At 65.7% G+C, this 57,671-nt stretch carries 52 protein-coding genes (2 of these 52 running past the window's edge); 13 read left to right on the top strand and 39 right to left on the bottom strand.

The window, feature by feature from the left end:
- From J9314_RS01300 to J9314_RS01235, 14 genes are all read right to left on the bottom strand, one after another.
- A protein-coding gene (locus tag J9314_RS01300; RefSeq protein WP_210604119.1) for a tripartite tricarboxylate transporter permease crosses the window boundary here: on the bottom strand, positions 1-1,143 show its 5' portion. The gene continues 372 nt to the left of window position 1, outside the view; the window shows 1,143 of its 1,515 coding nt (coding positions 1-1,143); the start codon lies at positions 1,141-1,143; its stop codon lies beyond the left edge, outside the window.
- Between the two features lie 9 nt (positions 1,144-1,152).
- Positions 1,153-1,761 (bottom strand): tripartite tricarboxylate transporter TctB family protein, encoded by a 609-nt coding sequence (locus J9314_RS01295; protein WP_210604118.1) that lies wholly within the window; start codon positions 1,759-1,761, stop codon positions 1,153-1,155.
- The gene (locus tag J9314_RS01290) at positions 1,758-2,870 is read right to left on the bottom strand and encodes a tripartite tricarboxylate transporter substrate binding protein (protein ID WP_210604117.1); all 1,113 of its coding nucleotides are present in this window, start codon (positions 2,868-2,870) and stop codon (positions 1,758-1,760) included. Before J9314_RS01290 ends, J9314_RS01295 begins: the two co-directional genes overlap by 4 nt.
- A 103-nt stretch (positions 2,871-2,973) precedes the next feature.
- Positions 2,974-4,257 (bottom strand): CaiB/BaiF CoA transferase family protein, encoded by a 1,284-nt coding sequence (locus tag J9314_RS01285; protein ID WP_210604116.1) that lies wholly within the window; start codon positions 4,255-4,257, stop codon positions 2,974-2,976.
- A 1-nt stretch (position 4,258) separates the two neighbouring features.
- Positions 4,259-5,206 carry a hydroxymethylglutaryl-CoA lyase gene (locus tag J9314_RS01280; protein ID WP_210604115.1) on the bottom strand — a complete coding sequence of 316 codons (948 nt, stop codon included), beginning with the start codon at positions 5,204-5,206 and terminating at the stop codon, positions 4,259-4,261.
- A gap of 232 nt (positions 5,207-5,438) precedes the next feature.
- Positions 5,439-6,005 carry a dihydrofolate reductase family protein gene (locus tag J9314_RS01275; protein WP_210604114.1) on the bottom strand — a complete coding sequence of 189 codons (567 nt, stop codon included), beginning with the start codon at positions 6,003-6,005 and terminating at the stop codon, positions 5,439-5,441.
- A gap of 45 nt (positions 6,006-6,050) precedes the next feature.
- On the bottom strand, positions 6,051-6,503 hold the full coding sequence (locus J9314_RS01270; protein ID WP_210604113.1) for an acetyltransferase: 453 nt from the start codon (positions 6,501-6,503) through the stop codon (positions 6,051-6,053).
- Between the two features lies 1 nt (position 6,504).
- Positions 6,505-7,821 carry a CaiB/BaiF CoA transferase family protein gene (locus tag J9314_RS01265; RefSeq protein ID WP_210604112.1) on the bottom strand — a complete coding sequence of 439 codons (1,317 nt, stop codon included), beginning with the start codon at positions 7,819-7,821 and terminating at the stop codon, positions 6,505-6,507.
- 170 nt (positions 7,822-7,991) lie between these two features.
- On the bottom strand, positions 7,992-9,440 hold the full coding sequence (locus J9314_RS01260) for a sodium:solute symporter family protein (RefSeq protein WP_210604111.1): 1,449 nt from the start codon (positions 9,438-9,440) through the stop codon (positions 7,992-7,994).
- A gap of 1 nt (position 9,441) precedes the next feature.
- Positions 9,442-9,789 carry a CobD/CbiB family protein gene (locus J9314_RS01255; protein WP_210604110.1) on the bottom strand — a complete coding sequence of 116 codons (348 nt, stop codon included), beginning with the start codon at positions 9,787-9,789 and terminating at the stop codon, positions 9,442-9,444.
- 368 nt (positions 9,790-10,157) lie between these two features.
- A complete protein-coding gene (locus J9314_RS01250) occupies positions 10,158-11,009 on the bottom strand; it encodes a fumarylacetoacetate hydrolase family protein (protein ID WP_210604109.1) in 852 nt (283 codons plus the stop codon).
- A 321-nt stretch (positions 11,010-11,330) separates the two neighbouring features.
- The gene (locus J9314_RS01245; RefSeq protein WP_210604108.1) at positions 11,331-12,248 is read right to left on the bottom strand and encodes a universal stress protein; all 918 of its coding nucleotides are present in this window, start codon (positions 12,246-12,248) and stop codon (positions 11,331-11,333) included.
- Complete coding sequence (locus J9314_RS01240) at positions 12,245-13,705, bottom strand: APC family permease (RefSeq protein WP_246490784.1); 1,461 nt, start codon at positions 13,703-13,705, stop codon at positions 12,245-12,247. Before J9314_RS01240 ends, J9314_RS01245 begins: the two co-directional genes overlap by 4 nt.
- A gap of 223 nt (positions 13,706-13,928) precedes the next feature.
- Positions 13,929-14,477: a CGNR zinc finger domain-containing protein gene (locus J9314_RS01235; RefSeq protein ID WP_210604106.1), complete on the bottom strand. Its 549-nt coding sequence runs from the start codon at positions 14,475-14,477 to the stop codon at positions 13,929-13,931.
- Between the two features lie 85 nt (positions 14,478-14,562).
- On the opposite strand from J9314_RS01235, the gene J9314_RS01230 reads away from it, so the two are divergent.
- From J9314_RS01230 to J9314_RS01220, 3 genes are all read left to right on the top strand, one after another.
- A complete protein-coding gene (locus J9314_RS01230; protein ID WP_210604105.1) occupies positions 14,563-15,822 on the top strand; it encodes an MFS transporter in 1,260 nt (419 codons plus the stop codon).
- A gap of 71 nt (positions 15,823-15,893) precedes the next feature.
- Entirely contained in the window at positions 15,894-16,334 is a 441-nt protein-coding gene (locus tag J9314_RS01225; RefSeq protein ID WP_246490547.1) for an ArsR/SmtB family transcription factor, read from the top strand.
- Between the two features lies 1 nt (position 16,335).
- Positions 16,336-16,833, top strand: coding sequence for an SRPBCC family protein (locus J9314_RS01220; RefSeq protein WP_210604104.1), 498 nt, complete (start codon positions 16,336-16,338; stop codon positions 16,831-16,833).
- Between the two features lie 159 nt (positions 16,834-16,992).
- Here J9314_RS01220 and J9314_RS01215 read toward each other — a convergent pair whose 3' ends face one another.
- From J9314_RS01215 to J9314_RS01185, 7 genes are all read right to left on the bottom strand, one after another.
- Entirely contained in the window at positions 16,993-17,205 is a 213-nt protein-coding gene (locus tag J9314_RS01215) for a hypothetical protein (protein WP_210604103.1), read from the bottom strand.
- Between the two features lie 192 nt (positions 17,206-17,397).
- A complete protein-coding gene (locus tag J9314_RS01210) occupies positions 17,398-18,105 on the bottom strand; it encodes a GntR family transcriptional regulator (protein WP_210604102.1) in 708 nt (235 codons plus the stop codon).
- Positions 18,098-19,738 (bottom strand): dipeptide ABC transporter ATP-binding protein, encoded by a 1,641-nt coding sequence (locus tag J9314_RS01205; protein WP_210604101.1) that lies wholly within the window; start codon positions 19,736-19,738, stop codon positions 18,098-18,100. The genes J9314_RS01210 and J9314_RS01205 overlap by 8 nt, the downstream gene beginning before the upstream one ends.
- A gap of 5 nt (positions 19,739-19,743) precedes the next feature.
- Entirely contained in the window at positions 19,744-21,549 is a 1,806-nt protein-coding gene (locus J9314_RS01200; RefSeq protein ID WP_210604100.1) for a gamma-glutamyltransferase family protein, read from the bottom strand.
- 1 nt (position 21,550) lies between these two features.
- The gene (locus J9314_RS01195) at positions 21,551-22,465 is read right to left on the bottom strand and encodes an ABC transporter permease (RefSeq protein ID WP_210604099.1); all 915 of its coding nucleotides are present in this window, start codon (positions 22,463-22,465) and stop codon (positions 21,551-21,553) included.
- Positions 22,462-23,418 (bottom strand): ABC transporter permease, encoded by a 957-nt coding sequence (locus tag J9314_RS01190; RefSeq protein ID WP_181274075.1) that lies wholly within the window; start codon positions 23,416-23,418, stop codon positions 22,462-22,464. The genes J9314_RS01195 and J9314_RS01190 overlap by 4 nt, the downstream gene beginning before the upstream one ends.
- A complete protein-coding gene (locus J9314_RS01185; RefSeq protein WP_246490546.1) occupies positions 23,415-24,878 on the bottom strand; it encodes an ABC transporter substrate-binding protein in 1,464 nt (487 codons plus the stop codon). The genes J9314_RS01190 and J9314_RS01185 overlap by 4 nt, the downstream gene beginning before the upstream one ends.
- A gap of 262 nt (positions 24,879-25,140) precedes the next feature.
- Between J9314_RS01185 and J9314_RS01180 the strand changes: the two genes are divergently transcribed.
- A complete protein-coding gene (locus tag J9314_RS01180) occupies positions 25,141-25,839 on the top strand; it encodes a YoaK family protein (RefSeq protein WP_210604097.1) in 699 nt (232 codons plus the stop codon).
- Between the two features lie 2 nt (positions 25,840-25,841).
- On the opposite strand, the gene J9314_RS01175 is transcribed toward J9314_RS01180, so the two are convergent.
- Together J9314_RS01175 and J9314_RS01170 are read right to left on the bottom strand one after the other, a co-directional pair.
- Positions 25,842-27,137, bottom strand: coding sequence for an MFS transporter (locus J9314_RS01175; RefSeq protein WP_210604096.1), 1,296 nt, complete (start codon positions 27,135-27,137; stop codon positions 25,842-25,844).
- 127 nt (positions 27,138-27,264) lie between these two features.
- Positions 27,265-28,728 (bottom strand): M20/M25/M40 family metallo-hydrolase, encoded by a 1,464-nt coding sequence (locus J9314_RS01170; RefSeq protein ID WP_210604095.1) that lies wholly within the window; start codon positions 28,726-28,728, stop codon positions 27,265-27,267.
- Positions 28,729-28,941: 213 nt separating this feature from the next.
- Here J9314_RS01170 and J9314_RS01165 point away from each other — a divergent pair, with 213 nt between their 5' ends.
- Positions 28,942-29,841, top strand: a complete 900-nt coding sequence (locus tag J9314_RS01165; protein ID WP_210604094.1) for a LysR family transcriptional regulator — start codon at positions 28,942-28,944, stop codon at positions 29,839-29,841.
- A gap of 253 nt (positions 29,842-30,094) precedes the next feature.
- On the opposite strand, the gene J9314_RS01160 is transcribed toward J9314_RS01165, so the two are convergent.
- Genes J9314_RS01160 through soxR form a run of 3 tightly spaced genes read right to left on the bottom strand, consistent with a single transcriptional unit; the run spans position 30,095 to position 31,453 of the window.
- Positions 30,095-30,445, bottom strand: a complete 351-nt coding sequence (locus J9314_RS01160; protein ID WP_210604093.1) for a HepT-like ribonuclease domain-containing protein — start codon at positions 30,443-30,445, stop codon at positions 30,095-30,097.
- 11 nt (positions 30,446-30,456) lie between these two features.
- Positions 30,457-30,942 (bottom strand): nucleotidyltransferase domain-containing protein, encoded by a 486-nt coding sequence (locus J9314_RS01155; RefSeq protein WP_210604092.1) that lies wholly within the window; start codon positions 30,940-30,942, stop codon positions 30,457-30,459.
- A 52-nt stretch (positions 30,943-30,994) separates the two neighbouring features.
- The gene (gene soxR / locus J9314_RS01150) at positions 30,995-31,453 is read right to left on the bottom strand and encodes a redox-sensitive transcriptional activator SoxR (RefSeq protein ID WP_210605473.1); all 459 of its coding nucleotides are present in this window, start codon (positions 31,451-31,453) and stop codon (positions 30,995-30,997) included.
- Positions 31,454-31,518: 65 nt separating this feature from the next.
- Between soxR and J9314_RS01145 the strand changes: the two genes are divergently transcribed.
- Complete coding sequence (locus tag J9314_RS01145; protein ID WP_210604091.1) at positions 31,519-32,967, top strand: MFS transporter; 1,449 nt, start codon at positions 31,519-31,521, stop codon at positions 32,965-32,967.
- Positions 32,968-33,076: 109 nt separating this feature from the next.
- Positions 33,077-34,003: a PCC domain-containing protein gene (locus tag J9314_RS01140; RefSeq protein ID WP_210604090.1), complete on the top strand. Its 927-nt coding sequence runs from the start codon at positions 33,077-33,079 to the stop codon at positions 34,001-34,003.
- A 98-nt stretch (positions 34,004-34,101) separates the two neighbouring features.
- Here J9314_RS01140 and J9314_RS01135 read toward each other — a convergent pair whose 3' ends face one another.
- The 10 genes from J9314_RS01135 to J9314_RS01090 all read right to left on the bottom strand — a co-directional run bounded on the left by J9314_RS01135 (position 34,102) and on the right by J9314_RS01090 (position 47,611).
- Positions 34,102-34,869, bottom strand: coding sequence for an SDR family NAD(P)-dependent oxidoreductase (locus J9314_RS01135; RefSeq protein WP_210604089.1), 768 nt, complete (start codon positions 34,867-34,869; stop codon positions 34,102-34,104).
- Positions 34,870-34,914: 45 nt separating this feature from the next.
- Positions 34,915-36,444 carry a TRAP transporter large permease gene (locus J9314_RS01130; RefSeq protein WP_210604088.1) on the bottom strand — a complete coding sequence of 510 codons (1,530 nt, stop codon included), beginning with the start codon at positions 36,442-36,444 and terminating at the stop codon, positions 34,915-34,917.
- Complete coding sequence (locus J9314_RS01125; RefSeq protein WP_210604087.1) at positions 36,441-37,019, bottom strand: TRAP transporter small permease; 579 nt, start codon at positions 37,017-37,019, stop codon at positions 36,441-36,443. The genes J9314_RS01130 and J9314_RS01125 overlap by 4 nt, the downstream gene beginning before the upstream one ends.
- A 1-nt stretch (position 37,020) precedes the next feature.
- Positions 37,021-38,058 carry a DctP family TRAP transporter solute-binding subunit gene (locus tag J9314_RS01120; RefSeq protein ID WP_246490545.1) on the bottom strand — a complete coding sequence of 346 codons (1,038 nt, stop codon included), beginning with the start codon at positions 38,056-38,058 and terminating at the stop codon, positions 37,021-37,023.
- Between the two features lie 158 nt (positions 38,059-38,216).
- Positions 38,217-39,062: an SDR family NAD(P)-dependent oxidoreductase gene (locus J9314_RS01115; RefSeq protein ID WP_210604086.1), complete on the bottom strand. Its 846-nt coding sequence runs from the start codon at positions 39,060-39,062 to the stop codon at positions 38,217-38,219.
- Positions 39,059-40,804, bottom strand: coding sequence for an AMP-binding protein (locus J9314_RS01110; protein WP_210604085.1), 1,746 nt, complete (start codon positions 40,802-40,804; stop codon positions 39,059-39,061). The genes J9314_RS01115 and J9314_RS01110 overlap by 4 nt, the downstream gene beginning before the upstream one ends.
- Complete coding sequence (locus J9314_RS01105; protein ID WP_210604084.1) at positions 40,804-41,967, bottom strand: thiolase domain-containing protein; 1,164 nt, start codon at positions 41,965-41,967, stop codon at positions 40,804-40,806. Before J9314_RS01105 ends, J9314_RS01110 begins: the two co-directional genes overlap by 1 nt.
- Before the next feature lie 233 nt (positions 41,968-42,200).
- The gene (locus J9314_RS01100; protein WP_210604083.1) at positions 42,201-44,792 is read right to left on the bottom strand and encodes a GcvT family protein; all 2,592 of its coding nucleotides are present in this window, start codon (positions 44,790-44,792) and stop codon (positions 42,201-42,203) included.
- 51 nt (positions 44,793-44,843) lie between these two features.
- Entirely contained in the window at positions 44,844-46,364 is a 1,521-nt protein-coding gene (locus tag J9314_RS01095) for a flavin reductase family protein (RefSeq protein ID WP_210604082.1), read from the bottom strand.
- Complete coding sequence (locus tag J9314_RS01090) at positions 46,361-47,611, bottom strand: aromatic ring-hydroxylating oxygenase subunit alpha (RefSeq protein WP_425514192.1); 1,251 nt, start codon at positions 47,609-47,611, stop codon at positions 46,361-46,363. The genes J9314_RS01095 and J9314_RS01090 overlap by 4 nt, the downstream gene beginning before the upstream one ends.
- Before the next feature lie 226 nt (positions 47,612-47,837).
- Between J9314_RS01090 and J9314_RS01085 the strand changes: the two genes are divergently transcribed.
- Entirely contained in the window at positions 47,838-48,770 is a 933-nt protein-coding gene (locus J9314_RS01085) for a LysR family transcriptional regulator (protein ID WP_210604080.1), read from the top strand.
- A 211-nt stretch (positions 48,771-48,981) separates the two neighbouring features.
- Positions 48,982-50,196, top strand: a complete 1,215-nt coding sequence (gene fdhA / locus J9314_RS01080; RefSeq protein ID WP_210604079.1) for a formaldehyde dehydrogenase, glutathione-independent — start codon at positions 48,982-48,984, stop codon at positions 50,194-50,196.
- A 564-nt stretch (positions 50,197-50,760) separates the two neighbouring features.
- Here fdhA and J9314_RS01075 read toward each other — a convergent pair.
- Entirely contained in the window at positions 50,761-51,966 is a 1,206-nt protein-coding gene (locus J9314_RS01075) for a M20 metallopeptidase family protein (protein WP_210604078.1), read from the bottom strand.
- A gap of 150 nt (positions 51,967-52,116) precedes the next feature.
- Here J9314_RS01075 and J9314_RS01070 point away from each other — a divergent pair, with 150 nt between their 5' ends.
- From J9314_RS01070 to J9314_RS01055, 4 genes are read left to right on the top strand one after another with little or no spacing between them, the layout of a single operon-like run.
- Positions 52,117-53,313 (top strand): CaiB/BaiF CoA transferase family protein, encoded by a 1,197-nt coding sequence (locus J9314_RS01070; RefSeq protein WP_210604077.1) that lies wholly within the window; start codon positions 52,117-52,119, stop codon positions 53,311-53,313.
- Complete coding sequence (locus J9314_RS01065) at positions 53,310-54,146, top strand: HpcH/HpaI aldolase/citrate lyase family protein (protein WP_210604076.1); 837 nt, start codon at positions 53,310-53,312, stop codon at positions 54,144-54,146. Before J9314_RS01070 ends, J9314_RS01065 begins: the two co-directional genes overlap by 4 nt.
- Before the next feature lie 56 nt (positions 54,147-54,202).
- Positions 54,203-55,552 carry a TRAP transporter large permease subunit gene (locus tag J9314_RS01060; RefSeq protein WP_210604075.1) on the top strand — a complete coding sequence of 450 codons (1,350 nt, stop codon included), beginning with the start codon at positions 54,203-54,205 and terminating at the stop codon, positions 55,550-55,552.
- A gap of 30 nt (positions 55,553-55,582) precedes the next feature.
- On the top strand, positions 55,583-55,852 hold the full coding sequence (locus J9314_RS01055; RefSeq protein ID WP_210604074.1) for a hypothetical protein: 270 nt from the start codon (positions 55,583-55,585) through the stop codon (positions 55,850-55,852).
- Positions 55,853-56,039: 187 nt separating this feature from the next.
- On the opposite strand, the gene J9314_RS01050 is transcribed toward J9314_RS01055, so the two are convergent.
- A complete protein-coding gene (locus J9314_RS01050) occupies positions 56,040-56,816 on the bottom strand; it encodes a cyclase family protein (protein ID WP_210604073.1) in 777 nt (258 codons plus the stop codon).
- Between the two features lie 119 nt (positions 56,817-56,935).
- On the bottom strand, positions 56,936-57,671 hold the 3' portion of the coding sequence (locus J9314_RS01045; protein ID WP_210604072.1) for a 2-hydroxycarboxylate transporter family protein. The gene runs 602 nt beyond the window's last position; 736 of the gene's 1,338 nt are visible here — the last part of the coding sequence; the start codon falls outside the window, past its right edge — the gene reads right to left on this strand; it ends in the stop codon at positions 56,936-56,938.

Genomic DNA, 57,671 nt, shown 5'->3' with positions numbered 1-57,671 from the left:
GAACACCCCGACCAGCGGCAGGTTGAGGATGATGAGCGCGATGTTGCCGATGTACATGCTCGCGATGATCGTCCAGATCAGACCGGTCTCCTCGCGGAAGATCAGCGGACCCGGCTGCAGACCGTACATCGTGAACACGAACAGCAGCAGCGCCGTCGTCGCCGACCCCGGGATGCCGAGGCTGAACAGCGGGATCATCGCACCACCGACTCCCGCGTTGTTCGCCGCCTCGGGACCGGCCACACCCTCGATGGCGCCGTGGCCGAATTCGTCCTTCCGCTTCGAGATCCGCTTCTCCATGATGTAGGACATGAAGGACGCGAGCGAGGGTCCGACGCCGGGGAGGATGCCGATGATGAAACCGAGCACGGAACCGCGCGCCCACGGTCCCGCCGAGCGCTGCCAGTCCTGCCTGGTCATCCACTTGTCCTCGCCGAAGCTCTGGATCCTCTCCTTCGCCCCGCGGCCGAGGGCGAGATTGCGGATCGCCTCGGGGATGGCGAAGAGCGCCATCGCGAAGATCGTGAAGTCGACGCCGTCAGAGAGCAGTCCGATGCCGAAGGTCTGCCGCGGCAGGCCGGTCTGGAAGTCAAGGCCGATGAGGCCGACCGCCAACCCGATGAAGATCGAGATGAGCGCCTTCGTCCGCGATCCCGCCGACATCGTCGACGCGAGCAGCAGGGCCGTGGCCATGAGCAGGAAGTATTCGGTGGCACCGAAGACGTTCGCAAGCTTGACGAGGACGGGTGAGAGGAACGTCAGGCCGATGATCGCGAGCGTCCCGGCGAGGAACGAACCGATCGCCGCCGTCGCCAGCGCCGCCTTGCCCCGGCCCTGCCGAGCCATTTCGTAGCCCTCGATCGCCGTCACCGCACTAGCGACCTCACCAGGGGTTTTGATGAGCGTGGCGGTGATCGAGCCGCCGTACATCGAGCCGTAGTAGATGCCGCAGAGCAGGATGAGACCGTGCACGGGCTCCATCCCGAAGGAGACGGGGATGAGGATCGCGATCGCCGAGATCGGGCCGATGCCCGGCAGCACCCCGACGATCGTGCCCAGCAGCACGCCGAGGAGGGCGAAGGCGAGGCTGACCGGCTCCAACGCCGAGGCGAAGCCGCCTCCCAGATCGATGAGAGTGTCCATGCCCGCCCCCTAACCCAGGATCCCGACGGGCAGGTACACCGCGAGCCCGTAGACGAAAGCCACATAGATGACCGCGGCGAAGGCGACGGAGAAGATGAGATTGCGGATCCATTTCTCCGGTGCGTAGATGCTGGTCAGCCCCATGAGGAACGCTGCCGTGGAGAGCAGGAAGCCGACCGGGATGAGGATCGCCAGGTAGACGAAGAAGAGCGCGAACTGAAACACGACCTTCCGCGCCGGCGGCTCGGGCGGCGCCTCGAGGACGACCCCGCCGCCCCCACCCTCCGAGCCGACCTCACCGTCCGAGCCGTCAGTATCGTCGGATGCCGACGACGATCCCCTCACCGAGGTGGCGCTCCTCTCCGCGCCCTCACCCACCGAGGCGGCCCCACCGCCCCCGGCCCCCACCTCGGCGAGGGTGGACTTCCGGTGGTGATACACGGCCTGACCTGCAAGGAAGAGGCCGAGCACGATGAGGGCGATGCCGACGATCGCGGGGAAGGTGCGCGGAGTGACGATGTTCGCGGTCTCCTGAATGGAGAACGTCGCGATGTAGTAGACCGCGCCGATGACGGCGATGGCGATTCCGGTGATGAGGTCGGTGCGGTGCGCGGTCATTTGCTGTTGCCCAGGTCGGTCTCCTTGACGCCTTCCTCGACCGTCTTCGCCGCGTCGTCGACGTAGGTCTGGGCGTCGTCTCCGGTGCTGAATTCGGCGGCCCACTGGTTCTTCTTCAGGGTGTCCTGCCAGGTGTCGGACTTGCTCATGTCCTCGAGCGCCTTGGCCCAGTAGTCCACGGCCTCGTCTGGCATGTCGGCGGGGCCGAAGACGCCGCGCCAGTTGCCGAGGGTGACGTCGTAGCCGGAGTCCTTGGCTGTGGGGACATCGTCGAAGGGTGGGGCCAGGGGTTTCTCGGCGAAGGTGACCAGCGGTTTGATGTCTCCGGATTCGAGCACGGAGCGAAACTCGCTCATGCCGGCGATCGCGACCTTCGCGTCCCCGTTGAGCATGGCCGTGGTCTGCTCGCCGCCGCCGTCGTAGTTGACGAAGTTGATGTCGGCCGGGTCGACGCCGGCTTCCTTGGCGAACAGCGCGAAGGGCAGGGTGTCGTCTCCTGCGGCTGCCACGGTGACCTTCTGCGGGTCGTCTTTGAGCGCCTTGACCAGGGCGTCGAGGTCTTTGAAGTCCCCGTCCTTCGGCGTGACCACCATGAAGTCCTCGACGTAGAGGGTGGCGATGAGGGTCGTGTCCTGCGGGCCGTACTTGCACAGTCCGCGGGCCTTCATCGTCTGGCTGGCCAGGGAGGTGATGGCGATCTGGTCGTCCTTGCCCTTCTCCTGCTGCATCATCGAGGTGATCCACGAGCAGCCGGTGCCGCCGGGCTTGTTCTGCACCGGAAGCGGGGTGGAGACGATGTCGTCCTTCTGCAGCGCCTCGGTCATCGCGCGGGCGGTGGTGTCCCAGCCGGAGCCGGGTTCGGCCGGGGCCGTGACCGTCACCGGTCCCTTCGGGTAGTCCCCGCCCTCGCCCGGGGGCTGCGCCTTGTTGCCGCATCCGGTGGCGACGAGGGCGACGGTGGCGAGCGCGGCCCCGAACGCGACCGCTCGCCTGCGGTGGTTCAGTGGTCCCCGCCCCGCCGAGGCGGCGGCGCCCTCATTCGCCGAGGTGGTCCCGTCCATCTTCGCCGAGGCGGCCCTGCGTGTGCGTGTGATCGTCGTTGATCGCATGAGTTGTCCCCTTGTGTGTTCAGTTGTGGTTTCGGTTCTTGTCGTGCGTTGCGGTGGTGCCATGCCATCCTGTGCGGCTGTGCCATCACGTGGGGTGGTGGCTTCAGGGGTGGTGATGGTGCGGTGGGCCGGTCGATTCCCGCCCATCGACCGGGGGCCCGGTCGGCACGGTGGGGCCGTCGCGGTAGTAGGCGTTGTGTCGGCCGGGTTCGGGCACGTCGCTGCGCAGGCCGAGCCGGCGTCCGTCGAAGGTCAGCGGCAGCAGCGGCACGTCGACGCTGGCGCCGGTCGGCAGCCCGGTCCTCGCCAGCGCACCCGAGGCCACAAGGTGCGGGTCGTCGGTGAGGTCGGCGGGGGTGTTGACGGGGGCGACGGGCAGCCCGCGACGAGTGCACTTGTCTTCGATCTCGGCCAGCGTCAGGTTCGACAGTGCCGTCTGGAGTTCGCGGTGGATGCGGTCGCGTTGGTCGACTCGCCCCTGGTTGGTCAGCATGTCCGGGTCCGCGGCGAGGCCGCTGAGTCCGAACTCGTCGCAGAGGTCGCGCCACTGTCCGTCGGAGACCGCGGCGACGAAGACCTGATTGTCCGCGGCGTCGCGGAAGATGTCGTAGACGGCCCAGGTGGCCTGCCTCGTCGGCATCGGTCGGGGTGGCTGCCCGCTGAGCTGGGCCTGGGCCATGTGGGTGCCGACGAGGAACGCGTTGTTCTCGAACAGTGCGGAATTGATGAGTTTGCCGCGTCCGGTGGTCTCGCGGACTCGCAGGGCCGACTGGATGCCGATGACGCCGAACATGCCGCCCATGATGTCGTTGACGCTGGCGCCGGCGCGCAGCGGCTGGCCGGGCGGGCCGGTCATATAGGCCAGTCCCCCGAGCATCTGCACGACCTCGTCGAGGGCGGCTCGATTGCCGTACGGTCCGGAGAGGAACCCCTTGAGCGAGCAGTAGATGAGGCGCGGGTTGCGGGCGGAGAGCTCGTCGTATCCGTACCCCATGGAGTCCATCTTGCCGACGCGGAAGTTCTCGAGGAGGACGTCGGCGGAATCGATGAGGTCGAGGACGCGGTGACGGTCGGCCGCCTCGGCGATGTCGAGCTGCACGCTGTGTTTGTTGCGGTTGAACGCGGGGAACAGCCCGGATCCGGAGCCGGGCAGGTAGCGCGTCTTGTCGCCGGCTCCGCGGGGTTCGACCTTGATCACCTCGGCGCCGAGGTCGGCGAGCATCATCCCGCAGCTCGGTCCCATGACCATGTGCGAGAACTCGATGACGCGGATGCCGGCCAGCGGAAGCGGTTCGGGGGTCGGCTGGGCCTGGGCCGGGCCAGTACGGGTGGCGCCGGTCGCCTCGGTGGGGGCAGCCGCCTCGGTGCGGGTCGCCTCGGTGCTCATGTCAATCCCTCGCCCAGGCGGAGGCGAACCGGCCGTCGAAGGCCGCGGGGGTGGCGGGGATGTCGGACAGGCTCGAGGTCAGTCCGTGGCCGACGGCCTCGATGAGGGGCGCGCGCACCTCGGTGAGGGCCTCGACCTCGACGCCGGTGGCGACACCTTCGCGGTGGAGGAGGTGGACGAGGTCGTCGGTGCCGATGTTGCCGGCCGCGCCGGGTGCGAACGGGCAGCCGCCGAGGCCGCCCATCGCCGCGTCGAAGTGCGCGATCCCCAGATCGAGGGCGGCGATGACGTTGGCCATGCCGAAGTTGTACGTGTCGTGGAGATGGAGGTTGACCGGTTTGTCGGGGAAAGCGTCGAGGACGGCCGAGGTGTTGCGGCGGACGAGTGAGGGACTGGCGTTGCCGATGGTGTCGGCCACGCCGATGCCATGGGCGCCGGCATCGACGAAGGGACGGAGGACCTCGACGAGGTGGCTCGCCTCGGTGATGCCGTCGAACGGGCAGATGAAGCTCACAGCGGTCGTGATGTCGAAGCGCAGTCCCTGGTCACGAGCGAAGTTCGCGGCATCCATGAGCCGGTCGGACGCCTCGGCGATGGAGGCATCGGAATTCGCTTTCGAGTGTCCCTCGGAGGCGGAGAGGACGAGCTTGATGTTCTTCGCACCGGCGTCGACGGCACGCTGGGCGCCCTTGAGGTTGAAGACGAGGGAGTAGAACTCGACCCCGTCGGCCACATGCGGGGCAAGGCGGCGCAGGAGTTCGTCGGTGTCGGCCATCTGCGGGACCTTCTTCGGATTGACGAAGGATCCGACTTCGATGTGGGTCAGCCCCGCGGCGATGAGCTTCTCGGCGAGCGCGACCTTGACCTCGGTGGGCACGATGGCCTTCTCGATCTGCAGACCGTCGCGCAGGGTGGTGTCGAGGATGTCGACGGTGGTGGGCCTGGCCATGGGACTCCTTCTGGCATCTTCCCGATGAGCGGGAAGGGTCTTTCGCCGCGCGGCGATGCGCGACTGTTCCCATTGTTACTACAGGTCGGAGGATGTGCGATAGGCAACCTGCCCGGTATGTGAGAACACAAGCGGTATTGAGGGTCATGGTTCCCGGTTAACGGGACTCAACAGGTCTGGCGTGCTGGGGCTCAATGGGTCCGGCGTATCGGGACCCCGTGGGCCTATCGGTTCAGCGCCTCGGGCGGAACCGCAGGACTGCGTGCCCGGAGGCCAGCTCGCTGCGCCCATCGGGGACCAGGTCGACGACGTCGGCGAGACCGGCGAATACGTAGGGACCGTGCCCGGCGATCATGGGGTGGACGACGAATTCGAAGACGTCGATGAGCCCGAGTTCGGCGAGTCTGCGCGGCAGCGTCACTCCCCCGACGACGAGGCCGGTCTCCGATTCGTCCTTGAGTCGACGGATCGTCTGGGCGAGGTCGCCGCGGATGATCTCGGTGTTCCACTCGGCGGTCTCCCGCGTGGAGGAGACGAGATATTTGCGGGCCGGGTCGATGGCGGCGACGAACGGATCGAGATCCTCCGGCGGGGTCGCGGACTCCGCTTGCCGCACGGATCCAGACGGCTGTCGCCATGCGTCTTCCATCATCTCGTAGGTGGTGCGCCCGAAGATCAGACCGTCGGCACGGGCGAGGTTGTCCGCGTGGTGCCGGTGCAGCTCCTCGCTGATGAGCCCGACGCGATGGTCGCAGCAGCCGTCGACGGTGACATTGATCGAGTACATGAGCTCGCCCATGAGCCCAAGAGTAGACCTGTTCCGCCCTCGCCGACAGGGTCGATTTCAGCCGCCGTCAGCCAACCTCATGTGCAGCAGCGGATAGGGCCGCCCGGCCTCATCGGTCTCGCTGCGCCCGATGACTTCGAATCCTCGGTGCAGGTAGAACCCCACCGCCGAGGTGTTCTGCTCGTTGACGTCGACCGTGGCCACATCGTCGTGCTCGATCGCGCGGTCGAGCAGTGCGGTGCCGATCCCCCGGCCCCGTTCATGGGCGTCGATGAAGAGCATGGCCAGGTCCCCGTCGACGACCCCGGAGAAGCCCACCGGTCGGCCGTCGATTTCCGCGACCGTGAGCCTCACGGCCGGAAAGTAATCTGCCGCCAGATGCTTTTCGATCTCGTCGCGGTCGATATCCGACAAGAAGTCATGCGTGGCGTCGACGGCACTGCGCCAGATCGCCACGAGTGCAGGGTCGTCAGAACGCCCCGCCGCAGGTCGAAGCCTGAGATCAGTCATATCAGTCCCCGTCACCGTCGGCACCATCGGCGTCTGCAGCGTTCCCATCCGAGTCGGCGCCGACATCCGCATCACCCTGTGCGGCCGACTTCAGCCCCAGCCACGACAGCACTTCTTCGGTGTGCTCTCCCAGATCGGGTCCGAGGTGGTCGATGGCGATCGATTCGCCGCCGATGACCGGGGTGATTCCGGGGAAGGCGACGTCTTCGAGCATCTCCTCCCCGGTTGAGACGTCGTGGTGCTGGATCATTCCGCGCGCGGCCAGCTGCTCGTCGGCGACGAGGTCCTCGGCGGTGTAGATCGGGCCGGCCGGAACGCCGGCCTCCTCCAAGACCTCCACCACGTCCTCAACCGAACGCTGCGCACACCAGGCCCCGATCGCCTCGTCGAGTTCCTCACGCCGATCCCAGCGTCCGGCATTCGTCTGCAGTTCGGCATCCTCGGCGAGGTCGGACCGGTCGATCGCGGTCATCAGCCGGCCGAAGATTCCGTCCCCGTTGCCGGCGATGACCACGGATTTCCCACCCGCGCAGAGGTAGCCGTTCGAGGGCGCGATGCCCTCCATCCGACCCCCGGTGCGGGTGCGGATCTCCCCGAAGGCGGAGTAGTCGGGGACGAGGGATTCCATCATGGAGAACATCGCCTCGTTGAGCGCCACGTCCACGGTCCGCTCGGACAGCGGGCTCTCCCCTTCGAATCCGTGCGCGGACCCGACGACCGCCTCGGCGGCTCCGGCGATCTTCTGTCGCTGCCGGTCGAAGAGCATCATCACGGCACCGAACGCGGCCTGCATTCCGGCGATCGAATCGCCGATCGAGATGCCCACACGTACGGGTGGGCGGTCGGGGTCGCCGACGAGCTCGCGGAACCCGGAGTAGCCCTCGGCCACGGCCGCGAATCCGGGGCGGGCCGACATCGGGCCGGTCTGCCCGAACGCGGAGATCCGCACGAGCACGAGGTCGGGGTTGGCGGCTTCGAGGACGTCCGGGCCGAGCCCCCACTTCTCGAGGGTGCCGGGGCGGAAGTTCTCCAGCAGGATGTCCGAGCGGCGGACGAGTTCGAGCACGGCCTCCCGGCCTTCGTCGCTGCGCAGGTCGAGCACGACGGACTTCTTGTTGCGGTTGATCGTGCGGTAGAGCATCGAGGTGCCCCCGGCCTTGAGTCGCCAATTGCGCAGCTCATCGCCGGTGCCGGGCCTCTCGACCTTGATCACCTCGGCGCCGAAGTCGGCGAGCATCCGCCCGGCAGTCGGCGCGGCGATGTAATTGCCGAGTTCGAGGACTCGCACACCGGTGAGGGGAAGTCGGCGCGTGCTCATAACGATGCTCCTAGTCGTGCGTGGACCTAGTCGTGCGTGGATCGGTGCGGCGGGCAGGTCGGTCCTCCTATGGTGCCAGGTGCGGACCGCCTCGGCGCACATATTCGCATCCTCAGATGATCGGCAGACCCACCTCGCCGAGGTTGCCCACCGTCGACCTGCACCGAAACTTATGCGCGCTGACCGAGAGTCTCCGACGGTGCGTGCGTACGGTTCCGACCGACACCGGCACGCACGGCTTCGCAGATCGCGACGACCACGATGTTGACGCCGAGGCCGATGATTCCTTCGCTGATCGCCCAGGGCAGGGGCAGCCAGAAGGTGTAGGCGATGACGACGATGAGGCCCGCGGCGAGGCCGGCGATGATCGAATTGACGCTGAGGCGGCCGCGGAAGAAGAGAGCCGCGGCGATCGCCGGGGCCAACTGGTCGAGGCCGGAGAACGTCAGCAGCAGCAGATTCGCGAGCAGATCGGGCATCACGATGGCCAGCAGCAGCGACAGTCCGGTGGCGACGACGACGATGATCTGCGTGGCCGTGAACTGGTGGCGTTCGGACTTGATGCGGAAGACATTGCGCGAGGCCAGCGTCGAGATGCCGATGAGCAGCGCGGCCGAGGGCACCATGGCCGTCGTGATGCCGGCGACGGCGAGGATGCCGATGACCCAGTCGGGGAACATCTGCCCCGCGAGGTGGAGCAGCGCGGAGTCGGCGTCGGTGTTGCGGCCGAGGATGACGACGGCCACATAGCCGACGATGAGCGGCAGGACGATGAAGGTGTTGTAGATCGGCAGCCACAGGTAGTTCTGCCGCAGCACCCGGGAGCTGCGGGCCGCGAGGATCGGCGGCCACATGTGCGGCAGGGTCACGAAGGCCACGCCGATGGCGCTGATCGCCATGTTCGAGATATACCAGGGGATGCCGTATTCCTCGGTGCCGTGGACGCTCAGAAGGTCCGGCATGGTGGCGGCGACGGTGTCGAAGACGGTGGTGAAACCGCCGGTGAAGTGGATGGGGATCGAGATGCAGACGACGAAGAGCATGACGAGCATGAGTGCGTCTTTGAAGTAGGCCGTCGTGGCGACTCCGCGCAGGCCCGACCACAGGACGAAGGCGACGACGAGGATGAAGGCGATGACCATCGACCACACCCCGGTGGTGCGATTGCCGGTGACGAGTTGGACGATGAGTCCGAGCCCGGTGATCTGCAGCTGCAGGTAGGGCAGCAGGAAGACGACTCCGCAGACTCCGGCGATGACGCCGAGGGTGCGCGAGGAGTAGCTGTGCTCGAGGAAGTCGGCCTGAGTGAGGTGTCCGCGGGCCTTGGCCATGCGCCAGATCTTCGGGCCGATGAAGTAGAGGACCAGGTAGCCGAGCGGCACGTAGGGCATCGAGTAGAAGGCGGCGGCCCCTCCGGAGACGACGAGTCCCGCGGTGCCGAGGAAGGTGAAGGTCGTGAAGGTCTCGCCGGCTTGGAGCAGCCAGGTAGTGGCCACGCCGAAGCGTCGGCCGCCGACGGTCCATTCGGAGAGGTCGGCGTTCGGCTTCTTACGGCCGATGAAGCCGAGGATAGCGACGAGGACGATGCCTGCGAGTGTGACGATTTCGACGGTGCTCATCTCAGGCCTCCCCTCCGTTGCCTTCGCGCTTTCGGGTGACGGCGGGTTCGTCGGTCTCGGTCGTGTCGAGCCGTTCGGCCTCTTCGAGGGCAAGGTCGTCGAGGTGGCTCTGTCGTTCGAGGTCGGGACGGGTCTTCTCGATGATGAGGAGGATCCCCGTGACGAGGAGGCTGCCGGGGATGCAGGTCCACCACAGGATGGTCGGCAGTCCGAGGAACAGGTGGGGGCCGTTGAAGATCGGCAGCCACTGGAGGACGAAGGCGGCGATCACCGGGATGAGGCAGAGGACCACCCACATCGTCACGCGTCCCTTCGTGACCCGTTGTGAGTCGGTATTGGCTGTGCTCATTGTGTCTCCCGCACTCGTTCGGCCGGTCGCTGGGCCGGTTTGTTCGGCCGGTCTGCTCGGTCGGCGGTCCGTCCACCGTGGTTCAGACCACATCCATCTTCTCTCCACTACCGCGCCGAGGCGGTCTCGAAATGCCGCAGAAAGCAAAGTCGCGTTGAGAAGTTGTGTTGGTTGAACGGCAGCTGCGGCTTTACCAGCAGGGCGGACAGGCCGGTGGCCAACAGGGCGGATTCGGCCAGAACCGCTGACCCACATCAGCACCAGGCTCTGACGACATCACACTGACGTTGATCGAGCACACGAGCGGCGCACCACCTCGGTGCGCCGCTCGTCGCATTCACAGCCCGCACCCGCGGGCGGGACGATTTTCACTCCGTGACGGTGACAACCTGCCTGTGCCGCCCGAGACCTTCGATCTCGAGCTCGACGACATCGCCGTCGGCCAAGTATGGGTACTTTCCGGACATCGCTACGCCTTGCGGGGTGCCGGTGAGGATGACGTCACCGGGCTCGAAGGCCATCGCCTGACTGAGCTGATGGATGATCTCTCCGACGGAGAAGATCAGGTCACTCGTCGATGAGTCCTGTCTGACCTCACCGTTGACCCAACTGCGCAGTCGCAGGTCGCCTGGGTCCACCTCTGCGGCGGAGCTGATCCACGGCCCCAACGGGGTGAACCCGGGCAGGTTCTTGCCCTTCGACCACTGTCCGCCGGACTCCTCGATCTGGAGGCGACGTTCGGACAGATCGTTGGCGAGCACATAGCCGGCGACATGGTCGAGTCCCTCCTCCGCCGAGGCGACTCTGTAGGCTCGCGCGCCGATGACCACTCCCAGCTCGACCTCCCAATCGGCCTTTGTCGCGTACGGTGGCAACTCGATCGTGTCGGTGGGCCCGGAGAGCGTCGAGGGCATCTTGAAGAAGATGACGGGGCGCTCGGGCGGCTCGGCACCGGCTTCTCTGGCATGTGCGGCGTAGTTCATGCCCACGCACACGATCGCAGACGGCCTGGTCAGCGGTGCGCCGATGCGCATTTCTGCGGCTCCGTCGAGTTCTTCCAGCTCACCGGTGTCGAGTGCGTCCCGCACCCGAGCGATGCCTCCGGTGGCGAAGAATGCCGGGTCGATGTCGTCAGTCAGTGGGCGAAGGTCGAAGCAGACTCGGTCGTCGCGGACCACCGGAATCTCGTGTTCGGGCGGCCCCAAGCGCAGCAGTTCCATACGGTTCCTCTCTACTGTCAGTCGGCCACATCGTTGTGACCTGCGGCCACGGTAACGAAAACCAACACATTAAATTGGAACCGTTCAAGTAATGGACACTTGGCGTGCGGCGATCGGCGCAGCCGCCGGGGTCACCGTTCGCCACAGCCTGGCCCGATCCCAATGCTGGGCGCGGCCCTCAAGCACGCCTCACCATTCGCGGCACAACCGCGCGCTCCTACAGGAGGTCGAGTCGCTACTGGTGAGGGATGCGGTGCGAACGGGAGGACGAGCCAGCGACGGGAGGACGTGCCGGCGACGGGTCGACTCGGCGCCAGACGCTTACACGGTGTCCTGCCGCATATAGTCGGCTTTCGCCCGCCGGGGCACGACGACGACCGGCACCGGTGAGTGCTGGAGGATCCGCATCGCATGGCTGCCCAGCGAGACTCGCTTGAGCGTGCCGAGGCCCGAGGAGCCGAGCATCATCACCTCAGGGTGCTCCCATTCCACAGCAGTGAGCGCCGAAGCCCAGTTCGCTCCGGTGCCCACCACCACATCGGTCTCACCAGGCTTGATGTGCAGCTGCTCGATCGAGCACAGGATCTTGTCCGTGTCGCGCTGAATGGCCGACGTCCACTCGTCGATGACACTCGACTCCATATCGAACGGGACGTTCGCGGACGCGACCACCCTAGAGCGCGGCGCAAACGACGCGATGCGAAACGGCACGTCCGACTGCGCCGAGACCATAGCCGCACCGAGGATGAGGTCCGCCGAGGTGGACGACCCCGAATACGCGGCCGTGATCCGCTTCAGCCGCGCTCCCTCCGATGCGGTGAAACCGGCCGGGGCCAGCGCCACCGGCAGGCGGGCGCTGTGCAGCAGTCCGTTCGAGACCGACCCGAGAGCAATCCGACCCTCATTGCCGTCGGCGGCCGGACCGACGACGAGGCGATAGGCTCCGGCCTTCGCGCACATCTCGAGCAGTCCCCGGCGGGATGACCGGGCTTCGTGCAGCACGACTTCGGACTCGATGTCAGCGGGAATGAGCGTGCGCGCTTCGTCGAGGGCCGCCTCGGCGACCTTCCGGAATCTCTTCGCGTACTGCCCCTCGAAGTGCACGGGGGCCATCGGGAAGGCGGAGGAGTCGACGGCGGTCGCGACGATCCGGCGCTCATAGGTGCGGGCGAGGACGATGCCGAGCTCGATGGCGGCTCGGTTGTCCTGACCTGGTGCGATGCCGACGACGATGCTCATTTCTCTCCTCCTGTGGAGTCGGAATCGGTGGGGCCGGTGTCAGGTCGCCCCGCCTCGGCGAGCTGCTTGCCGAGGACGGAGGACTTGCGGCCGAAGACGAAGTAGAGGCCGAGGATGAAGGCGGTCCAGACGACGAAGACGACGATGGTGATCAGTTGCAGGCTCGAGATGATCCAGAAGCAGCCGATGATCGACAGGACCGGCAGGACGGGATAGAACGGGACCTTGAAGCCGCGCTCGAGGTTCGGTTCGCGTACCCGGAGGATGATCACGGCCAGGGACACGACGACGAAGGCGACGAGGGTGCCGATCGAGGTCATCTCGGCGAGGAAGTTCAGTGGGATGAACCCGGCGAGGATCGCGACGACGAGGCTCACGGCGATCGTGCCCTTGACCGGGGTGAGTGTGCGGGAATTGACGTCGCGGAAGAGCTTGGGCATCATTCCGTCGCCGGCCATCGTGAACAGGATGCGCGATTGGCCGTAGATGGAGACCAGGGTGACGGAGAAGATCGAGATCACGGCGCCGGCGGCGACGATCGTGCCGGGCCACTGGGAGCCGACGATGGCCTCGAGGATGGCGGACAGGCCGGCCGTCTGGCCTTCGAACTTCTCCCACGGCTGAGCCGAGAGCGCAGCGACGGCGACGAGGACGTAGACGGAGGTGACGATGATGAGGGCTGCGATGAGGGCTCTGGGCATCGTCTTCTTCGGGTTCTTCGTCTCATCACCGGCGGTGGCGACGGCGTCCATGCCGACGTAGCTGAAGAAGATCAGGCCGGAGCCGGCGACGACGCCGGAGATGCCGAAGGGCGCGAAGTCCGCGAAGTTATTCGAGTCCCAGCCGGTCACTCCGACGCAGATGAAGAAGATGAGAACGCCGATCTTCAGACACACCATGACCGCGTTGACGACGATGGATTCGCCGGTGCCGCGCACCAGCAGGAAGCAGCACATCGCGAGCAGGAGGATCGCCGGCAGGTTGACGATTCCGCCCTCCTCGGGTGCATAGGCCAGGGCGTGCGGTATCTGGAAGCCGAAGAGGTTGAACAGCAGCTGGTTGACGTACTGCGACCAGCCGACGGCGACCGCGGCACCGGCGACCCCGTATTCGAGGAGGAGGCACGCGGCCACACCCATCGCCGGCAGCTCGCCGAGCGTGGCATAGGCGTAGGAGTACGAGGATCCGGAGACAGGGACGGAGCCGGCGAGTTCGGCATAGCAGATGACCGCGAGGCCAGCGACGAGACCGGCGATGACGAACGACCAGATCACGGCGGGGCCCGCCACGGGCACGGACTCGGAGAGGATGAAGAAGATGCCGGTGCCGATCGTCGATCCGACGCCGACCATCGTCAGCGAGAACAGACCGATCGTCCGTTTGAGGTCGGTCTCGACATCTTCCTTCTGCCGTGGGACCGGTTTGGTCCGAAACAGCTGCTGTCGCAGGGTGGGCATCATCGTCTCCAGACTTCGTCGTCGGGCGCTGTGGGTCCGCGCACGGCAGGTGGTTCTCATCGGTGGGCGGCGTCACTGCCGGCGAGCTCCGAGGCGGCACCCGCTATGAGCGACCTTACGTCGATTCTGGCGAGGTTGCGCGTGAGCCGGAAGGATTCTGTCGCAGATTTCGGGCGCCCGTGGCATTGCGGCCCCGGCGCCGAGGTGGGTCGACTATGCGCTGTCAGGCTCGGGTGCGGCGGTAGTGACGCAGGGCTTTGTCGCGTCCCCCGCACGTCTGCATCGAACACCAGCGCCGACTGCGGTTGCGCGACATGTCGAAGAAGAGCCAGTGGCAGCCCGGGCACAGCTTCAGCCGATCCAGGCGACTGCCGGTCAGTTCAGTGATCGCGGAGTCAGCGAAGAGCGCGAGCAATGATTCCGCGTCCCATCGCCGAGGCCAGTCCCTCTCGATCATTCCGTCTCTGCTCGTGTAGCTGTGGCGATGAAGACCCGCAGCATGTTCTGCCGAGATCACCCCCAAAGACCTTTCGCCCACCTCTGACAGTGTGGCCCGAGCAGCGAAGGTCTCGAAAATGGATTCGCGCAGGCGCTTCAGTCGATCAAGTTCCTCGGACCCCGGAACCGCCGCCAACTCGATGTCCAGCGATTGCGCCCAATCTCTGGCCCCATTCGGCGTTCGGAGCCAATCCCGGTCGCTCGGCTGACGCCTGTCGGGGATCGAGTTGCTCAGCTCGAGGCAGAGCGCATTGGCGACATGCTCAAATTCCATACACACACTTTACCACTGTCTGCTTTTTTACTGGTAAAGTTCCGCTGACAGGACTTGACCAGTCATATCTAGTTAGGTGGTTACAATGAATGTCCGATTCCGCTGGCTGTGGACAAGTGCCGGCCTGGCCAACCTCGGTGACGGAATCACCATCACCGCCCTGCCGCTCATCGCGCTCGCGGCGGGAGCGCAACCCGGAGAAGTCGCCATGGTCACCGCGTCCGCCACCATCGCATGGCCGCTGCTCGGCCTCCATGCGGGATGGGTCGTCGACAGGCTCTCGCCGCACCTCCTGCTTGCCATGGTCAATGGGGCCAGAGCAGCCTCGCTCGTCGCGCTCACGGTCGCCATCAGCCTCGACAACTCAGTGTTTGCCATGACGCTGGCGACAGCTTTCATCTTCGGCGCGGCCGAGACTCTGGTCGACACCGCCCTCATCGCCGGCATACCGCGCACCGTGGATCGCCGCGATCTCACCGCCGCCAATGCCAGAATCGAAGCGACGATCAACGTCAACAACCAACTCGCCGGGCCGCCGCTGGCAGGCCTGCTCATCGGAACTACCGGAATTCTCGCCTCCTCCTCGGGCGGCGGCCTCTACGCCTTCGCGGCGTTGGCGGCAATCGGACTCATGTGCGCAACACAACGATCAGCGGCGCCACACCCAAGGGCCTCGGTCGACCTGCATCACACTCCCGTGAAAGTGCTCGAAGGCATCCGCTATCTCTGGAACCACCGACTGCAGCGCGAACTCACACTGCTGACCGCAGGAATGAGCATCGTCTGGGGAGCCTGGTCGGCGACCTTCGTCCTCCACGCCGTGTCGCCCGGTCCGCTGGACCTCGACACAGCAGCGTACGGACTGCTCCTCACCGGAATGGCCGCGGGCGGGATACTCGCCTCGATCTTCACCGAACGCCTTCAGGCCCGACTCTCGTCGACCTCGCTGCTCTTCATCGACACTGTCGGAACTCTCGGCCTTGCCCTCCCTGCCGCCCTCAACGCACCTCTGCCGGTGATCGCGATCGGAATCATTGTTGCGGGGGCCGGATCGACCGTGTGGCGAATCATCGTCGCAGTCATCCGCCAACAGTCGACACCACTTCATCTCATCGGAAGGGTGTACTCCGCTTCTCGAGTCATCAGCTGGGGCGCGCTCCCGCTGGGCGCCTCACTGGGCGCCCTGGGCGTCCAGACGCTTGGGCTGACCCCACTGTTCTGGGCCGAGAGCCTTGTGGCGCTGGGCATCTGCGCATGGTTCGCGATGAGGATGCCGGCGATCAGGACGCGCATCGTCCGGGCGGCAGACGAAACACCCTCAACATCTATTCAACCTAGCGGTTGACTTGCGAACGTTTTCGCCGTAGATTTCATTCAACCAATTGGTTGATATAAGTCAATTCGCAGAGGAACCCGATGCCCGACCAACTCTCCAAGGTCTTCGCGGCACTGGCCGATCCGACCAGGCGGGACATGGTGGCCCGACTCAGCGTCGCCGATGCGACGGTGAACGAGCTCGCCGAACCCTACGAGGTGAGCCTGCAGGCCGTATCGAAACATCTCAAGGTGCTAGAGGACTCCGGACTGGTCTCCCGCACCCGTGACGCCCAGCGCAGACCGGTCCACCTCGAAGACAATGTGTTCGACCTGATGACGAAATGGATCGAACGCTACCGGCAGCAGGCCGAGCAGCGCTATCAGCGACTTGACGCCGTCCTCGCACAGATGGACACGGACGGGGCGCCGGCCGGCGCGGACGAGGCAACTGACGATTCGGACCCGGACACCGCCTCGGCGAACGGATCCGATGCCACCTCACCTCACTCAACCACCAGAAGATCACGCAAGGGAGCATGACATGACCACCACCGACACCACAGCCGACTACTCGACGCTCAAGCTCGACGTCCCCGAGGGCGTGCAGACCGTGTCGATGACCCGCGACTTCGCTGCCACCCCTGACAAGGTGTTCCGGGCTCACATCGACCCCGAACTCTTCGTCAGATGGTGCGGGCCGGACACGATCACGAACACGATCCGCGAATGGAACCCGACCACCGGCGGGAACTGGAGCTATGTCTCGACCGACGGCAACGGCGAGTACGGGTTCTTCGGATCCTTCCACGAGGTGCGGGAGAACGAACGCATCGTCCAGACCTTCACCTTCGAGGGCTTTCCGGACGCGGTGAATCTCGAGATCCTTACGCTCACCGACCTCGGCGACGGACGGACGAGGCTGCAGTCGACGTCGGTCTTCGATTCGCTCGAATCCCGTGACGGCATGGTCGCCTCGGGCATGGAACACGGCATCGTCGAGGGCTACAACAAACTCGACCGCCTCCTCACCACCCACTAATTACTCCCTGACGGCGGCCCAGCAACCCCGCGCGAGGTTGCTGGGCCGCCGTCGGGTGCTTCTGGAGCCGTTTTGACGTTGCGACGGAGTGAAGTCTGCGGACCCCGAGCGGGCCGCCGCCGACCGTCGACGCGCGCAGCACTCCAGGCCCAGCCGGGACTATGTTTCGACGCGCTCCCGCACCGCACCGCTCTTGGCGATGTACAGGCACAGTTCGTTGATGCCAATCAGGAAAACTCCGGAACCCAGCAGGACTGCACCCGGAATAGTGATCGACATGAACAGCAGAACGACTCCCGCGGCAAAGAGCGGATAGCTCAAACCTGTGAGCAGAATGGAACGATGCGCAGGCTCCTGCACCGTAATGATCACCGACCTGAAATCGTGGATTGAACAGTCTTCTCCGGGGTCTCGCTGGCCGGCATCTGTCTGCGCAGGCCACGGTGAGACCACTCAACAGTAGCCGGAAAGCCAACCCGCGTCTCTCCCCCAAAAGAATGAGATTCATCGCCCAAAGCACCTGACGGCGGCCCAGCAACCTTGCGCGAGGTTGCTGGGCCGCCGTCAGGTAGTGCGGGAGTGGTCGGAGGACATCATTGTGAAGTAGGAGTCGCGGCTGCGGCGTACGTGTCGGGCCATCACCTCGGCGGCCTTCGCCTCCTGGCCGGCGTCGATGGCCGCGATGATCTCGCGGTGCTCGGGCCAGGCCTGGGGTCCGCGACGAGTGACGTTGAGCGAGTACAGCCACTCGATCTTGCCGGAGATCTGCCGCAGCAGGCTGATGAAGGACACGCTGCCACTGAGTTCGGCGACGGCGAAGTGGAAACGCATGTTGAGGACTGCGAGGTCCTCGAACCGCTCCTGCCCGATGACGATGTCCCCAGCATCGAGGATATCGCTGATCTCCTTGCGCAGTTCCCGCCATTTCAGGTCAGGTGTGTCGCTGGCGTTGAGCTCGGACGCACGCTTGGCCGCGCGCTTCGCGGTCGCCGACTCGAGCACGATGCGGATCTCGAAGAGATCTTCGGCATCCTCGACCGGCGAGGGTGCGACGACCGAGCCGCTGTACTTCCGCGATTCGACCAGCCCTTCGGCCTCGAGGGATCGCAGAGCCTCGCGGATCGGAATCCGCGAGACTGCGTACTGTTCGGCCAGTGCGACCTCCCGCAGCTTGGTGCCGGGAGCATGGACACCGGTGATGATGTCGGCGCGGATCCGCGCACCGACATCCCCGCTGCTCGAGGGGCCGGAAGACGGGGCAGGCTCAGACATTGAGGAGACCGGAACCGGGCACGGCCGCCAAGAGCTTCTGGGTGTAGTCGGCTTTCGGGTGGTCGATGACCTCCCTGGTCGCGCCGGCCTCGACGATCTCTCCGCTCTTCATCACTACAACATCGTCGGCTAAGTTCGCCACGACTGCAAGGTCGTGGGTGATGAACAGGCAGCTCACGCCCAGATCGGACTGCAGGTTCCGCAGCAGGTCGAGGATCTGCTCCTGGACGAGGACGTCGAGAGCCGAGACGGCTTCGTCGCAGATGAGGAGCTCCGGCTCGCTGATGAGCGCCCGAGCGATCGCGATCCTCTGTCGCTGCCCACCCGAGAGATCAGCGGGGCGGCGGTCGCTCATCGACGTGGGCATCGCCACGTGGTCGAGCACCTCGGCGACCTTCTTCGACCGTTCCGCGCGGGTGCCGATCTTGAAGACGTCGAGCGGTTCGCGGACGATCCTCTCGATGCTCCACGTCGGATTGAGCGAGGAGAAGGGGTCCTGGAACACGGGCTGGCTGAAGCGCCGCAGGATGCTGCGCTCCGATTTCGAGGCCGCATCGACGTTGTGCCCACCCGCGAGGACCGTTCCGCTGGTGGCCTTCTCCAGTCCGAGGACGATCTTCGCGATCGTCGACTTGCCCGATCCGGACTCACCGATGATCGCGGTCGTCTTCCCCCGTTCGGCGGTGAGGCTGACGCCCTTGAGGGCTTGGACCTCCCGGCCCCGCCCGCGCAGCCGGTACACCTTGTGGAGGTCGTCGATCTCGAGCACATTCGCCGAGGCGGCCGCATTGTCGGACTCGACGGTACCGTCGGACTCGCCGGTGCCGTCGGACTCCCGGCCTCCGTCGCGATCGACGACGATGCTCGGCGCGGCCTTGACCAGCGCCTGCGTGTATTCGTCCTGCGGGTCGCCGAGCACCTGATCGGGCTCACCGCGCTCGACGACGCGTCCTTCACTCATCACGAGGACGGTGTCGGTCCTCTCCCCCGCCACGCCGAGGTCGTGGGTGACGAACAGCAGAGAGGTGCCGCGTTCGGTCACGAGCTCCTGGAGATGGTCGAGGATCTGCTTCTGCACCGTGACGTCGAGCGCGGACGTCGGTTCGTCGGCGATGATGAGGTCGGGATCGCCGGAGAGTGCGATCGCGATGAGCACGCGCTGCCTCATCCCGCCGGAGAACTCGTGCGGATAGGACCGCCGCCGCGTCTCCGCGTCGGGGATGCCGGCCTCGGTCATCAGCCGTACCACGGTTCGAGTCACCTCGCGGGAATCCGACATTCCATAGGTGCGCAGAGCGTCGGCGATCTGATCGCCCACCCGCATGCTCGGGTTGAGGCTGGCCATCGGATCCTGCGGCACCAGCGCGATCGACCTGCCTCGCAGGGTCTGCAGGAGTCCACGGTCGGCACCGACGAGTTCTTCTCCGCGATAGAGCACCGATCCCGCGCTGACCCTGCCGGACCCCGGCAGCAAACCGAGGATCGCGCCGATGGTCGTCGACTTTCCTGAACCGGACTGCCCGACGAGGGCCAGCCTTTCGCCCGGTGCAAGCGTGAAGTTCACATCGTGGAGGACGGGAGCCCCGTAGGAGACTTCGAGGCCGGAGACCTCGAGCACGAATTCCTCGCTCATCACCCTCACCTTCCTGCCGCGTACCCTTGGGCCCCGCGGGGGTTCGCTCCGGCGGTCAGACGTCCGGTGTCGGGATCCCGAGTGACACAGGAGAGTCGACCGAGATCCCAGGACCCGGCGCGGGTCACAGCATGCCCGCGGGCGATGAGTCCGTCGATGACATCGTCGCCGAGGCGGTCCTCGACGACCGCTCCCCCGGGCACCCAGGTGCGTGGCCAGAACGATCCGGCCAGGGCCGTCGTGTGCAGTGCGGGTGCATCGATAGCCTGCTGAGCGGTGTAGCCGCCGACGAGGAGGCGGAGGATGAGCAGCAGTTGCCACTGTTCCTGCTGGTCCCCGCCGGGCGATCCGAGAGCGATGACAGGAGTCCCGTCCTTCGAGATCAGCGTCGGTGTCAGCGTCGTGCGGGGGCGCTTGCCCGGGGTGAGCGCCGACGGTGAGGTCTCATCGAGCCACATCATCTGCAACCGGGTGCCGAGGCAGAATCCGAGTTCCGGGACGCTCGGCGAGGACTGCAGCCATCCGCCGGACGGGGTCGCCGAGATCATATTGCCCCACCGGTCGACGACGTCGATGTGGCAGGTGTCGCCGTTGTTCGTGCCGTTCTTCTGCACGGTCGGCTCACCGATCCCTGCCTTGATGAGCGCTTCCTTGTCCTCACCTTCTGGGACCAGCGGCGGCTGGAAGGCAGGCTCGGTGCCGCCGCGACCGGCACCTGGTCGGAAGTCGAGCGAGGCGTCGTCGGTGATGAGTGCGCGACGGCTCGCGGCATAGTCGTCGCTGAGCAGCCAGTCGAGGTCGACGTCTCCGTCACCGTAATACGTGTCGCGGTCGGCCATGGCGAGCTTGAGTGCTTCGAGGATCGTGTGTGCGCCGATTTCGCTCGAGGGATCGAGCCGCTCGTCGTCGAATCCCTCGAGGATCTTCAGAGTCTGCAGCAACGCGGGTCCTTGACCCCAAGCGCCGATCTTCGCGATCTGGTATCCGCGGAAGTCGATGGTCACCGGGTCGTCGAAATAGGCATCGAAGCCCGCAATATCGTCAGCAGTGATGACTCCGGCGTGATCGTTCCCCGTCGCATGCCGGTGTGGGGTGGTGACGAAGCGGGCGATCGCCTCGGCGACGAATCCGGACTTCCACTCCTGGCGCGCGGCTTGGATGCGGCCCTCCCGGGTCTCGGCACCGTCTCCGGCGGCGATGAGCCGGCGCAGCACCTCGGCGTAAGGACGGTTGAACACGAGTTCTCCAGCCTGAGGAACCTCTCCTTCGGGCATCCACTGCTTAGCCGAACTCGGCCAGTGGTCGGTGAAGAGTTCGCGGACGCGCTCGATCGTCCCGACCACACGTGCGAGCACCGGGTGGCCGTTCTCGGCGTAGTCGATCGCGAAGTCGAGCACGTCGGCAAGTTCCCACGTGCCGTGATGTTCGAGCAGGTTGAGCCAGGAGTCGACCGCGCCGGGAACGGCGGCGGCGAGCGCCCCGGAACCGGGGACCATGTCGAGTCCTTCACCACGGTAGTGCTCGATCGTCGCTGCCGCGGGCGCGGGACCCTGTCCCATCATCACCTGCGGATGTGCCGGGTCATCGGCGGTCGCGAAGATGCCGGTCATGTCACCGCCCGGGCCGTTGAGGTGGGGTTCGACGACGTGGAGCAGGAACGCACCGGCGACCGCCGCATCGAAGGCGTTGCCGCCGCGCTCGAGGACCGCTTGGGAGGCCGCGGTGGCCAACCAGTGCGTCGAGGCGGCCATCCCGAAGTGCCCTTCGAGCGTGGGTCGGGTGGTGAAGACGGCGGGTGGGGTGTATGACACGTCAGTGTCCTTTCTTGGAGTTCGGATCGAGGGCGTCGCGCAGAGCGTCGCCGAAGAGGTTGAAGGCCAGGCAGATGAAGAGGATGGCCAGGCCGGGGAACAGCGCTGTCGAGGGCGCACGGAAGATGTACTGCTGGGCGTCGGAGAGCATGATCCCGAGACTCGGCGAGGGCGGCTGAATGCCGAGTCCGAGGAAGGAGAGCATCGATTCTCCGATCACTGCGGTCGGCAGGATCACCGTGGCCTGGACGATAACCGCCGAGGCGGCGTTGGGCATGATGTGCATGCCCAGGATACGAGCCTTCGAGGCGTCGGTGGCGATCGCGGCCTTGACGAAGTCCGCAGACTTCAGCCGCATCGTCTCACCTCTGACAACGCGGATCATCGTGGGCACCTGCGAGATGCCCAGGGCGATCGCGGCATTGGAAAGGCTGGGCCCGGAGATCGCTGCCAGACCGACGGCGATGATGAGGAACGGGAACGCCAGAGTCACGTCGGTCAGCCGCGAGATGACAGAGTCGAGTCCCCGGAAATAGCCGGCCAGCAGGCCAAGAGGTGTGCCGACAACGACGGCAAGCGCCACGGCCAGCAGTCCCACCTGCAGGGAAGCGCGGACACCGAAGGCGAGCCGCGAGAGAATGTCGCGGCCCAGGTCATCGGTGCCGAAGACATAGCCGATCGTGCCGGGAACCTGGAACGGTACTTCGAAGTTCGTCTGGGCGAAGCCGTAGGGGGCGATGAGCGGAGCAAAGATTCCGATGATGAGGACGATGACGACCATGACCGAGCCGATGATCCCCATCGGGGTCGGCAGGATCGAGCGCAACAGCCACAGTGCGCGATTGCTCGAGGCGTGGAACTCGGGGTCGAGTCCTTGGGTGTTCTTGTCCGTGTTGGTGACGATGGGTGTGCTCATGAGGCATCCTCGCTGACGCGGATCTGGGGGTTGATGACCGAGTAGAGGATGTCGACGGCCAGATTGATGAGAATGTAGGAGGCGGTGATGACGAGGACGACGGCTTGGATGACCGGATAGTCACGGGAGAAGACCGCGTCGAGCGTGAGTTTTCCGATGCCCGGCAGGGCGAAGATCCGCTCAGTGACGACCGCTCCGGAGATCAGCCCGCCCAGCTGCAGGCCGACGATGGTGACGAGCACAATGAGCGAATTGCGCAGTCCGTAGCGGAAGAGCACTCGTGGGCGCGAGAGCCCTTTGGCCCTGGCCATCCGCACGTAGTCGGTCCCCATGGTCTCGATCATCGAGGCTCTCGTCTGACGGGTGATGACTGCGGCGAGGCTGGTGCCGAGGATCACCGCCGGCAGGGTGAGGTAGTAGATGCCGCGGATCGGATCGGAGAGGACATCGACATACCCCGAGGCGGGGAACCAGCCCAGGCTCACCGCCAGGGCAAGGATCGCCAGGAGCCCGAGCCAGAAGTTCGGCACCGAGAGTCCCAGCAGGGCGATGAAGTTGCTGCCGATCTCCGGCCATTTCCCTCGATAACGTTCGGCGAGCATGCCCAACGCGATACCGACGACCACGGCGACGACGATGGCGTAGAGAGCCAGCCACAGAGTCACCGGCAACGTGGTCGCGATCATCGACGTGACCGGCAGCCCCGTGCGAGTGGAATCACCGAGGTCGCCGGTGACGATCGATCCGAGGAACTTGAGGAACTGGACGAGGAGAGGCTGGTCGAGGCCCAGGTCCGCGCGGATCGCATCAAGCCGTTCTGGAGTCGCCTCCTCGCCGGCCATAGCCAGAGCTGGGTCGCCGGGAAGGAGACGCACACCGAAGAAGATGACGATCCCCGAGAGAACGAATGTGATGACCGCGTGAAGGATCTTGGTGAGCACGAACCGGGTCATTGCTGCCCTCCGTTCTTGAGGAAGCCGGCTCCTGAGAGATGCACGACTCCATCGGAGTAGACGTCGATGCCGGCGACATTCTCGGTATAGGCGGTGAGGTTCTTCTGTCGATAGAGGTAGATGATCGAGTTGATCTCTGCGATCCGCCGAGAAGCCTTGCCGTAGAGTTCGGCGCGGTCGCTTTCGTCGGTGACTTCACTGGCCCGTGTGAGCAGGTCGCTGAGTTCGTCATCATCGACCCCGGTGACGTTGTTCGCTGCGCCCGGGTAGTGGAAGGTGTAGAGATTGCCGTGCGGGTCGACGCGGCCGGACCATCCGAGCTGGAGCAGTTCGTAATCGCCGCGGTCCTGGGCATCAAGGAGGGCGGTGTACTCCATTGGCTGGACCTTGATGTCGAAGCCGGCTTCCTTGGTAGCCGCCTGCACCGCCTGGGCGAATCGAAGAGTGTCTTGGGTGTTCGAGACCTTCATGTTGACCTTCAGCGGCACCTTGACCCCGGCATCCTTGAGTAGTTTCTTCGCACCTTCAGGGTCGTAGTCGACGCAGTCGTTGCTCGCCTCGGTGGCGAAGGGGCTGTCGGGAGCGATGCCGGAACAGGCCGGCGAGAACCACCCGTTGAAGACGGTGTTGACTAGGGCCTTGCGATCAATGGCCATCGACAATGCTCGACGTACCTTAGGGTCCTGCCCCAACGGTGTCTTGAAGTTTTCGGGGTTGTCTCCGAAGCCCATGTTGACCGTGAGCCCTTGGTAGCCGAGCGAATTCGACTGCAGGAGGCCGATGCCGGTCTCCTCGTCGAGGGCATCGACGTCCTGCGGGGAGATCGTGTCGGCGACCTGGACGTCGCCGGATCGGATATTAGCGGCGCGGATGTTCGCGTCCGTCATGATCTGGTAGGTGATCGAGTCGAGATGGACCTTGTCGGCATCATAGTAGTTGGGGTCTCGGACCACCTTGATCGATGTCTGGGCGATGCGCTTCTCAAATTTGAACGGCCCGACGCAGACAGGATTGTCCCCGAAGTCATCGCCCTCGTCTTTCAGAGCTTTCGGCGACATGATCATTCCGGCCCGGTCGGCGAGCGCCGCGGTGAAGGGGGCGAAGGGCTTCTCAAAGGTGACTTCGAGAGTGTGGTCATCGAGTGCGGTGACGTCGTCGATGGGCCCGAGTTCGGCTGCGCGAGAGGACTCTTCGAGATTGAGGCCGCGTTCGATGGTCGTCTTGACCGCCTCGGCGTCGAAGTCGGATCCGTCGGCGAACTTCACTCCGCCTTTCAGCGGAATTCTCACAGTCTTGCCGTCCTTGGAGATCGCCGGAAGCTTGGTCGCGAGCATCGGAGTGATCTCACCGTTCTCGTCGATGTCGTAGAGCTTCTGGCACATCGTCTGCATGACGTACCGGGTGTAGAGCGACGAGGAGGTCGTCGGGTCGAGGCGATCCGGTTCAGAAGAGAGGGCCATGACGAGGTCACCTCCCTCTCTGAAATCTCCCGACTCCGCGCCCACCGACTTCACGTCGGTGCGGTCGGGCGGATCGTCCAAGGGTTGGACCGGAACGCATCCGGCCAGCAGAACAGCAGAGGCAAGCGCTGCAACCATCCGTATTTTCACACGCACTCCCATGAGGGCAACAGATCGATGAGGAATATTTGCATACAATCTATACGCTGTTTAGAGTTTTGTATACAAGTACTGTGAAATTTCTGAACGATGGGATATCTCCATGACCCGCCGACTCGACTTGGCCATGCTGTTGCTGCTGACCTTCTCGACCGGGATGGTCGACGCGATCGGCTACCTCGGGTTCGACAAGGTGTTCACCGGGAACATGACCGGCAACGTCGTCATCCTCGGCATGGGTCTCACCGGGGCCGAAGGCATCCCCGTCCTCCGCCCCGCCCTCGCGCTGGTCTTCTTCATGGTCGGCGCCGCGCTGTCGGGCCGGATCCTCGGCGACATCGGCGAGGCCTGGCATCACCGGACGACCGTGATCTTCGGCATCGTCGCCGCAGGCTGCGCGGTACTGTCCCTCTACGTCGCGCTCGTGCCCGATCCCGAGATCGGACTGGCCGGCACGATCTTCACCTCCGCGCTTTCGACCCTCATGGGCGCGCAGGCGGCCGCGGCCAGAAAGATGAAGATCGCCGACGTCACCACGGTGGTCGTGACGTCGACGATCGTCGGTCTCGCCTCGGATTCCCGTTTGGCCGGCGGCGACAGCGTCCGCTGGGTCCGCCGCCTGCTCGCCGTCGTCCTCATCCTCGTCGGTGCGCTGGCGGGAGCCGCGACGCTCATGCTCAATCAGTGGATCGGCATCGCCATCGTCGCCGTCATGATCGCGGTCGCAGCCGCCATCGGCCACCTCGGTGAGAAGAAGCGAACCCGCGCCGAGGCGGCCGGAACCGTTACGTCGAACGCCTGAGCTCACCGCACGCCGAGCTTCTTCCACACGACGAGGATCGCCGACACGCTCAGTGCACCGGCGAGCAGCACCCAGTAGGCCGGGGCCTTCGCATCCCCGGTGACACCGATGAGCCAGGCCGCGACCAGTGGAGTCAGTCCTCCGAAGACAGCGACGCCGATGTTGTAGCCCAGAGACAGCCCGGTTCCGCGCACCTCGGTCGGGAAGATGTCACCCATGACGCTGGCGAGGGGACCGTAGTACGCGGCCTTGAGCAGCGAGAAGATGACGACGGCGATGATGAGCACCGACAGCGCGTTAGCCGCGACGACCCACGTGAAGAGCACCCAGGTGAGCACCATGACGGCGAGCGCCGCGGGGATCATGAAGGTCAGCCGTCCGACCTTGTCGCAGAAGTACCCGGCGACCGGGGTGAACAGAAGCAGCACGATGCCGGACACGAGAGTCGCCCAGAATCCTGCCGAACTCGTCATGCCGAGGTTGTCGACGGCATAGGTCGGAACATAGGTGATGAAGTAGTTGAGGCAGGTCGAGACTGCGATCGCACCGATCGCCAGCACCACGGCCAGCTTGTGGCGGCGCAGCACGCCCCCGATGGCCGCGGCTTCCTTCGGCTTCTCGGCCTGCGCGGCAGCGAACTCCGGGGACTCGGGAACATGCCGACGAATGTAGAGGCCGACCGGACCGACGAGGAGTCCGACGATGAACGGCAGCCGGAACCCCCAGGTCTCGAGCTGCTCCTGCGACAGCGACGTGGTCACGGCCACCCCGATGACGGAGGCGAGGATCGTCGACATCGCCTGCGAGGTGAACTGCCAGCTCGCGGCGAAACCTCGGCGATCGGGCAGATGCTCGACCATGAGCGAGGTTGCTGACCCGAATTCCCCGCCGGCGGCGAAGCCCTGGACGAGCCGGGCCAAGAGGATGAGCAGGGGCGCGGCCAGCCCGATGACGTGCGCCGGAGGCATGAGCACGACCATCAGGGTGCCGGCGAACATCAGCCAGATGGTCAGCGTCAGTGCGGGTTTGCGCCCCCTGCGGTCGGCGAAGCTGCCGAGCACGATCGCTCCCACCGGTCGGATGAAGAACGACAGCGCGAAGGTGCCCAGGGCGAGCATCACCGACACGGCGTGGCTCTCGGAGGGGAAGAACGCCACCGAGATGTAGACGGAGAAGTAGGCGTAGACCGAGATGTCATACCACTCGAGGGCATTGCCCACCGAGGCGGCGGTGATGACCTTCCACGACTTCACCGGCTGTTTCTCTGTCACATTCCGTGCGGACGGCTGTTCTGTCATGACTGGGCTCCTTCGCCTGCGGTGTTGTGGTCAGTGATGGCGCCTGACGAGATCGACTGCGCGCCCCCTTCGAGGCGAAGCGCGCTCGCGTCGAGATGAAGTGCGCTCATGTTGAGGTGAAGCGTGCTCACTTCGACGTGAACCAGTTCTCCGGGTTCGTATGCATGTCCCAGAACATCCCCGCCATGATTTCGCCACCCTGGCTGAGCACCGAGAGCAGCGCGTGTTCGTCCGGCGCATGCTGGTGGCATCCGGGGTACGAATGCGGCACCCACACGGTCGGCAGCCCGAGCACCTCGGCGAAGACGTCGTTCGGGATCGTCCCCCCGAGGTTGGGCTCGACAGCAGCCTCGATCCCGGTCGTGGCCCGGATCGATTCCGCGGCGGCGGTGACGACCCGTGAGTCCGGATCGAGCCGGGTCGCCGGCATGCAGTGCTCGAATTCGACGCTGACTCCACAGATCCCCTGCTCCTCGAGGAAGGCCTGGACCCGGGTCTCGAAATCGCTGACGTCGGTGCCGACGACGTAGCGCAGCTGCATGCTCGCCGAGGCGGCCCCCGGGATCGCGTTGACCACCTGAGCCGGGTCGCCCGCGTCGAGGGCGAGGACCTCGAGGACGTTGAAGGCGAAGACCCGTTCGGCCGGGCTCAGCCCCGGTTCGCCCCAGTTCGGGTCGGTTTCGGGGGCACCGTCCTCGACGACCTCGGGCAGTTTCGCGACTGCCTCGAGCACCGAGGCGGGAGGATCGGTCGGGCGCAGCGCCGGGATCCGGATGACGCCGTTGCCGTCGACGAGGGCGTTGATCGCCGCGGCGATGACGGTGGCCGGGTTGCGCAGGCGGCCGCCCCAATTACCCGAATGGTGGCTGTCGTCGCGCTCGTGAGCGACGAGGCGGAAGTTCAGTGCCCCGCGGGAGCCGAGGAAGAGCGTGGGCACCTCGGCGGCGATCCGGGGACCGTCGGAGGCGAGGAAGAGATCGGCGGCGAGATCGGCAGCGTGTGCGGCCGCGAACGCTCGCAGCCCCTTCGACCCGGCCTCCTCGGCGGTCTCCATCAGAACCTTGACGTTGTATCCGAGCCTCGCCGGGGCGGCACCGCCCGACCCGCTGAGACCGTTGAGCACGGTTCGCAGCGCCACCGTGTTCACGCTGTGCTGGCCTTTGTTGTCGGCGGTGCCGCGCCCGTACAGGCGGTCCCCGTCACGGGTGAGCACCCAGGGGTCGAGCCCCTCGGCCCACTGTGAGGCGTGCGCGAACTGCACATCGCCGTGCCCGTAGAGGAGGACCGTGGGCAGCCCGGGGCCCTCGATGCGGGAGGCGATGAGCAGCGGGTGTTCGTCGGATTCCGGATTGTCGTGGATGGTCGAGTCGAATCCGAGCTCATCGAGTTCGGGGATGATCTCTTCGGACAGATACGCCGAGGCGGCCGGCCCGTTGCCCGGCGCCTGGCTTTCGGTGCGGCGTGCGACCCGACGGGAGAGCCGGTCGATGAAGTCGGTGCCGCGGATGAAATCGCCTGCGCTTCGGGCGAGGTCAGCGCGGGTTTCACTGGGATCTGCCGCAACCTCGCGGCCGGTGTTCTCTTCGCTCATGCCTGCCAGCATCGCCGAGTCGCGGTCGCGAGGACAGACGATTCCGTCCAGCCTCGGGTGCGTTTCCCGCACCGAGGTGGTGCATTCCCTGCACCACCGACGTAGCCTGTTCTCGCGAAGGCTTGACCTGCTCTCGCGACGACGTGCCCTGTCTGCGCGACGCGGCACCTTGCACCCGCCATATGGGAGTCACCCCGACCGAAGGACACCACGATGACCGATCTCCGGAGTCTCACCACGCTGCTCGCCGTCGTCGAGTACGGGTCGATCCACCTCGCCGCACGGTCGATCTTCATCTCCCATTCCACAGCGAGTCGCCAGATCAGAGCCCTGGAGGAGCATTACGGGACGACGCTGTTCGAGCGGTCGAGCTCCGGCGTCGTCCCCACGCCTCAGTGTCTCGCCGTCGCCGACTTCGCTCGTCGGACCATTGCCGAATCAGAGCTGCTCGCCGATTCCTTCGGTGAGTACTCCGGCGCGATCGAGACGGTCTCGATCGTCACGTCCACCGGGCTGGGGCAGACCGTGGTCGCCGATGCGATCAACCGCCTGATGCGCACGACCGATCGGGTGCAGATCAGCATCATCGATCGCGGCTCGGTCGAAGCGCTCCAGGTGCTGCGCAACCGGCAGGCCGATCTCTGTGTGAACTTCTCGGTGTCGAATCATGAGCTCGGCACCGTGCCGGGAGTGCGCAAGGTCGCCGAGGTGGAGGCTGAGAACTTCGCGATCCTCGCCGATGACCATCCGCTGGCCCAGCGGTCCAGCCTCTTCATCAGCGACATGACCGATTTTCCCGTAGGCACCCTGCCGGCCGGCAACACCGCGAGGATGCGCATCGAACAGGCGGTCCGGGCACAGGGCCAGATCTTCTCCCCCACGCTGGAGGCGACATGCCCGGTCCTCATGGTGCGCTCCCTGGTCGGCACGTCGATGATCGCGATGATGGCCGGTCGCACCATTCCGACGAACCTCGATGCCGTCGGCTGCACGGCGATCCCGATCATCGATCCGGACATCGAATCGCGTTTCATCCAGGTCCTCGAAGCCGATCCGCGCCGCGAATCCCACTGTCTCGACCTCGTCGTCGAGGCCCTGCAGAGCAGCCTCTGAGACTGCAGGCCCCGGCCAGGCTCACCCCTTCGGCGAGCGACCCTCCGGGCAAGGCAGGTCGATGAAGGCGTCACTGCGGACGCAGGATCCAGCCGATCGAGTGAGAGAGGCACGAATGCCTGCTGGTTCTGAGGGTTTCACGGAATCGGTGTTGGAGGTCATACGCCCCATCCTCGCGGGAAACGATACGCGCCGTAATCCCGTCCACGGTAAGCCGGTGGCGTTCAGCCTGTCCATGGCTCGCGGGCGGAGGTTACGTCCCGTGGGCTTCGAGGACAGAATCGGCCTGATCGAAGAGCGGAGACAGGGCTTCGCGCCATCTCGGCAAGGAGACCGACAAAGTCTGCCAAGTCACGGTTCGATCGATCACCGAATAGTGATGGGCCAACTTCTCGCGATTCTTTGCGGCGTCGCTCCAGTCGATTCCCGTGGGGGCCGAAACTTTGTGAAGCGCGAGCGTTTTTGCGGCCTCGCCGATCTTGATCATCAAGGAATCGCCTGCTTCTTGAGTCACTTCATCTGAGTCGTACGCCGGCTGCCCCTTGGCGAGAATCAAAGCAGCAATCTCCAACCACCGTCGAATATGCACTAGCTCCTTTGCCACCCGCAACTCCATCAGACTGGAACCTCGCAGATTGGAACCTCATCGTTGAGGATGTCCTTGTCGATCTGGGGATCGAGACTTCGATGGCTGACAAGATCGACACCTTTGCCAAGAATCTTTGACAGCGCATCTTCTAGCCGAATCATGTCGAAGAGGTCCGCATCGTCGGGAGGCACAACGAGCAGATCTACGTCAGAATCAGGACGATCGTCCCCACGAGCGGCAGACCCGAATACTGCAAGATCGGTGAATCCCCTGCTCTTCACTGCGTCGAGGAGAATTGGCCCACCGGCCGCGAGAAGCTCGCTTGGGCGCACCCCATTGGTGCGCTCCTCGGAGACCAAGTAGCTGATAGCCGGCTGCGTCAGGTCGAGACGCTGCGCAACTTCGCGTTGCGACGCCCCGGCGACGATCATGGCACGCACTGCCAACACTCGACGCAATCGCGCGATCTCGGCGTCCCGAGCTGCACGTTCAAACTCCAGAATCGGGATCATAAAAACATTTTATCACCGACGCATTTCTCGCATCGGCATGCGCGAACCAGGCTCACTCCGCCGGGATCTCCGGAAGCAGACGCGGGCCCGAGCCGTTCGACCCGAGTTCGTCGTCGGGATTGAGCACTCGGCAGGCGCGGAGGGAGACGCAGCCGCAGCCGATGCATTCGACTAGTTCGCTCTCCATCCTCTCAATCTCCTTGCGACGGGCCTCCAGCTTGCCTCGCCATCGTTCACTGATCCGACGCCAATCGGTCTTCCCCGGCATTCGGTCGTCGGGCAGATCGCCGAAGACCTCAGCCACCTCGGCGAGGGGGATACCCATCCGTTTGGCCACCTGGATCACCGAGACCCGACGCAGCACATGACGGGCGTAGCGGCGCTGGCCCCCTGCGGTGCGTTCAGAGGAGATCAGCCCCTGCCGTTCGTAGAAGTGCAGAGCGGAGACCGCGACCCCTGTCCGCGCGGCCACGTCTCCCACGGACAGCAGGTCGGTCGGAGACGGTTTCATATCGTTCATAGAGGTTCTCACTCTCTATTGACCTGAAGTTTGGTTGAGGTTTTAGGCTAGCCGACATGAGAGACGAACACGAGAGCACTTCCCCTGAGCCTCACTGGGACGCCGCAACCGTCAACGCTCCGGAAGGACCGCTGTCGGGAGGGTGGCGCGAACTCTTCAGCGCCGAGTATACGAGCGCTTCCCTCGTCCTCGCCGGCGGTATCGCCGTGTTCGCGATGAATACCTTCGTCACAGCGGCACTGCTGCCCTCGACGATTGCCGACATCGGTGGAAATCAGTACTTCGCCTGGGTGACGACGGCGTTCCTCGTCGCCTCGGTGCTCGCCTCGATGCTCGTCGCCCGGGTGCTCGCAACGATGGGAGCGGCGCGAGCGTATCTGCTCGCGTTCGTTCTCTTCGCCGTCGGATCGCTCGGTGCGTCGCTCTCTCCCTCGATGGAACTGCTCGTCACCTCACGGATCGTCCAAGGCCTCGGCGGCGGTCTGCTCGCCGGGCTCGGCTACTCGGTCATCCGTGACGCGCTGCCGAGGCGCCTGTGGACTCGGGCGACGGGGCTGGTCTCGGCGATGTGGGGACTCGGCACGCTCATCGGTCCGGCCATCGGTGGGGCATTCGCTCAGATCGGCTTCTGGCGTGGAGCGTTCGGACTGCTGGCCTTGGTCTCGGTCATCCTCGGACTCATGGCGCTGCGCAGTCTTCCCCGAGAAGCTCCCGGTGAGCGGAACTTCGGTCGACTGCCGATTCCATCGCTGACGCTGCTCGTCCTCGCTGCCGCCGCGTTCAGCATTGCCGCGGTGGTGCCCACGGGATGGCCGACGACGCTCGCCCTCATCACCGGAGCGGTACTCGTCGCCGCCTTCATCGGCGTTGATCGCGTCTCCGGCTCACCCGTGCTCCCGCACATCACCTATCAGCGGGGCAGTCCCCTCAAATGGATCTACCTCGTGCTCGGCATCCTCAGTTCCGCAGCGATGGTGGAGATCTTCTTGCCGAAGTTCGGGCAGGACCTCATCGGCATGTCACCGTTGTTGGCCGCTGTCTTCGGGGTGACCGTTTCGGTGGGTTGGAGCTTTGTCCAGCTCTACAGCGCCAGTGTCGACGATCCGCGCACCGGTCGGAGATTCATGGCTCTCGGCCCCGTGCTCATGACGGCGGGGTTGATCGTCTACGCCGCAACACAGTTCGTCGACACGGCCTGGATCGCGTGGGTGTGGGCAGGCAGCCTCGTCCTCACGGGTTCGGGAATCGGCATCGCGTTCCCGCACCTCAACGTTGCGGCGATGAGCAGCAGCGACGACCCAGTCGAAGGATCCAAGGCGGCCGCAGGACTCGGCACGGCCGAACTCATCAGCAACACGATCGCCTCGGCGCTCGTCGGAATGCTCGTCGCCGTCGGTGGTCCCGGGGCTGCGGGTGCCATGACGATGGGGGCCGGAATCGCGGTCCTCGGCGGTATCGGAATCGTCTGCGCGGTGATGATCATGCGGCACCGTCCGGTGGAGTGATTCGTCGATAACCATCGCGGCAAACAGCGAGCAGCACCGCGCCCGGCCTCATGTTCCACATCTTGGGTCCAGTCGGGCGCATTCACACTCCGCCGCCGATAATCGAGACATGAGCGATGGAGCCGAGACGACCGACCTGCCCGGACCGACCTTTCCCCTCAAACACCCGGGCACAGCGGTCATCCACGCCGGACCACGCCAGGACCCCCGCATCATCTCCGTGCCGACCCGCTGCACCGAGCACACCATTGATCTCGCCGCGGGCACCGACGTATTCGCCGCGCTCGAAACCACACTGAGCGCCCACAGCACCAAGGGCATCATGGCTGAGTTCGTCTCCGGCCAATTCGGGCACATCGACTACGTTCATCCCGCCTATGGCCCCGACGCCGAGCACCCCATGTCGTTCACGCAGACGTTCGCTGTCGTTGGTCCGGCACATGTCCGCCATGCCTCGGCCACCGTCGGTTTCCGGGACGATGTCCCGTTCTGTCACATCCATGCCTCGTGGACCGGTGCCGATGGCACGGTCAGGGGCGGGCACCTGCTGCCGGGCACGCTGGCCGGACCCGCGGGGCTGAAGGTTCGTCTGTTCGTTCTCGCCGATGCCCGGCTGGTCAGCGACGTCGATCCCGAGACCGGGTTCTCCGCCTTCGCACCGCACCCGTTCGAACCGGAGTCCGCCAGCACCGAGGCGACCGCCCCCGACGCCGTCGTCTCCCGGGTCCGTCCCGGTGAGATCCTCGACGAGGAAGTCCTCGCCGTCACCCGGAACGCCGGCTTCGAATCCGCCGAGGTGGTCGCCAGCTTAGGCAGCACGACCGGTGCCGTGTTCACAGGCGGCACCGCCCCGTGGCCGGCCGTCGAGTTCACCCACCTGGCAGGCACCGTCACCGACGCTCAGTCCGAGAACCCCCGGGTCAGTCTCACTGGCGAAGTCGTCGACGTCGCCGGCGAGGTCCACCACGGCGCACTCGCCCCCGCGGCGAACCCCGTCGCCGTGACCTTCGAACTCTTCATCCGCCGCACAATCTGAGTCGCCCCCGCTGACCAGGGAAAACAGCCGCGACCAGTGCAGACAGACGCCCCGGCGCAGTCAGCACCGGGGCGTCTCCGCAGAACCTCAGACATCGCTCACGACATCACGGCACCGCCGTCGACGCGGAGGATCTGTCCCGTCGTGAACGCCGCGCCGTCACCGGCGAGGTAGGCGACCGCCTCGGCGATCTCTTCCGGCTGACCCATCCGGTCAAGCGCCTGACCTGAGGTGTCGTACGTCTGCCCGATTGTGAGGGCGGACTCAACGGGCCCGGGCGCGACCGAATTGCAGCGGATCCCCTGACGTCCGTACTCCTTGGCCACCCACTTCGTCAGCGCGATGATCCCGCCCTTGCTCGCCGCATACGCGGGCCCCGACCGGGCTCCGGCCTCACCGTCGGAGACCGCTCCGCCGTTGATGCCCGAGATCGACGAGATGTTGATGATCGATCCCGCCCCTGCCGAACTCATGTGCGGGTGGACGGCGGCCTTGATGAAGTTGAACGTCCCGCCGAGGTTGGTCTCGATGTCACGCTGCCACTGCTCGGCGGTGATCTCATCGATGCCGATGCGTGCCGCCGTACCCGCATTGTTGACGAGGATGTCGAGGCCCCCGAAGGTCTCGACGAACGAGCCGACCGCGGCGTTCACCTCGGCGGCATCGCGGACGTCGAGTGAGAAGGCGGCGAACCGCTGGTCCGGGAACTGTTCGGCCAGGGCGGCAGCGGCATCCTCGGCGCCCTTGAGGTCGACGATGCCGACCGAGGCGCCGCGCCTGGCCAGCGCGGTGGCAATCGCCAGGCCTATGCCCTGCGCGGCACCCGTGACCAGGGCCGTCTTGTTCGTGAGCAGATAGGGTTCCATGGTTCTCCTTGCTTAAAACAGATGATGAGCCGAACTGAACGAGACTCACCCGACCCCGAGCAGGTCGGGCAGCCAGTTCGAGATCGCCGGGATGTAGGTGATGAGCAGCAGTGCGATGATCGCGCAGATGAGGAACGGCATGATCCCGCGCACGACCTCCTCGAGCCTGACCTTCCCGATGCCCGCACCCACGTAGAGGTTGAGCCCCACCGGCGGGGTGAACAGGCCGATCGCGAGATTGACGGTCATGAACACACCGATCGTCGTCATGTCCACGCCCACCCCGATGAGGATCGGCACGAGGATCGGGATGAACAGGTAGAACGCGCTGATCGCATCGACGAAGGCGCCGACGATGAGCAGGATGATCGTGATCGCCGCGAGGATGAGGTACTTGTTGTCCGTCACGCCCAGCACAGCCGTCGAAATCCGATCGGCCACACCTTCGACGGTGATGACGTAGGAGAAGAGGCTCGCCACCCCGACGATGAACATGATGACCGCGGTCGAGACCCCGGACTCGAGGAACACCTTCGGCAGGTCCTTCCAGCTCAGCTCCCGGTAGACGAACACACCGACCACCAGTGCGTAGACGGATGCGACGGCTCCTGCCTCGGTGGGGGTGAAGATTCCGCCGTAGATCCCGCCGAGGATGATCACCGGGATGAGCAGACCGGGAATGGCCTTGACCAGCGCGGTCAGGACCTCGCCGAACCCGCCGTCGACGTCGACCGTGGCCGTCGGATCCACAGATCCGACGCCCGATCCGACGGATCCGGAGCTCGCCGAGGCGGCCTTCCCGTTCGTCGTCAGCAGCTGAGTCCTGCCCGCTGCCGCACCATCGCCCGAACCGCCGTTCCCAGCCGAACCGGGACCAGAACCGACCGAGCCGGACTCAGACGCCCCGGCCGAAGCGGAGCCTGCGACCGCCTCGGCGCCGGTCTTCGCCTTCACCGGCAGACCGGCGAGCTCACGCACCCGCGGAACGAACAGTGCGGCGATGAAGAACGCTGCGGCCATGATGATGCCGGGCACGATGCCGGCGATGAAGAGCCGGGAGATCGAGATCGACCCGAACTCGGCGGCGACGACGGCGAAGATGATGAACGCGATCGACGGGGGCACGACGATGCCCATCGATCCGGACGCCGCGACCAGGGACACCGCGTGCTTCTTCTGGTACCCGTTGCGCACGAGCGCGGGGATAAGGATCGCACCGATCGCGGCCACGGTCGCCGGCCCCGAACCCGAGATCGCGGAGAAGAAGAACGCGGAGATGATCGTCACCGCTGCCAGCCCATGGCTGAACCGGCCGAAGATGAGGAAGGCGAGATCGACGAGGCGCTGCGAGATGCCCGTGTACTGCATGACGATGCCGGCGAGGACGAAGAACGGGATCGCCAGCAGCGTGCCCGAGCTCATCGACGGGAACATCACCGAGGGCACCACGTCGAGGACCTGCACACCATCGGTGGTGACCAGGGTGACGACGGCGGACAGCCCGAGGGCGAAGGCGACAGGGATCCCGAGGCCGAGGAAGAGGAAGAAGCTGCCGAAGAGCAGGAGCGCGATCATTTCCGGCCTCCCTGGACATCGGAGGAGACATCGGACCGTACCCCGGCCGAGAATTCGGACGCATCGATGGTCGGTGCGGCCTCGCTCGCGAGCCGCTCGACGACCGCCTCGGCGGAGGTGTCCTCATTCAGGGAGGTCCGCAAGGCTTGGATGCTGCGCAGGATCCCGAGCAGACCGGCCAGCGGTATCGACAGGGTGAACAGCCATTGCGGGATTCCCAGTGATGGGGTCGCACGGCCGCGGATCGCCTGCGCGATCGTCATCTCGCCGCCCCAGATGAGGAGCACGGCGAGGAAGAGAACGATGAGGACGGTGCCGGTGATGAGCATGATCCAGCGGACCTGGCCCTTCGCGTTCTCGACGAGGTAGGTGAACCCGAGGTGCGCTCCGAGGCGGATGCCGACGACCGCACCCATCATCGTCATGACGACGAGGAAGTTGATGGTCAGCTCCTCGGAGAACGCCAGCGAGGCCTTGAAGATGTAGCGGGAGAGGACGTTGACGAAGGTGACGATCACGATCACCGCGAACGAGCCGATGACCACCCAGTCCTCGAAGAATCTGATGGCTCTCATCTCACAGTCCTTTCGGGATGAATGCTGAGGACATGTCGGGTCCCCAGACCTTGCGGTACTTCGCGTAGATCGGTTCGAGCTTGGCGCGGAAAGCGTCCTTCTCTTCGTCGCTGAGCTCGTTGACCTCCATGCCGGAGTCCTTGAGTTCGGCGATGAGCTTCTGCTCGCCGTCACGGTTCTTCTTGATCTGGAACTCGTTGGTCTTTTCGGCCAGACGGCTCACGAGTTCCTGGTCCTCCTGCGTCAGCGAGTCGAAGAGGTCCTTGTTGATGCCCAGGACGAGGGGATCGTAGGAGTAGTTCCACAGCGTCAGGTACGGCTGGACCTCTTGGAGGTTCGAGGAGTAGATGACGTCGATCGGGTTCTCCTGCCCGTCGATCGCCCCCTGTTGGAGCGCGGTGAACACCTCACCGAAGGGCATCGTCGCCGGGTTCGCGCCGAGCCCGCGATAGAGGTCGGTGTACATGCCGAAGCCGGGGATGCGGAACTTCATGCCCTTCATATCCTCGGGCGTGTGGATCGGCCGGTGCGTGTTCGTCAGCTGCCGCATCCCGGATTCGCCGAAGCCGAGCAGGTGGACACCGCGTTCGGCGAGGTAGTCGGAGTAGACGTCCCCGCCCTTGCCGGCGAGCGCCTTCTGCCCGTCCTCGACGGAGTCGAAGACGAACGGCGCAGTCACGGCGCCGAAGCGCGGATCGACACCGGCGTAGATGATCGGCGAGTTGTAGGAGAAGTCCTTCGCCCCATCCATGAGCTGTTCGACTCCCGCGGTCGCCTCCCCGGCGGAGAGCCGTTCATTGGCGAAGACCTTCATCGTGATCCGACCGTCGGTCTCCCGATCGAGGTCCTTCGCGAACTTCTCCGCCGCGAGGTACCAGGTCGACGTCGACCCGGTCGTCACCGTCATCTTCCACCGGTAGCGCTGCTTGCCGTCGTCCGTGGTGCCGAAGTTCGTCCCGCACCCCGCCAGCAGCAGGGCGCACACCATGAGCACGGCGAACCAGGCGAGCGCCGCCCTCTTCGTCTGCGTTGTCGGCACCGTTGCCTCCTTATTGTCGTTATGTCGCTGTCGTATCCGTGGTCGGTGGGGTCATTCCCCCACCGAGGCGGCCCGCAGGTCCGCAATCGAGCACCCGTCCGCGGTCGCCGGGCCCTCCCCCGCCGAGGTGGCCGCCGTCATCCGTTCGAACCGTGTCCTCATCGCTTCGGCATCCCCGCATAGTGGGTCAGTCCCCCATCGACGGGAATGAGCGTGGAGTTGATGTAGGCCGACTCGTCCGAGGCGAGGAACACTGCGAGATCCGCGACGTCTTTGGGCCGGCCCATCTTCCCGGTCGGCGACTGGGCGTGACGGGCCGCGAGCATGTCGTCGACCGAGTCGTAGTGGCCGGAGATCGAGCGGTGGATGAGCGGGGTCTCGATGAGGCCGGGGGCGATCGAGTTCGCGCGGATCCCCTCGGCTGCGTACTGCGCGCCGACGACCTTCGTCAGCTCGATCAGCCCTGCTTTCGAAGCCGCGTACGCCGGGTAGTCATAGCCCATGTAGCGCATGCCGCCGACAGAGGAGACCGTGATGATCGACCCAGTTGCGGCCGCGCGCATATGCGGCAGGGCGTGCTTGATCGCGGAGAAGGCGCCGGTGAGGTTGATGTCCAACGCCCGGCGGAACCCGTCGGTGTCGAGAGTGTCGACTCCCCCGTTGACGACGATGCCGACGTTGTAGTGGAGGACGGTCGGTGCGCCGAGGCGGTCCGCGCAATGGGCGAAGGCCGCGGCCAGCGAGTCTTCGTCACCGACGTCGGCGACGACCGTGGTCAGCTGCGACTCCAGGTCGACTGCCATCTCACCGAGCACCCTGGCAGCCTCGTCGAGGGCGTTCGGGTCCCTGTCGACGATGCAGACTCGGGCACCTTCGCGCAAGAACGCAGTGGTCGCTGCGAAACCGTTGTTGACTTCCCCGTCCGGGGTGCCGCAGCCGATGGCCATGATCGTCGTGCCGGCCAGTCTGCCTGTTGCGCCGGCGCTGCTGCCGTTCGTGCTCATCGTGCGCTTCCCCGTCCCTGCGAATGTTCGGTTTTGAGTTCCTTGCGCGCGATCTTGCCGTAGGCGGTGACCGGCATCTCCGCGACGAAGTGGATCTCCTTCGGCACCTTGTACGCGGCCAGCCCCGACTTACACAGCGCGATCAGGCGTTCGCCCAGGTCACCGATGCTGCTCGCACGCGGGTTGCCTCCCCCGTCCACGTCGCCCCCATCGCCCCTGGCGGGGATCTCCGCATCTTCGTCGGTGCGGACCTCCGCGCGTTCGATGACGGCCACTCCGATCTCTCCCCACTGCGGGTCGGGCACGCCCACGACCACGGCTTGGGCCACCTCGGCGTGGGTGAGGAGGAGCTCCTCGATCTCCCGGGGATAGACGTTCGAACCGCCGGAGATGTACATATCGGACTTCCGGCCGGTGAGGAACAGGTAGCCGCGGTCGTCGAGGTAACCGACGTCGCCGGTGTGGAAGACGCCCCCGGCGAAGGATTCGGCGTTCGCGTCGGGTCGGCCGAGGTAGCCGGCGCACACGGTCGGCCCGACCACGCAGACCTCGCCCTGCTCACCGGCGGGCAGCTCGCCGCCGGTCTCGTCGAGGATGACGATCTCGACCCCGGTGCGGGCACGACCGCAGGTGCCGATGCCCGCCTCGTCGACGGGAATCCGGCCGTGGTCCTCGGGACGGAGGATCGTAATCGCTCCGGTCACCTCGGCGAGGCCGAAGTACTGGACGAGGCAGGGTCCGAGCCGCTCGAGCGCGCGGGCCTGATCGGCGGCGAGCATCGGAGCGCCCGCGTAGATGACGCGCTCGAGGGTGTGGTCGTCGGGGCCGCGGCCGTCGGGGTAGCCGGCGGCGATGCGGTTGAGGATGGTCGGAACGGTGAAGGCGTTCGTGATGCCGTAGGCGTCGATGGCCGGCCACAGCGACTCCACGCTGGGCTTGCCACCTGGGTGGATGATCGTCGGCGTGCCGCCGAAGACCTGCGCGAGCATGTGGATGCCCGCCCCATGGGACAGGGGCGCGAGCACCAGCGACGCCCCGGTCTCGTCCTCGTCGGGGAAGAGGTCGCAGCGATGATTGGCCAGCACCGCGCCGAGGTGGCGGTGCGTGAACGTCGCCGCCTTGGGTCGGCCCGTGGACCCGGAAGTGAAGAAGTACCAGCAGGGGTCGTCCTCGTCGACCGTCGAGTCGACGGGGATCACGGGAGCTCCCGAGGTTCCGGCCGCCTCGGGGTTGGTTGCCTCGGGATCCGCCGCCTCGGTGCCGGTGGGCAGTTCGGTGCCGGTGGGCAGTTCGCCGATCCACAGCACAGGGCCGGTGAACCCATCGGCCTGCAGGGCGGTGACGAACTCTGTGTGGGCGCGGTCGGCGATGACGGCGGCGGGGGCCACCTCGGCGCTGATGCCGAGCAGCTCCTCGGTCGACAGGGCCGCATTCGGTGGGGCGATGACCCCGCCGGAGCGGAGGATCCCCCAGAAGGACTGGACCACCTCGGCGTGGTTGGCGGAGACGAGGAGGACGGTGTCGCGACGGCCCACGCCTCCGGCCTGCAGGGCGGCGGCGAGCGCTTCGGCGCGGTCGTCGAGTTCGGCCCAGGTCCAGCGCTGCCCGCGGTCATCGTCGACGACGGCGAGACAGTCGGGAATCCGCCGGGCGGTCTGCGTGAGGAAGTGGGAGACGTTGACCCCGCGCCGAGGGGTGGGGGTGAAGTCCTTGGCCGGGGATGTCTGCGAGATGGCGCGCATCAGCGGGCACGCTCGAGGACGGAGGCGAAGTTCGACACTGCGGCACCGCCCATATTGAAGACTCCGGCGAGTTCCGGGGCTGCGATCTGGAGGCCGGGTGAGCGGCCGGTGAGCTGGGCCGCCGCAAGGGCGTGCATGGACACGCCCGTCGCGCCGACCGGGTGGCCTTTGGCCTTGAGGCCGCCGGAGGGATTGACCGGCAGGCGACCGCCGACTTCGGTGGCGCCCTCGTCGATGAGTGTGTGACCCTGACCGGGAGCGGCGAGTCCGAAGGCCTCGTATTCGAGGAGTTCGGCGATCGTGAAGCAGTCGTGGGTCTCGAGCAGATCGAGGTCTCCGATGGTGATGCCCGCAGACGTCAGGGCCTGATCCATGGCAGCCCGGGCTCCCGCCATCTCCAGAGGGTCGCGCTGAGAAAGCGGCATGATGTCGTTGGCGTTGCCCATACCGCGCCAGGTCACGGCCTGTGGGGCGGAGGCGGCGACATCCTCGGCGGCCAGGACCAGTGCCGCGGCTCCGTCGGAGACCATCGAGCAGTCGGTACGGCGCAGCGGTTCGGCAACGTAGGGGTTCTTCTCGCTCACGGTGTTGCAGAAGTCGAAGCCGAGGTCCTTCTGCATGTGCGCGAGCGGGTTGTGGGAGCCGTTGGCGTGGTTCTTCGCGGCGATGCGGGCGAGGGTCTCGGAGTGGTCGCCGTAGCGGTCGAAGTACTGCCGGGCGATCTCGCCGAAGACTCCGGCGAAGGACTTGAAGTGTTCTTCCTCTTCCCGATAGCTCGCGCTCAGCAGCACCTCGTTGACCTCATGCCCCGAGGCTTGGGTCATGCGTTCGGCGCCGATGACCAGGGCGGTGCGGTGGCGGCCGGCGGCGATGGAGTCGTGGGCCGCGAAGACGGCTGTGGAGCCGGTCGCACAGGCGTTCTCGTGCCGGTGGGCCGGGGTGCGGGCGAGTTCGGGGAACACGGTGCCCGGCAGTGCGGCTTCGAAGCCTTGGCGGGAGAGTCCGTTGTTGTAGACGCCGACGTGGATGGCGTCGATGTCGGCGGGTTCGAGTCCGGCGTCGGCGATGGCCTCACGGGCGACGTCGGCCATCATCTGTGGCAGCGGGGACTCGGACCGGCCGAACTTTCCGTGGGACCAGCCGATGATCGCGGGCTGAGGCATGGACACTCCTTCGGGTACCTGGCTCGTGGGCGCCAATGTGACTTCCCTCGCAATACTCGCCGCACGTTCACATCCTGGTCAAAGAAAATCCACGATATGGAACATTGGTGATGTCGCTTCCCTACTTGGCGCTCCCGCGCACTTCGTCGAGACAACGACGGAGCGCCGAGACCCCTGTGCGTACACAGAGGTCTCGGCGCTCAACCGTTGTTTCGGCGCTGAGGCGGCAACCCTCACCCCTTCAGTCGGGTCATCTCCGGATCGAAGAGCGGCTCGGCTGTGACTGTGGCAGGCAGACGCCGACCGAGGTATTCGATCTCGACGGCGTCGCCGACGGACAATGTGTTCGGCAGCCACGCGTAGGCGATGGACTTCCCGATCGAGTATCCGTAGGCCGCCGAGGTGACGTAGCCGTCGGACTTCCCGCCGGAAACACCGCCCGAGGCATCCGCACCGCCTCCGTCGCCGGCACTACCCGAAGCACCACCGACCACATACACCGGCTCCTTGCCGAGCACCACGTCGGAGGGAACATCGAGCGTCAGGCACGTGAGCTTCTTCGTCGCGGCCGCGGCCCTGGCCTGCAGCGCCGACTTTCCGATGAAGTCATCGGTCTTCGAGGCCTTGACCGCGAACCCGAGCCCGGCCTGGACAGGTTCGTGCTCACTCGTCATGTCCGAGCCGAAGGAGCGGAAGCCCTTCTCCAGGCGCATCGAGTTGAACGCCTCGCGGCCGCCGGCGATGATGCCGTACTCCTGTCCGGCCTCCCACAGCACGTCCCACAGCTTCGAACCGAGATCGGCGGAGGTGTAGATCTCCCAACCGAGCTCACCGACGTAGGACAGACGCATCGCCGTCACCGGCACTCCGCCGAGCACGGCAGGCTTCGTGCGGAAGTACTTCAGTCCTGCGTCGCTGAAGTCCTCGTCCGTGACCTTGCTGATGACTTCCCTGGCCAGCGGGCCCCACAGACCGATGCAGCATGTGCCCGGCGTCGTCTCCCGCACGGTCGCCCACTTGCTCGGGTCGGCGGCCGACTGGTGCCTCGCCGCCCGCGAAATGTAGGCGAAGTCGATGTTCGAGTTCGCCCCGACCTGGTAGGTCTCCTCATCGAGGATCGCCACCGTGATGTCACTCGTGATACCGCCGGCCTCGTCGAGCAGCAGCGTGTAGCTGACCGCGCCGGGCTTGCGCAGCATCGACGAGGTCGTCATCCCGTGCAACAGCTCTCCTGCACCCGGACCGGTGACCTCGAAGCGCTTGAGCTGGGTCATGTCGAACATCGCCACCGAGGTGCGCGTCTTCCACGCTTCGGCCGCGGCGATCGGCGAATGGAACTGATCCGCCCACGCATCCCGCTCCGGAGCCGCCCACTCGGCGGGCATCTCGGACAGCAGGGACGCGTTCGCCTCGAACCAGTGTGGCCGCTCCCAGCCGTTGGTCTCGAGGAAGAACGCACCGAGCTCCTCCTGCTGCCGACGGAACGGGCTCGAGCGCAGATCGCGTGGGGAGACCCGCGGCTGCAGCGGGTGGATGACGTCGTAGATCTCGACGAAGTTCTGCTGCGAGGTCTCGCTGACGTAGTCAGGTGTGGTCAGAGCGTCTTCGAAGCGGTTGAGGTCGATGCCGGACAGGTCCGTCCGCGACTGGCCCTCGGCGATGAGCTCGGCCACCGCGCGGGCGATGCCGGCACCGTGGGTCACCCACACCGCCTCGGCGACGAAGAATCCATCGACCTGGCGGGACTGTCCGACCAACGATCCTCCGTCGGGGGTGAAGGAGAAGATGCCGTTGAAGCCGCGCTGGATCTGAGTCTGTGCCAGTTCGGGCAGCAGCTCCTTCGTCGCATCCCATTCGGGGGCGAAGTCCTCGGGCGTGAACTCGAGGCTCGAGGGCATCTTCTCCGAAGTGATCTCGTCGGGCGAGTACTTCGGCAGCTCGTCGAGGTCGACGGGCATCGGGCGGTGAGCGTAGGAGCCGATGCCGATCCGCTCTCCCCATTCGCGGTAGTAGAGGTCCTTGTCCTGGTAGCGCAGGATCGGCGCCTGAGCGCCCGCGGGCAGCTCGTTCTTCCCGATCAGGGACGGTGCTTCGGTGGTCCAGGCGAACTGGTGGCCCAGCGGCAGCAGCGGGATCGTCGTGCCGGCCATCTCTCCGATCTTCGGCCCCCAGAAGCCAGCACAGGAGACGACGATATCGGCGGGGATCCGCTCCTCTCCGGCGAAGACGGCGGTGACCTTGCCGCCCTTCGTCTCGATGTCGGTGACCGCGGTCCGGTCCCGGAACTCGACACCGGCGGCCCGCGCCCGCTCCATGACGAGCTGGGTGCCCTTCGCGGCCAACGCGAGTCCGTCACCGGGGGTGAGCAGCCCGCCGAGGACCATGTCGCGGTTGAGCATCGGGAAGAGCCGTGCACATTCGTCGGCGTCGATGACATCGGCCTCGACACCGTACGACCGGTTCCATCCTGCACGGCGGTGGAGATCCTGAAGGCGCTCGTCGGTCGTGGCGATCTCGAGCCCGCCGACCGGCAGGAACGAACCCCGACCGTCCGCGCCCTTGAGCGAGGTGAGCTTCTCGATCGTGTACTGCGCGAACTCGGTCATCGACTTCGACCCGTTCGAGGAGAAGACGAGGCCCGGGGCGTGCGAGGTCGATCCGCCGGGGATGTTCAGCGGGCCCTGTTCGATGACGAGCGTGTTCGTCCAGCCCAGCTGGGCGAGTTCATCGGCGAGGTTAGCTCCGACGATGCCGGCTCCGATGATGACGACGCGAGGTGTTGCATTCGGCACTGGGTACTCCTTGCGGTGGTGGTGAAAAGTCATGGGTGGTGCGAAAGCTGCGCTGCGACCGGCCGCGTCCGGCTGCCGAAGCGATCAGCCATCGATGACGAGGTCGGTCTGCGCTGTCGAGCAGCACGGCAGGAACTTGCCCGCGTCGATCTCTCTGGCACGGATTCCGCCCTGGTGGTTCATGTCGACGTCGCCGTCGAGCTTGACGATCTTGCAGGACCCGCACATGCCCTCCTGGCAGTTCGCGGGGATCTTCACCCCCGCCTTCCGCGCGGCCTGCAGGACATTCTCGCCCTCCCCGATGCGGACGTTGAGCCCCGAACGCACGAATGACATCGTGTGCTCGCCCTCCCCCACAGTAGGCAGAGCGGCGGGGTCGACGACCTCCGTTTCGTCATCTTCTGAAGGCTCCCCCGCCGAGGCGGCCGACCCGGTCCCAGCCGGGTCCTGGGACCCAGCGTCGGAGACCGACGCCGGCGCCGCCTCGGCGAGGGTGTCATCGACATCGTCGAGCCCGACGACTTCGATCTCGACCTCGTCTTCGACGGGCACGACCGCCTCGGCGTCGACAGCTTCGGTCGGAGCGCCCGCCGCTTCGATCGGCCCGTCAGCGTCGTAGTCGGGTTCGTACATGTCCAGTGCCGCGGGCTGGGACTCGTAGTACTCCTCGGTCGAGGCGGCGATCTCTTCGGCGATCTCGCCGGCGATGGCGACTTCTTCCGCGTATTCGGCGCGGATCTCGCGGTCGCCGGAGAAGAACTCCATGAACACCGAGGTGTCATCGACGCCGACTCCTCGCAGCATCTCGCTTGCCCCGTTGAGGTAGCCCTCCGGCCCGCAGGCGAAGACCTGACGACCGTTGGCATCGGGGACGAGCTCCTCGATCAGCTCTTGCGACAGTCGCCCCGTCCTGCCCGTCCACTCCTCGTCGCAGGCCCGATCACCGAGGCAGTAGATGACCTTGATCCTGAAGTCCGCCTTCGCTAAGAAGTCGAGCTCTTCGGCGAAAGCGAAGGAATCAGGAGTTGAGCCGTGGTAGAGGAGGACGACGTCGGCCTGGCCCGGCAGCGAGTGGACGGTGCGGACCATCGACATCATCGGCGTGATGCCCGCACCGGCCGCCAGCAGGAGGAAGCGCGCTCGACGATCGTAATCGGCCAGGTGGAACGCACCGACGGGCCCGAGCATCTCGAGGACCGTGCCCGGCCGGATGTTCTCATGCGCCCACGGGGATACGCGCCCGTTGGGGTCTCGCTTGATGGTGATCGAGAACGTCCACGGTTCGGTCGGCGCACTCGAGATCGAGTAGCTGCGCGAAACCGGTTCCGCATCCGGACCGTCGATGGGGAAATCGATGTTGATGTACTGCCCCGAACGGAACGCCAACGGCGCCCCGTCCATCCGCCGGAAGACGAAGACCATCATGCCCCCGGCCTCGGGGATCGTCTCCACGCACTCGGCAGAGAACTCCTGCGGATGCCACGGCCCCAAGGCGGTGGCCGCGCCCGCCGGCCCGGTGGTGCTGGAGAGGACTCGATTCCACGGCATCTCCAGGCCCCGGATCCGCTGCGCGAGCGGTATCAGGGGCTCAGCGGAACCCTTCATCCCACGTGCTCCCGCATCCGCTGCACGTACCAGCTGATGAATGCCTCGACCTGGTACTCGCTCTTCATGTAGGGCCCCTGCTCATAGAAGGGACTCGCGGCTCCCTGCTGGCAGAGTTCGACGAAGGCCTTGTCCTGCAGATTCGTCTGCTTCCACGTATGAGTGAGTGTGTCGAGATCGTAGTCGACGCCCTCGACGGCATCGTCGGCGACGAGCCACGTGGTGCGCACGAGGGTCTGGTGCGCGTTGATCGGGAACGCTCCGAAGGTGATGACATGATCGCCGAGGAGGTGGAACCACGAGTTCGGCTGCAGGTGCATCGAGCACCGTCCGAGCCGGAAATCGGGCAGATCGCCCAGCAGCTTCTTCGACAGCCGCCGACCGTCGGCGGAGAACGACTCCCCTTCACCGTCGAGGGACTCCCGGGAGATGCGGATGCCGGCGATGCGGGTGTCGAGCTCCTCGACCACCTCGTAGGGCAGGCCGTAGCGGCGGCAGCGGTACTCCAACGAGGCCTGAGCCTGCTGGTTGCGGTCCCAGACGTCCTCGAGGTGGGGCGGGATGGTCTCGTCGGTGAGTCCCCAGGTCGGGAACAGCGAGCAGGCGAGTTCGGGATGGCCGTCGCAGTGGTAGCACTCGCGGTTGTTCTCCATCACGAGTTTCCAGTTGCCTTCCTCGATGATGTTCTGCTGGTAGGCGACCTTCGTCTTCTCCAGCTCGTGCGGGGCGACATAGGGCTCGAAGATCTTCGCCGTCTCGTCGAAGTCGCTCGGCGGCTCGTCGGCCAGGCAGAGGAAGACGAGCCCGGCGACGACCTTCCCGTGAGCGCGCTTGAGCGCGTAGCAGGACTTGTCGAAGGTCATCTCCCCCGGCGCCGAGGCGTGGATGAGGTCGCCCTCGGGCGAGTAGGTCCACGAGTGGTAGCCGCAGACGAGGTTGCCGGTGGTGCCGCTCGACTCGGTGAGCACGCGGGCACCTCGGTGCCGGCAGACGTTATGGAGGATGTTGACTCCGCCGTCGTCGTTGCGGAGGACGACGAGTGAGTACGGGCCGTAGTCGAGGGTGATGTAGTCACCGGGCTCGGGAACCTCGGCGACGCTGCACGCAAACACCCAGTGCTGACCGAAGATGCCCTGCATGTCGAGGTTGAAGAGATTGTCATCCGTGTAGAACGGTGCCTCGAGTGAGAAGCCGTCGCGACGCGTGTCGAGTCGAGCCCGGATCTCATCGAGCTTCTCTTCGGTGATTCCTGCAGGAAAGCCCTTTTTCGTCGGGGCCAGATTGGCTGCGGTCAATTCTCATCTCCCTTGATGTGTGCCATCGATGATCGGTCCAGCACGGCGGCCGTCGCTTCGACCACTGCAGTCGAACTCGGTGAGCTCGATCACGGATGACACATTAGCGAGCATCACCCTGCAGGAAAAGCGCGAGATTCTGTTCCGTATCATGCGGTATCACTGCATAATTGACGTCATGATCGATCCGCGTCTGACCACGCTGCGCACCTTCGCCGAATGCGGCACCATCGCCGCCACCGCCGAGCTCACCGGATACTCCCCTTCGGCCGTGTCCGGACAGCTCCGGGACCTGCAGCAGTCGCTGGGGATGACGCTGCTCGTCAAAGACGGACGCAGCCTGCGACTGACGTCGACCGGCCGCTATCTGGTGCGTCGGTCCGATACGCTCACGGCAATGTGGGAGGACATTCGCGCCGGCGCCCTCAGCGCCGGGGATCAGGCTCCCAGGCATTTCGGCATCGGTGGTTTCTCGACCGCCTCGTCGAACCTCCTCGCTCCACTCGCGGCGAACATGCGCAAGAGCCACCCGGAGGTCAGCGTCCACGTGGTCGAAGCGAGCCCGACCCGCTGCTTCGAACTCCTCGTCGCCGAACGCATCGATCTGGCCGTCATCGTATCCATGCAGGGCCACGTGCAGGTCGAAGAGGACACGCGCTTCGAAAGCGTCGACCTCCTCGATGACCCGCTCGACGTCATGGTGCCCTCCGATCACCCGGTTGCCGGCCGGGAGTCGGTGACGCTGAGCGAACTCGCAGGCGAGGAATGGATCACGGCGGGACCGGGATCGCCCTATCACTCACTCTTCATCGCTGCTTTCACGGCGGCGGGGGTGACGCCGTCGGTGGCACACGAGTCGGCGGAATGGGAGACCTCGGCAGCACTCGTCGGGTCGGGCATCGGCGTCAGCCTGGTGCCTCGTCTGGTCAGCCTCGCCGGCGACGACAACGTCAGCCGCGTGCGACTGACCGGCACCGGTCGTCTGAGCCGGAAGATCATCGCCGCCATGCGTGCCGGCAGCCGCCGATCGCCGCTCATCCGGGATTCCCTGCAGCATCTGCGGACAACATCCCAATACATCCTCTCGACGCGACTGCGCGACGACGCCTGACGGAGTCGACGTCACCGACCAGCACAAACCTCGCAACGATTCCAGCCTGAGGCTTGACAGAGTTCGGCAACGACGGCGAGACTGCAGTCACATATGATCGACAACTAATATTTCAGCTGTTCAGCGGAACGTCAGCATATGGAGAAGATCGCAGGTTCAGCATCGGGTGCCCCCTCGGTCATCCGCTCACCTTCACATGGGAGGCTCAACGATGAGCAATAAGGCAATCAGCTACGCAGGCCCCGGCAAGGTCGAGGTCGTCGACACCGAATACCCGGACTTCGTCCTCAAAGACGGGCCCGGGGTCAACCCCGCCAATGTCGGTCGCAAGGTCGATCACGGAGTCATCCTCAAAACAGTGGCGACGAACATCTGCGGCTCCGACCAGCACATGGTCCGGGGTCGCACGACCGCCCCGGAAGGCCTCGTGCTCGGTCACGAGATCACCGGCGAGGTCGTCGAGGTCGGCCGTGACGTCGAGTTCGTCAAGGTCGGCGACCTCGTCTCGGTGCCGTTCAACATCTCCTGCGGACGCTGCCGCAACTGCATCGAACGCCAGACCGGCATCTGCCTCAACGTCAACCCCGATCGTCCCGGTTCGGCCTACGGCTACGTCGACATGGGCGGCTGGGTCGGCGGTCAGGCCGAGTACGTGCTCGTGCCCTACGCCGACTGGAATGTGCTGAAGTTCCCGGACAGGGATCAGGCGATGGAGAAGATCCTCGACCTCACAATGCTCTCCGACATCTTCCCCACCGGGTTCCACGGTGCCGTCGGAGCCGGTGTCACGGTGGGTTCGACGGTTTACGTCGCCGGTGCCGGTCCTGTCGGGATCGCTGCGGCCACCTCGGCGCATCTGCTCGGTGCCGCCGTCGTCATCGTCGGTGACCTCAATGAGGACCGACTGGCGCAGGCGCGTGCCTTCGGCTGCGAGACCGTCGATGTGTCCCAGGGCGATCCGAAGGATCAGATCGAGCAGATCCTTGGTGTCCCCGAGGTCGACTGCGGCATCGACGCGGTCGGATTCGAGGCACGCGGCCATGGAAAGGACGCCAGTCACGAGGCCCCGGCCACGGTGCTCAACTCGCTCATGGACATCACGCGCGCCGGCGGCAGCCTCGGCATCCCCGGCCTCTACGTCACCGGCGATCCGGGTGCCCCGGATGAGGCGGCAAAGGAGGGCTCGCTGTCGATGCGGTTCGGACTCGGCTTCGCGAAGTCGCACACCTTCATCACCGGCCAGTGCCCGGTGATGAAGTACAACCGTGGGCTCATGCAGGCGATCCTCCATGACAAGGTCTCGATCGCGAAGAACGTCAACGCCACTCCGATCCGTCTCGAGGACGCGCCGCAGGGTTACGCGGACTTCGACTCAGGCGTGGCGAAGAAGTTCGTGCTCGACCCGCACGGCCTGATCTCCGCCTGAGGAACTGCCGCCGCCCGAGGTGGCATCCCCATGCACCACATCGGCCGGGCGACGCTGGTCGAGTCCGCCGCCACCTCGGGCCCTCACCGCCCGGGCACCCCGGACTCACGTTCCGCTCGTGCCTCTCATGGCTGCGAGACGAGGGTGGAACGTCGAGAACTCGAATCCGCCGGTCGGCCCGCTCCCCTCAAGGCGCGGTTCGGCCGGTCGGTTGCCGAGAAGTGGGCGCAATCGGATGCTCTCAATGACTCCTGAGCATCCGATTGCGCCTGCACACTCCCGCACTCATGTCACTGTTGCCCGCCGGCGCAGTCTGCGGCGCGGAGCAGCGATTGTTCGGTCGATCCACCGTGGTTTCGTCGCCGAAAACGCGGTGGAATGACCAAAGAACGCCGACGAACACCGCAGGAGGCACAGCGCGCTAGCCCAACTTCGTCGAAACAACGGTGGAGCGCCGAGACACCCATGCACACACAGTGGTCTCGGCGCTCCACCGTTGTGTCGTCGGCAGGCCCGTCGACGCCACACTGTTTCGGCGGCGGGGGCACCAGCCCTGCCCCAGCCTCAGCCCCGCGCAGCCTCATCTTCCAACCGCGTGAACGCGAGGTGCGCGAGCGCCGCAGACTGATCGCCGAGCAGCCCGTCATCGAACTGCACGCGCGGCGAGTGGTTCGTCTCGGCATCGGGGTCGATGCCTTCGGGAGTCGCTCCGAGGAAGACGAATGTGCCCGGCACCTTCTGCAGCACGAAGGAGAAGTCCTCGGACCCCATGCGCGGATGCTCCATTTCGACGACGTTGTCCTCCCCGAACACCGAACTCAACCTGTCGAGCACGACCGCTGACTCTGCGGGGTTGTTCACGGTCACGGGGAATCCGACCTGGAAGTCCACCTCGGCGGTGCAGCGGTGTGCGCGGGCGATGTTCTCGGCGATCTCGGTCACCCGCGCTTCGAGCAGCGCCAGCGATTCGGCGGAGAGGAAGCGGATGGAGGCGGTGAGCTTCGCCGAGTCCGGGATGACGTTGCTGGCCTGCGCCGCTTCGAGCTGGGTGACCGAGACGACGACGGGGTCGAAGATGTCGAAGGACCGGCCGGTCATCGTATTCAGCGCCAGCACCACCTCGGCGAGCGCGGGCACGGGATCGCGGGTCGCCTGCGGTTGGCTGCTGTGCCCGCCGGCGCCGTGGATGGTCAGGCTCAGGTCGGCGAATCCGGCCATGAGCGGGCCGCCCTTCGTCGTGAAGCGGCCGCGCACATCGGCTTCGACGTGGACGCCGTAGGCCGCGACGACGGGGACTCCCGCGGCTTCGAGGACCCCTTCGGCGATCATCGGTTCGGCACCGCCGTCGACCTCCTCGGCGGGTTGGAACATGAAGATGACCGAGCCGGGGATCTCCTCCCGGTGCGCCGCGAGCAGGCGGGCGGCGCCGACGAGCCCGGCCGTGTGCAGGTCGTGTCCGCATGCGTGCATGTTCCCGTTCTCAGACGCGAAGTCCAGGCCGGTGTCCTCGGCGACGGGCAGGGCATCCATGTCCCCGCGCAGCAGCACCGCGGGTCCTGGTTTCCCGCCCTTGAGGACGGCCACCACCGAGGTGAGTGATTCGCCCGTGGTGATCTCGAGTCCCAGTCCGGCGAGTTCGTCGAGCACCGTGCGCTGAGTGAAGGGAAGATCGTAGCCGAACTCGGGATTCGCGTGGAGCTTCCGTCGCAGAGAGATGAGATCGCCGAGGTGGCCCTGCGCTTCGGTGCGGAAATCGGGAACGGACGACATCATTCTCCTCGTTAAGCGGTGGGCTGAGAGCGGCTGGCGCTGAACCTCGATTCTAGACCGACTCCGGACGAATCATTGCTCCAGTCCATCCGGTCAGCCCGCGCCCGGAAGCGTATCTACCGATTATCGATTATCTGTTATCGTTAAAGCATGACAGGCAAAGAAGCTCTCACGGATCTGCGCGTGATCGACGCGTCCACACTCTTCGCCGGCCCGATGGCGGCTACCCTCCTCGGCGATATGGGGGCGGAGGTGATCAAGGTCGAACACACCAAGAAGCCCGACGCCAGCCGTGGCCACGGGCCATCCAAGGACGGGCACGGCATGTGGTGGAAGGTGCTCGGGCGAAACAAGCGAACAGTCGCTCTCGACCTCCACACCGATGGTGGCCGGGAGGCATTTCTCCGGCTCGCCGCGACCGCCGACGTCCTCATCGAGAACTTCCGTCCCGGGACCCTCGACAGATGGGGACTGAGCTATGCCGACCTGACTCGCGACAATCCCGGCCTCGTCGTCGTCCGTGTCACCGGGTTCGGACAGTTCGGCCCCCGCAGCAATGATCCCGGATTCGGCACCCTCGCCGAGGCGATGAGCGGCTTCGCGTCGATGACCGGCGAACCCGACGGCCCCCCGACCCTGCCGCCTCTGGCGCTCGCCGACGCCATCACGGGCATGGGCGCCGCCTACTCGGCCATGGTCGCCCTGCACACCCGCGCGGAGACGGGCAGAGGGCAGGAAGTCGACATCTCGCTCATCGAACCGATCCTCGCCACGCTCGGACCTCAGATCACCATCTTCGATCAGCTCGGTACCGTTCCCGAGCGCCACGGCAACCGCTCGACGAACAACGCCCCGCGGAACTTGTACAAGACCGCCGATGACCGCTGGCTGGCGATCTCGACGTCCTCGCAGTCAATCGCCGAGCGGGTCATACGGATGGTCGGGCGCCCCGATTTCATCGAGCAGCCGTGGTTCGCCACCGGCACCGAACGCGCAGCGCATGCCGATGAGCTCGATGCCGCGGTCTCGGCATGGGTCCGCGAACGCAGCGCCGACGAGGCGCTTGCCGGGTTCCAGGATGCCCAGGCCGCCGCGGCGCTCGTCTACGACGTTCGCGACATCGTCGAGGACGAGCAGTACAAGGCGCTCGACACAGTCATCGACGTCGACGACCCCGATTTGGGCAGTCTGCGGATGCAGAACGTCATGTTCAGAATGTCCCAGAATCCCGGATCGGTCCGCTGGGCGGGCCGTCGCCACGGCGAGGATACGACCACTGTGCTCGACGAACTCGGCTATGGGGTCGAGGAGATCGCCGCGATGCTCGACAGGGGTGAAGCGCTGTGACAACGACGCCCATCACGTATATGTACACCCCCGCCTCGAGCGTCGATCGTCTCGCGAGTTCGCTCGAACGCGGGGCCGACGTCGTCATCTTCGACCTCGAGGACGCAGTGGCGCCGGCGCAGAAGACCGCGGCTCGCGAGGGTCTTGTCGCCTTCCTTGCCGAGCTCGAGGAACCCGGTCAGACCCGGATCCATGTCCGGATCAACTCGCTGAGCTCCGCCTGGGGACACGACGACCTCCGCGCACTGCGCGAAGCCCCGCATGTCACCGGTGTGCGAGTCCCGAAGGTGACGTCACCGGAGCAGATCGCCGAGGTGCGTGCGGTCGTTCCCGAGCTGGAGATCCACGCGCTCATCGAGGATGCCGAAGCTGTTGCCGCGATGCGCAGCATCTGCCGCGCACCCGATGTCACGAGCGTCAGCCTCGGCGACAATGACATGCGCGCAGCGCTGCATCTGCGCGGTGAGGCCGCCATGGACATCATCCGAGTCCAGCTGGTGGTCGAGCTGGCGGCGGCCGGGAAGAATCCTCCGACCGGCTCTGTCTACCCCAATGTCGAGGACAACGATGGGCTACACCGGGATTCGCTGCGATTGCGCGACCTCGGCTTCGCCGGGCGCTCTGCCATCCACCCGCGCCAGCTCGAGCCGATCCGCCGGGCATTCCAGCCCTCGTTCGAGGACATCGCCCACGCCCGGAGGGTCATCGAAGCCGCCGACGTTGCCGAGGCGGAAGGCCGTGGTGCCGTCGCACTCGAGGACGGCTCGTTCGTCGACCAGCCCTTCGTCGACGATGCCAGGTACATCATTTCGCTGACCCGCTCCAACGACTGAGACACCCTCAGTCGTACCCCTCCTGCACTGACAGCCATTGACCATCGGAGTTCAATTTGACCATCTCGATCTGGGCCCTCATCTCCTATATCGCACTCATCGTGGTGTGGAACGGCGTATTCAAACGCAACATCGGCGAAGCGATGCTCGTCGGATTCATCGCCGTCTGCCTCTTCGGCGGATCTGACTTTCTGCCCGTACTGTGGGAGGGGCTGGTCGGCGCAGCCAGCGAGGAAGTCGTATTCGCTGCACTCACCTTCGTCTTCATGGGCTACATGCTCGGCGAGCTGGGCCTCATGCAACGCCAGGTCGCCATTCTCAACTCCATCTTCGGCCGCTTCCGCGGCGGTGCTGGTTATGTCTCATCGGTCGCCTCGGCGCTCTTCGGGTCCGTCTCCGGATCGGGGTCCGGAAACGCCGCCGCCGTCGGTTCGATCACGATCCCCTGGATGACCCGGTCGAACTGGAGTCCGGCCCTCGCCTCGACTCTCGTGGCAGGAAACGCCGGCCTCGGCATCTCGTTCCCTCCCTCGTCATCGATGTTCCTCCTCCTCGGGTCGGCGGCGGTCAGTCCCTACGTCTCTGCGGACATGCTGTTCGTCGGACTGCTCTGCGGAGGACTGTGGACGCTTCTCCACAGGCTCATCCTCGTCTTCATCTGGGTCCGGAAATTCGGAATCGACAAGGTCTCGAAGGGTGACATCCAACCCTTCGGCACCGCCCTCAAGCAGGGCTGGACGGCCCTGTTGATCTATCTCGGCATCGCCATCCCGCTGCTGCTCACGGTCGGCCCGGGCGCAGACTGGACGGTCTCCCGCCTCGGCACGTCTGCCGCCGATGCCATCAGCATCATCGTCTGGATCCCTGTGCTCGTGCTGATGGCCGCGATCATCATCGGCTGGAAGAACCTGCCGCGCACCGGCCACGGTTGGAACATGCTCCTCGAGAAGGTCGCACCGCAGTACGCAGTGGTCGGTGCCACTCTGTTCTTCGCGTTCGCCGCCGCCGGATCCCTCGGGGAGCTCGGGCTCTCGGAAGACCTGACGGTGATCATGGGGATGCTCGATGCCCCTGCCATCGTCGTCGCACTCCTCGTCGGAGTCCTCATCCTCATCATCGCGGCCCCGCTGACCGGAACCGCCACGATCGCCGCGGTCGGAGGGGTCGCCTTCACCGCGCTCACCGCCGCGGGCGCTACGCCGCTGGCGGCAGCTGTGGCGATCCTCGTATTCGCCTCGACCGAGGGAGCATCACCTCCCGGTGCCGCGCCGATCTACATCGCCACCGGCATCGCCGGAGTCGACCCGGGGAAGACGTTCGTGCGTCTGATCACCTGGTTCGTCGTGCCGACGCTCGTCATCGGGGCACTGATCGCGGTCGGTCTGCTCCCCCTCATCAACACCTGACACACCTGTCGACACAAACGGAGGTCTCCCATGCCACAGTCCGAGTCCAATGCATCGTCGGAGCCGCTGCACGGCTTGCGCCGCGCGCTCATGGCCCTATTCAAAGTTCTGCTCGTCGCGTTCCTCGTCCTCGGGTCGGTCCTCGTGATCGTCCAGCTCATCGGGGTGATCATCGGGGGCAGCAGCCTCGTCGTCGGGGTGGTCGATGCCCTCGCCCTGCCAACCACGGTCGCAGCTTCTGCGGCGGGGCTCCTCGGCTTCGCAATGTCCTACATATTCCATTGGAAGAGCTCGGACTGACAATGCTGCACCGAGGAGCAGGGGCCCGGCGAGATCTGATCTCGCCGGGCCCCATCTATTTCCCTAGGTTCTTGCCCAAGTGCTGGCATCCCGGAACTGGCACTCCGAGGGCACCCTGCCGACAGCTGCCTTTCCGACCGCGTGCTCCCAGTGGACCGCCAGGATTCGGTTGCCAGCGTGGGGCCGCTCAGTCGGGAAGCATAGCCAGCGGTCGCACCGGAGCTCCGGTTGCACCGTAGACGTAGAGCGGAGCGATCACGACATCGAAAGCAGAGACTCCAGCATCTCGGACCGGCTCGAGGTCGAGGGATTCGATGATGTTGATCGTATTGTCTACCAACAGGACGCGGTGAACCGGCAGAGCCGAATGCCCCTGTCCGGGGCGAACGAGCTCGAACGCGTTGGTGTCGGCACCGACGCAGCGCACGCGGTGCCCCACCAGGTGCTGGGCGGCTTCGATGCCGATTCCCGGCACGCCGCTGGCGTGGCCGATATAGGCCTCCGGATCGCCGAACAGCGTTCCCCACCCGGTTCTTATGAAGACGACGCATCCCGGCTCGATAGGCGTGTCCTGTCTCTGCGCACACTCGTCGAGGAGAGCCGCCGAGATCTCGAATCCGCCGGGAAGGCGTCGGCTTCCCAGATGAGTCGCGATGTCGAGGACGACGCAGTGCGCGACGAATGGTGCGACCTCGTGCACACCGAGGCGGGCGAAGCGCCCATTCTCCATCGCTTCACCCACCGTGAGCCCTTCGGCCATCCGTCCGTCCTGCGACACATGGGCGGCCGCATCGATATGAGTTCCCACGTGGAGCCCCATGATCACCATGTCGCTGGCACCGCTGCCGCCGTCGCCCCGGACCCGATCACCGTGCCGGCGCTGGAGGACGTGAGTGAAGTCCGGATGACTGGGCGATTTGGCCATTCCGGCCTCCAACCGGCGGCCGAGATCCAGCGTGCGCATGTAGGTGAGTTCTCCTTGGTCGTCGATGAAGGTGAGGGAGCTTCAACCAGGGAGGCTGCCTCAGCCAGGGAAGGTGCTGCAGTCGGGGAGGCTGACTGTTCGCCGCCGGGTCCGGCTGATCACAGGCGCGCCAGCAGGGGCAGCAGGGCCGAGACGAGGAAGAGCACGAAAGCTCCTCCCAATCGGCTCGTCATCTGGGAGAACGGAAGGAGGTTCACCCTGTTGGCGGCCGAGAGCACAGGAATGTCGCTGCCCATATCAGCCATATTCAGCCCGGCCGTGACCGAGGCTTCGAGGAAGTACATCTTACACAGCCATCCTGTCAGACCCGCGACCCCGGCGATGATGAGGATCGCGGCGAGGGTGAGGAGGACGTAGATCGGATCGGTGAAGGACCCGAGGAGCTGGCCCACGTCAATGTAGGCGATGCTGCAGCCCACGAGCAGAGCGGGAACCCAGCTCTTGGAGACGAAGCTGTACCAGTCGTCGGATGCCTGCTCGAGCTGTTCGGGCAGCAGATCGAAGATCTTGATCAGAGCGGCCAGCAGGATCGTCCAAGCATAGCCGTGGACGGCCGGGACGAAATGAGCGAGGATGAGCCCGGCGAAATACAGCGTTCCGGCGACGACGATGCCAGCGGCCATCGACGAGAAGAACGCGGAGTCCCGTTCCGGGGGAACCTGATCGACATCACCGGCCACCTCTTTCCGCAGCAGACGTCCCTCGCCGTCAAATCCGATGAAGAGCCTGCGCCGGCTGCGCGAGAGTCCGTTGTAGACACCCGCAATGAAGATCGCCACGGTGTTCGCGATGACGACGGACGGCAGCAGCCGCGAGAGGTAGTCGCCGGCGTCC

The organism is Brevibacterium oceani (genome assembly GCF_017948325.1).
In the GTDB taxonomy this organism is placed as follows: domain Bacteria; phylum Actinomycetota; class Actinomycetes; order Actinomycetales; family Brevibacteriaceae; genus Brevibacterium; species Brevibacterium oceani.
Note: the sequence above shows the minus strand (reverse complement) of the source record. Positions and strands in the feature narration are given on the sequence as shown.

Coding starts and splice junctions, on each gene's coding strand:
- J9314_RS01295 (WP_210604118.1), bottom strand. CDS start 1,761: ATGACCGCGCACCGCACCGACCTCATCACCGGAATCGCCATCGCCGTC.
- J9314_RS01290 (WP_210604117.1), bottom strand. CDS start 2,870: ATGCGATCAACGACGATCACACGCACACGCAGGGCCGCCTCGGCGAAG.
- J9314_RS01285 (WP_210604116.1), bottom strand. CDS start 4,257: ATGAGCACCGAGGCGACCCGCACCGAGGCGGCTGCCCCCACCGAGGCG.
- J9314_RS01280 (WP_210604115.1), bottom strand. CDS start 5,206: ATGGCCAGGCCCACCACCGTCGACATCCTCGACACCACCCTGCGCGAC.
- J9314_RS01275 (WP_210604114.1), bottom strand. CDS start 6,005: ATGGGCGAGCTCATGTACTCGATCAATGTCACCGTCGACGGCTGCTGC.
- J9314_RS01270 (WP_210604113.1), bottom strand. CDS start 6,503: ATGACTGATCTCAGGCTTCGACCTGCGGCGGGGCGTTCTGACGACCCT.
- J9314_RS01265 (WP_210604112.1), bottom strand. CDS start 7,821: ATGAGCACGCGCCGACTTCCCCTCACCGGTGTGCGAGTCCTCGAACTC.
- J9314_RS01260 (WP_210604111.1), bottom strand. CDS start 9,440: ATGAGCACCGTCGAAATCGTCACACTCGCAGGCATCGTCCTCGTCGCT.
- J9314_RS01255 (WP_210604110.1), bottom strand. CDS start 9,789: ATGAGCACAGCCAATACCGACTCACAACGGGTCACGAAGGGACGCGTG.
- J9314_RS01250 (WP_210604109.1), bottom strand. CDS start 11,009: ATGGAACTGCTGCGCTTGGGGCCGCCCGAACACGAGATTCCGGTGGTC.
- J9314_RS01245 (WP_210604108.1), bottom strand. CDS start 12,248: ATGAGCATCGTCGTCGGCATCGCACCAGGTCAGGACAACCGAGCCGCC.
- J9314_RS01240 (WP_246490784.1), bottom strand. CDS start 13,705: ATGCCCACCCTGCGACAGCAGCTGTTTCGGACCAAACCGGTCCCACGG.
- J9314_RS01235 (WP_210604106.1), bottom strand. CDS start 14,477: ATGGAATTTGAGCATGTCGCCAATGCGCTCTGCCTCGAGCTGAGCAAC.
- J9314_RS01230 (WP_210604105.1), top strand. CDS start 14,563: ATGAATGTCCGATTCCGCTGGCTGTGGACAAGTGCCGGCCTGGCCAAC.
- J9314_RS01225 (WP_246490547.1), top strand. CDS start 15,894: ATGCCCGACCAACTCTCCAAGGTCTTCGCGGCACTGGCCGATCCGACC.
- J9314_RS01220 (WP_210604104.1), top strand. CDS start 16,336: ATGACCACCACCGACACCACAGCCGACTACTCGACGCTCAAGCTCGAC.
- J9314_RS01210 (WP_210604102.1), bottom strand. CDS start 18,105: ATGTCTGAGCCTGCCCCGTCTTCCGGCCCCTCGAGCAGCGGGGATGTC.
- J9314_RS01205 (WP_210604101.1), bottom strand. CDS start 19,738: ATGAGCGAGGAATTCGTGCTCGAGGTCTCCGGCCTCGAAGTCTCCTAC.
- J9314_RS01195 (WP_210604099.1), bottom strand. CDS start 22,465: ATGAGCACACCCATCGTCACCAACACGGACAAGAACACCCAAGGACTC.
- J9314_RS01190 (WP_181274075.1), bottom strand. CDS start 23,418: ATGACCCGGTTCGTGCTCACCAAGATCCTTCACGCGGTCATCACATTC.
- J9314_RS01185 (WP_246490546.1), bottom strand. CDS start 24,878: ATGGCCCTCTCTTCTGAACCGGATCGCCTCGACCCGACGACCTCCTCG.
- J9314_RS01180 (WP_210604097.1), top strand. CDS start 25,141: ATGACCCGCCGACTCGACTTGGCCATGCTGTTGCTGCTGACCTTCTCG.
- J9314_RS01175 (WP_210604096.1), bottom strand. CDS start 27,137: ATGACAGAACAGCCGTCCGCACGGAATGTGACAGAGAAACAGCCGGTG.
- J9314_RS01170 (WP_210604095.1), bottom strand. CDS start 28,728: ATGAGCGAAGAGAACACCGGCCGCGAGGTTGCGGCAGATCCCAGTGAA.
- J9314_RS01165 (WP_210604094.1), top strand. CDS start 28,942: ATGACCGATCTCCGGAGTCTCACCACGCTGCTCGCCGTCGTCGAGTAC.
- J9314_RS01155 (WP_210604092.1), bottom strand. CDS start 30,942: ATGATCCCGATTCTGGAGTTTGAACGTGCAGCTCGGGACGCCGAGATC.
- soxR (WP_210605473.1), bottom strand. CDS start 31,453: ATGAAACCGTCTCCGACCGACCTGCTGTCCGTGGGAGACGTGGCCGCG.
- J9314_RS01145 (WP_210604091.1), top strand. CDS start 31,519: ATGAGAGACGAACACGAGAGCACTTCCCCTGAGCCTCACTGGGACGCC.
- J9314_RS01140 (WP_210604090.1), top strand. CDS start 33,077: ATGAGCGATGGAGCCGAGACGACCGACCTGCCCGGACCGACCTTTCCC.
- J9314_RS01135 (WP_210604089.1), bottom strand. CDS start 34,869: ATGGAACCCTATCTGCTCACGAACAAGACGGCCCTGGTCACGGGTGCC.
- J9314_RS01130 (WP_210604088.1), bottom strand. CDS start 36,444: ATGATCGCGCTCCTGCTCTTCGGCAGCTTCTTCCTCTTCCTCGGCCTC.
- J9314_RS01125 (WP_210604087.1), bottom strand. CDS start 37,019: ATGAGAGCCATCAGATTCTTCGAGGACTGGGTGGTCATCGGCTCGTTC.
- J9314_RS01115 (WP_210604086.1), bottom strand. CDS start 39,062: ATGAGCACGAACGGCAGCAGCGCCGGCGCAACAGGCAGACTGGCCGGC.
- J9314_RS01110 (WP_210604085.1), bottom strand. CDS start 40,804: ATGCGCGCCATCTCGCAGACATCCCCGGCCAAGGACTTCACCCCCACC.
- J9314_RS01105 (WP_210604084.1), bottom strand. CDS start 41,967: ATGCCTCAGCCCGCGATCATCGGCTGGTCCCACGGAAAGTTCGGCCGG.
- J9314_RS01100 (WP_210604083.1), bottom strand. CDS start 44,792: ATGACTTTTCACCACCACCGCAAGGAGTACCCAGTGCCGAATGCAACA.
- J9314_RS01095 (WP_210604082.1), bottom strand. CDS start 46,364: ATGAAGGGTTCCGCTGAGCCCCTGATACCGCTCGCGCAGCGGATCCGG.
- J9314_RS01085 (WP_210604080.1), top strand. CDS start 47,838: ATGATCGATCCGCGTCTGACCACGCTGCGCACCTTCGCCGAATGCGGC.
- fdhA (WP_210604079.1), top strand. CDS start 48,982: ATGAGCAATAAGGCAATCAGCTACGCAGGCCCCGGCAAGGTCGAGGTC.
- J9314_RS01075 (WP_210604078.1), bottom strand. CDS start 51,966: ATGTCGTCCGTTCCCGATTTCCGCACCGAAGCGCAGGGCCACCTCGGC.
- J9314_RS01070 (WP_210604077.1), top strand. CDS start 52,117: ATGACAGGCAAAGAAGCTCTCACGGATCTGCGCGTGATCGACGCGTCC.
- J9314_RS01055 (WP_210604074.1), top strand. CDS start 55,583: ATGCCACAGTCCGAGTCCAATGCATCGTCGGAGCCGCTGCACGGCTTG.
- J9314_RS01050 (WP_210604073.1), bottom strand. CDS start 56,816: ATGCGCACGCTGGATCTCGGCCGCCGGTTGGAGGCCGGAATGGCCAAA.